Below are 51,396 nucleotides of genomic sequence, written 5' to 3'. Positions count from 1 at the left end.
GCGCCAACATGCACGAGACGCGCCCCAGTTTCGCCAGCGACGCGGCGGTTCCCGACCACGTGATCCAGGCCCGCGCGGGGCAGCGCGTCCGTGTCACGGCCACCGCCGTCGGCCCCGAGGTCGCGGCCGTGCGCATCCGCACGGCGGAGGGCGTGCGGGCCGGGGCCACGCGGCGAACGGACGAACCCGGGCGGGCCCCCGACGAGCCGCTGACCGCGACGACCGACCTCACGGTGGACGCGTCCACGTACGTGGTGGCCGAGGTCCTGTGCGGCCGGCACCCCCGCACCCTGACCTCCACCGGGTACGCCCTGACCAGCCCCGTCTACGTGGAGGTGGACGGGCGGCGGGTCGCCCGGCGCGAGGACGTCGTGTGGTGCCTGGAGTGGCTCGACCTGCTGGAGGAGCTCGTCAGGCAGCACGGCCGCCTGGTCGGCGCCTACCAGTTCGGCGACCACGTGTCCCTGCTGGAGCAGGCCAGGGCGGTCTACCGGTCCCGGCTGGGCTGAGGCGCGAGGCGACGAGCGTCGCGGTTTCTGGCCGTGTGTGTTAAATTTTGGCCATGCGGTCAGAAATTGAACCGGACGGCCAGAAGCGCCGTTCGTTCATCGAGGAGGCCAGGCGCGCGCAGATCGTGGCGTCGGCCGTGGAGGTGATCGCCGACGTCGGGTTCGCCCAGGCGTCCCTTGCGCGCATCGCCAAGCACGCGGGCATCAGCAAGGGCGTCATCTCCTACCACTTCGCCGGCAAGGACGAGCTGATGGAGGAGGTGGTCACCCGCGCCTACACGGAGGCCGCCGATCACGTGCTGGCGGCGATGGAGGGCGTGGAGGGGGCCGGCGCCCTGCTGCGGACGTACTTCGTCGCCAACGCCGCGCACATGCGCAAGCACCGCTCGAAGATCCTGGCGCTCGGCGAGATCTTCAACAACCTGCGCGGCGCCGACGGCAAACCCCGCTACGGCGTGCACACCAGCGAGGAGATCTACCGGGCAATCGAGATGATCTTCCAACTCGGGCAGCGCACCGGCGAGTTCAGGGACTTCGACCTCCGCGTCATGTCCGTCTCGGTGTCGGCCGCCATGGACAGCATGTTCGGCTACTGGGCCGCCTATCCCGACCACGACCTCGACGCGCACGCGCGCGAACTCGCCGACCTCTTCGAAAGGGCATGCAGGATATGAAGACCGAGCCGAGGACCCGGCTCCACTCGATCGACAACCTGCGGATCGTGCTGACCGCGCTGGTGGTGGCCCACCACGCCGCGGTCACGTACGGGAACATCCCCCTCTGGTTCTACACCGAGCCCGCCAAGGACCCGTCGGGGGTCGCGCTCGACATCCTGGTGGTGTTCAACCAGGCGTTCTTCATGGGGTTCTTCTTCCTCATCTCCGGCTTCTTCACCCCCGGCTCGTACGACCGCAAGGGCTCGCGCGCCTTCGTCCGGGACCGGCTGGTACGGCTGGGCATCCCGCTGCTCGTCTTCCTCGTCCTGCTGCGGCCGCTGGTGAACTTCGGCGGGCTCGCGCAGCGCCCGGACCTGCCCTACTGGCAGTACTACCTGGGTTCGTGGGACCCGGGGCCCATGTGGTTCGCCGAGGTGCTGATCGTCTTCGCGCTGGTGTACGCGTGGTGGCGGAGCCGGCGGCCGGCGGCCGATCCGCGCCCCGAGCCGCTGCGGCTCCGGTCGGTCGTGCTGTTCGTCCTGGGCCTGTCCCTCGCCACGTTCCTGTGGCGCCTCCCGGTGCCGACCGGCACGTACGTGCCGGTGCTCGGGCTGCCGACGCCGGACTTCCTCCCGCAGTACGTCGCCATGTTCGCCCTCGGGTGCGCGGCCTTCAGGCGCGGCTGGTTCGAGACGCTGCCCGCGCGGGCGGGGCACCTCGGGTTCGTCGTGGCGGGTGTGTCGAGCGCCGTGCTGCTGCCGCTCTCGCGGATGACCGGCGGGCAGCTCTCGTCGGCTCTGACGGCCACCTGGGAGTCGGCCTTCGCGGTCAGCATGATCATCGGGCTGTCAGTGCTCTTCAGGGAGCGCTTCGCCGAACAGGGGCCGCGCGGGAGGTTCCTGTCCGACCACGCCTTCACCGTCTACATCATCCACCCGCTCGTGCTGGTCGCCATCGGCTACGCGCTGCGCCCGCTGGAGGCGGTCGCGGTCGTCAAGTTCGCGATCATGCTGGTGGTGGCGCTGCCGCTGTGCTGGTCGCTGGCGTACCTGGTGCGGTCGCTGCCGGGGGCGAAGCGGGTCCTCTGAGCATCTCAGGCAGGGGGGCGGGGTGGCCGTCGCGGACGCACACGTACGTGACCGTCCCGACGGCCACCACCACGTCCCCGCGCCGCATCGTGAACGTCATCGTGATCGACGTGGTGCCGACCCTGGCCGGCGCGCTCTCCACGGCCAGCACGTCGCCGAGGCGGGCGGGCGCGTGGTGCTCGCACCCGCTCGCCTTGACCACCAGGTCGGCGCCCTCCCGCCGGAGCCGGTCGTAGCCGCCGCGGGCCCCGATCCAGTCGAGGAACGCGTCCTCGATGTACTCGTAATAGCGGGAGGCGTGCATCATGGCCTGGGCGTCGCAGTGCCTCGGCCGCACCGGCAGGTGGGAGATCACGACGGGATCGCTCACCCGTCGTAGAAGGAGTCGAGGGTCTTGCCGTGGCGCTCCTCGACGGCCTTGCGCTTGATCTTGAGGCTGGCCGTCAGCTCGCCCGTCTCCACGGTGAAGTCCTCCGCCAGGATCGCGAACTTCTTGACCGTGGCGTAGCTGGCCTGGTCGGCGTTGACCTGGTCGATGGCCCGCCCGACCTCCTCGCGCACGCGCGGGTGCTCGCGCAGCTCCTCGGGGTCGGACGGCAGCCCCTCGGCCTGGGCCCACGGCTTGACGACGTCCATGTCGAGCGTGACCAGCGCCGTGACGTAGTTGCGCCGGTCGCCGTGCACGAAGACGTGCGACGCGTACGGGCAGGCCGCCTTGATCCGGCCCTCCAGGTACGTGGGCGCGACGTACTTGCCGCCCGAGGTCTTGATCAGCTCCTTCTTGCGGTCGGTGATGCGCAGCCGTCCGGCCTCGTCGAGTTCGCCGATGTCACCGGTGTGCAGCCAGCCCTCCTCCAGCGCCCCGGCCGTCTCCTCCGGCAGCCCGTGGTAGCCGCGCATGATGCCGCGCCCGCCGATGAGGACCTCGCCGTCGTCGGCGATGCGGACCTCGGTGCCGGGCAGCGGCGGCCCGACCGTGCCGAACTTCACCGACTCCGGCCGGTTGAGGAAGCTGCCCGCCGACGACTCGGTCAGCCCGTACCCCTCCATGATCGTCAGGCCCGCCGCGTCGAAGAACTCGGCGATGTCCTGCGAGAGCGGGGCGGCGCCGGAGATGAAGAAGCGGATCCGGCCGCCGAACCGGTCGCGGAGCTTGGCGAAGACCAGGCGGTCGGCCAGGGCGTGCTCGATCCGGGTGGTGACCGGGATGTCCGCCCCGCGCTGGCGGGCCCTGACGACCCGGATGCCGGTCCGCTTCGCCCAGTCGAAGATGCGCAGCTTGATCCCGCCCTCGCGGCGCACGGTGGCCACGACCGTGTTGTGGATCTTCTCGAAGATGCGCGGCGCGGCGGCCATGAACGTCGGCTTGACCACGCCGAGGTTCTCGGCGATCTTGTCGAGGCGGCCGTCGATCGCGGTCGGCACGCCGATGTCGATCATGACGACCTCCAGCAGCTTGCCGAACGAGTGCGACAGCGGCAGCCACAGGAAGTGCAGGTCGGACTCGGAGAGTATGCCGAGCCCGCGGACGGCCTCGGAGACGTAGAGCCAGTTGTCGTGGGTCAGCTCCACGCCCTTGGGGCGGCCGGTGGTGCCCGAGGTGTAGATGAGGGTGGCCAGGTCGTCCTGGGCGATGGCGTCCACCATGGCGTCGTAGTCGCCCTCACCGCTGAGGGAGGCGAGCGTGACCACCCAGCCGTCGTCGCTGGGCGAGCCGTCGACGACCACGACGTGGGTGACGTCGGGCAGCTCCTTCTGGACGGACCTGAGCTTGGCCACCTGGTCGTCGTTCTCGGCGATGACGATCGTGCTGCCGGAGTCGGTGATGACGAACGCCGACTCGGCCGCCGTGTTGGACGGGTAGATCGTGGTCGTGGCCGCTCCGGTCGCCAGCACCGCGAGGTCGGCCAGGATCCACTCGACCCGGGTCGAGCAGAGGATCGACACCCGCTTGCCGGGCCCGGAGCCCAGCCCGGCCAGGCCCAGGGCCAGCCCGCGCACGCGGTCGCCCACCTCGCGCCACGACAGCGAGGCCCAGCCGTCGTCCGAGGGGAATCGGTACGCCTCCGCGTCGGGGGTCGCCGCGATCCGATCGCGCAGCAGGGACGGAATGCTGGACATGCCTGAACCTCCTGGACGGTGTTGACGCCGACTCTAAAAGCAATCCCACCATTTGGGATAGACCAGAGCGCCGCGTGCTTTCCGTCTCAGGGGCGTTTGAAGGCGGACAGGAGCCGGTCGGCCGCGAGCGCGGGCGTCAGCTCCCCCGCCAGGACCTCCCGCTCGATCTCGTCGGTGATCGCCGCCACCTCGGGGTCGTGGCGCAGCTCGGACAGCAGCCGGTCGCGCACCAGCGTCCACGTCCACCCGACCTGCTGCCCGCGGCGCTTGGCGGCCAGGTCGATCGACTCCTGGTGGGTCAGCACGTGCCGCCAGAGCTTGTCCAGCCCGTCGCCGGTGAGCCCGCTGCACGTGAGCACCGGCGGCGGCGTGGAGTCGGAGCGGAGCATGCGCAGCGCGCCCGCCAGCTCCCGCGCGGCCTTCCTGGCGGGCAGTTCGTGCTCGCCGTCGGCCTTGTTGACCGCGATGACGTCCGCGAGCTCCAGCACGCCCTTCTTGATGCCCTGGAGCTGGTCGCCGGTGCGGGCCAGCGTGAGCAGCAGGAACGTGTCCACCATGTCGGCCACCGCGGTCTCCGACTGGCCCACGCCGACGGTCTCGACCAGCACGACGTCGAAGCCGGCGGCCTCCACGACGACCATGGCCTCCCTGGTCGCCTTGGTGACGCCGCCCAGGGTGCCGGAGGTGGGCGAGGGGCGGATGAACGCGGCGGGGTCGACCGACAGGCGGGCCATGCGGGTCTTGTCGCCGAGGATGCTGCCGCCCGTCCTGGTGGAGGAGGGGTCGACGGCCAGGACGGCCACCTTGTGGCCCTGCGCGGTCAGCATCGTGCCGAGCGCGTCGATGAACGTGGACTTCCCCACGCCGGGCACGCCGGAGATCCCGATCCGGCGCGCGTGGCCGGACAGCGGGGTGAGCTCGACGAGCAGCCGCTGCGCCAGGACGTTGTGGTCGGGCCTGGTCGACTCGACCAGCGTGATCGCGCGGGCGATCCACGTACGGGACCCGGCCCGTACGCCTCGGGCGTAGTCCTCCAGCGAGTGCACCCGGCTTACCCCTTTCTTCCCAGTTGATCAGCTAATCTCTGACAATTCTTGACTTTTGCCAGTAGGGTGCTGGAGTTCTGATCTCAGCCGTCACAGGAGTCACTCCCCTCATGCCCAACGTCGAACCCCTCCGCGAGGGCGACCCGGCAACGGTGGGACCCTACCGGCTGGTCGGTCGGCTCGGCGCGGGCGGCCATGGTGTCGTCTACCTCGGCCAGGCCCGCAACGGAACCCCGGTCGCCGTCAAGGTGCTGCGTGAGGGGCTCTCCGTCGACGGCCGCCTCGCCACGGAGATCGCCGCCGCGCGCAAGGTCGAGCCGTTCTGCCTCGCGCAGGTGCTCGACGCCTCGACCAGCGGCAGGCCGTACATCGTGTCCGAGTACGTGGACGGACCCTCCCTCCAGCAGGTCGGCCGGCTCGGCGGGGCGGAGCTGCAGCGGCTCGCCGTGGCGACCGCGACCGCGCTGGACGCCATCCACCAGGCCGGCGTCGTGCACGGGGACTTCAAGCCGGCGAACGTCCTGATCGGGCCCGACGGGCCGCGGGTGGTGGACTTCGGCATCGCCGGGGCGCTCGGCACCGGCGTGAAGGCGACCGGCACCTTCGTCGGCACGCCCGCGTACATGGCGCCCGAGCAGCTCGCCGGGCAGGCGGGCGGCGCGGCGTCGGACGTGTTCGCGTGGGGATCGGTGATGGTCTCCGCGGCCACGGGGGTGCCGCCGTTCGGGGACGACTCGCTGCCCGCGGTGATCAACCGCATCCTGAAGGACGAGCCGCGCATGGGCGAGCTGCGCGGGCCGGTACGCGAGATCCTGCTGGCCTGCCTGGCCAAGGATCCGGGCTCCCGCCCCGCGATGCGTGACGTGCTGCTGCGGCTGACCGCGCCGTCCCGCCAGCAGACGGCCCCGTACCAGACCCAGCCCCACAGGCCCGATCCCCCGCTGGCGGCCTGGCAGGACACGCCCGACGCCACCCTCGACCAGGACACGCCGCCGCGCCGGGCCCGCACCCAGGAGCCGGCCGCGGAGCAGCCCGCGGCCCCGCTGCCGCGCCGGACCTCGCGCCAGAGCCACGGCACCGACCCCCAGTCCCTGGGCCGGCCCGTGGCGGGCCAGCCCTTGTCGGGACAGCCCGTGGTGGGGCAGCCCGTGGTGGGGCAGCCCGTGGTGGGGCAGCCCGTGGTGGGGCAGCCCGTGGTGGGGCAGCCCGTGGTGGGGCAGCCCGCTCCGCCCGCGCACCACGGCCAGGGCCCGCACTTCGGCCAGAACGCGCCCGCACATCCGGACCAGGGCCAGCCCTTCGGCCAGGCCGCGCCCGCCCACGTCGATCAAGGCCCGCACTTCGGCCAGGGCGCGCCCGCGCACTTCGACCAAGGCGCGGCCGCGCACCACCAGGGTGCGACCGCGCCGCACGGCCAGGGACCGGGGACGTTCCCGATGGCGGCTCCGGTCGAGGCCCCGGTTCCCCCCGCCTTCCAGCACCACGCGCCCGCCGAGCCGCCGCCGGGCTTCCCGCCCGCCGAAGGGCCGGGCGCCGCGCAGGTCGTGGCCGAGCCGTCGGTGGCCCAGCACTCGGCGCTGGTCGACCTCCTCGTGCCGGGCACGCCCCAGCCCCAGGCCCCGCCCCAGGCGCCCAAGCCGCCGCGGCGGTCCGGGCGGCGGCGGGTGAAGATCGTGCTCGTCGCGGGCGTCGCCGGCGTGTCCGTGCTGGCGCTGGCCGGCGCCATCATGTGGCTCACCCCCACCACGCCCACCCCCAAGGCCAAGAACGTCTCCGACGTGACCACCGCGCCCACGACCGAACCCACCGCTGGGGCAGCAACCACGCCAACCACGCGCCCGAGGCGCTCGCGTACCCCCAGGCCCAGCCCGCAGACCGTCGGCACCCCGAGCAACGTCCCGACGGCGGGATCGACGACGGACTCGACCGGGGACCCGACCGGCACCCCGACGGCGAGTGCCACGCCCGCCGCCGGTCGGCTCAGGCTCGTCTACGTCCGCCCTGGCGGCGCGAAGAACGGCGACTGCTGGACCGGCGGCGAGGTCACGCTCCAGGCGATGGTGCAGCGCACGGGCCTGCCGCTGACCTTCCGCTACACCTGGTACATCGACAACGTCGCCGTGGGCCGCTCGTCGGCGCTCGTCACCGAGAACGGCCAGCGCTTCCTGACCTCGCCGCAGAGCCTCAAGAGCACGGGCGGCGTCCATCGCGTCACGCTCCGGATCACGTCCCCGGTCGCCACCCAGCGGACGATCTCCGTCACGATGTGCGACCGGGGAACTTACTGACGGTTCCTCAGCTGGTCGAGCAGGTCGAGGGCGGCGTCGGCGATCACCGTGCCGGGCGGGAAGATCGCGGCGGCGCCCGCGGCCCGCAGCTCGTCGTGGTCGCCGGGCGGGATGACGCCGCCGACCACGATCATGACGTCGCCGGCGTCGAGGTCGGCCAGCGCCCGGCGTAGCGCGGGCACCAGCGTCAGGTGGCCGGCGGCCAGCGACGACACGCCCACGATGTGCACGTCGGCCTCGACCGCCTGCCTGGCGACCTCCTCCGGCGTCTGGAACAGCGGGCCGACGTCCACGTCGAAGCCGAGGTCGGCGAACGCGGTGGCGATCACCTTCTGGCCGCGGTCGTGCCCGTCCTGGCCCATCTTGGCCACCAGGATGCGCGGGCGGCGGCCCTCGGCCCGCTCGAAGTCGGCGCACGCCCGGCGGACGCGCTCGATGTTGTCGGAGGGGCCTGACTCGTCGCGATACACCCCAGAGATGGTACGTACCTGCTCGGCGTGCCGGCCGAACACCCGCTCCAGGGCGTCGGAGATCTCGCCCACGGTCGCCTTGGCCCGGGCGGCGTCCACGGCCAGCTTGAGCAGGTTGTGCTCCAGGCCAGGCGCGGGGTTGTCGGCGGCCTTGGTGAGCGCGTCGAGCGCGCGCTGCACGGCGCCGGGGTCGCGTTCGGCCCTGAGCCGGGCCAGCTTGTCGAGCTGCTGGGCGCGTACGGCGCTGTTGTCGACCTTGAGCACCTCGACGGCCTCGTCGCTCTCGGCGCGGTACTTGTTGACGCCGATCACGGGCTGGCGGCCCGAGTCGATGCGGGCCTGCGTACGGGCGGCCGCCTCCTCGATGCGGAGCTTGGGCAGGCCCGCCTCGATGGCCCTGGCCATGCCGCCGGCGGCCTCGACCTCCTGGATGTGGGCCCAGGCGCGCTCGGCGAGGTCGTGGGTGAGGCGCTCGACGTAGTAGGAGCCGCCCCACGGGTCGATCACCTTGGTGGTGCCCGACTCCTGCTGGATGAGCAGCTGGGTGTTGCGGGCGATGCGGGCGGAGAAGTCGGTGGGCAGCGCGAGCGCCTCGTCGAGGGCGTTGGTGTGCAGGGACTGCGTGTGGCCCTGGGTGGCAGCCATGGCCTCGACGCAGGTGCGGGCCACGTTGTTGAAGACGTCCTGCGCGGTCAGCGACCAGCCGGAGGTCTGGGAGTGCGTACGGAGGCTCAGCGATTTCGGATTTTTCGCGTTAAATCCAGAAACCAGGTTGGCCCACAGCAGCCGGGCGGCCCTGAGCTTGGCGACCTCCATGAAGAAGTTCATGCCGATGCACCAGAAGAACGACAGGCGCGGCGCGAACCGGTCGACGTCCATCCCGGCGCCGACCCCGGCCCGCAGGTATTCGACGCCGTCGGCCAGCGTGTAGGCCAGCTCCAGGTCGCACGTCGCCCCGGCCTCCTGGATGTGGTAACCGGAAATGCTGATGGAGTTGAATTTCGGCATCTTCTCGCTCGTATAAGCGAAAATATCCGAAATGATCCGCATCGACGGCGCCGGGGGATAAATGTAGGTGTTGCGGACCATGAACTCTTTGAGGATGTCGTTCTGGATGGTCCCCGCGAGCTGCTCCGGCGCGACGCCCTGCTCCTCGGCCGCCACGATGTAGAGCGCGAGGACGGGCAGCACGGCGCCGTTCATGGTCATCGACACGGACATGCGGTCGAGCGGGATGCCGTCGAACAGCTGCCGCATGTCGTAGATGGAGTCGATCGCCACCCCGGCCATGCCCACGTCGCCGGCCACGCGCGGGTGGTCGGAGTCGTAGCCGCGGTGCGTGGCCAGGTCGAAGGCCACCGACAGGCCCTTCTGCCCGGCGGCGAGGTTGCGCCGGTAGAACGCGTTGGAGTCCTCGGCCGTGGAGAAGCCCGCGTACTGGCGGATGGTCCAGGGCTGGTTGACGTACATGGTGGGGTACGGGCCGCGCAGGTAGGGGGCCACGCCCGGGTAGGTGCGCAGGAAGTCGATGCCCTCGAGGTCGTGGGCGGTGTAGAGCGGCTTGACCCCGATGCCCTCCGGCGTCTCCCACACCTCACCGGCGTGCTTCTGCGCCTGCGGCCCGTCCTTGGGCAGGGCGTTGAGCGGGATGCCGGAGAAGTCCGGGATCATCGGGTCACCTCCAGGTCGTCGAAGGTCTCGCGGAGCACGGCCAGCGCGTCGCAGCCCGCGTAGAGGTTTCCGTCCACGCCTTCGTACTCCCCCTTCCCCGCCAGCCAGACTTTCCTCGCACCGGCCTTGCGCAGTGCGGTGGCGACGGCGGCGGCGTGCTGGGCGTAGAGCTTGTCGGTCGAGCACAGGCAGGCGACGGAGGCGCCGCTCACGGCGAACGCGGTGGCGATCTGCTCGGGATCGGCCCCGGGACCGGCGGTCTCGGTGTCCAGCCCGCCCGCCTGGAACAGGTTGGCGGCGAACGCGGCCCGCGCGGTGTGGGCGGCCACGGGCCCGATGGTCGCGAGGAACACCGTGGGCCGCTCGGGCCGCGCGTCGGCCAGGTCGCGCAGGGCCTCGAACTCCTCGGCGTAGCGGACCCGGGGCAGGCCGCCCGTCTCGGAGGCGGCCTGCGCGGGCGTGGGCGGCCGTACCGGCTTCTCGTGCACGTTCGGGAACTCGCTCACGCCCGTGATGGGCAGGCGGCGGTGGGCGACGTCGTCGGCGCGGCGGGCGCGGGTGGCGGCGATCCGGTCCGCCACGAGCCCGGCGGCCCGGGTGATCCCGCCGGCCGCCTCGATCTCCTGGAACCAGGCCCACGCGCGTTCGGCGAGGTCGGCGGTGCGGCGCTCGACGTACCAGGAGCCGCCGGCGGGGTCGATGACGCGCCCGAGGCCCGACTCCTCCAGCAGCAGCGCCTGCGTGTTGCGGGCGATGCGCCGCGAGAAGGCGTCCGGTAGCCCGAGGCAGGCGTCGAACGGCTGCACCGTGACCGCCTCCGCGCCGCCGACGCCGGCGGCGAAGCAGGCCAGGGTGGTGCGCAGCATGTTCACCCAGGGGTCGCGGGCGGTCATCATGGCCGAGCTGGTCACCGCGTGCTGCCGCTGGCCGCCGTGCCCGGCGGCGTCACACACCTCGGCGACCCTGGCCCACAGCCGGCGGGCCGCGCGCAGCTTGGCGATGGTGGCGAACTGGTCGGCGGTGGCGGCGTACCGGAACTCGATCTGCCCTAGCGCTTGCTCGACAGAGAGCCCGCCGTCCGTGAGCGCCCGCAGCTCGGCGACTCCCTGGGCGATCGAGCAGCCCAGCTCCTCGGCGTCGCTGCCGCCCGCGTCGTGGTAGGGGGTGGCGTCGACGGTGACGGCCCCGAGCCCCGGGAACCCGTCGACGCAGCGCCTGGCCAGCTCCAGCCCGGGACCTCCAACGGCGGAGGCGCCCAGGTTGCCCCGCACGGCGCTCCCGCGCCCGAACAGGACCTCGGCGGCCTCGCGTACCCGGTCCCCGGCCTCCAGCACGACCGGCGCCAGGTCGAGGTAGACGTCCTCGATCACTGCGCCCAGCGCGTCCACCGGGATGGCGCCGTCCCCGACGACGAGCCACAGCGAGGTGACCCCGTTCTCCAGGTCGGCCAGCACCGCCTCGGGGTCGGCCACGGCGTGCCGCTGGCGCACCTCCCAGCCGGGAGTGCCGCGGGCCCCGCGCACGTACGGCGCCTCGCCGGGCAGCCCGGGATCGCCGGGCAGGTCGTCCAGGTCGTAGAGCGGCGCGACCGTCACCCCGTCATAGGTGGCGGTGGACAGCGCCTCCTCCGGCGCCTCCGTCTCGATGCCCGACTTGCGGAGGACCTCGACCGCCAGCGCCCGCCAGCCGTCTCGCGAGATGGACTCGAACCCCGTGGCCAGTTCCATGGTCGGATACTAGGCGGAGCTCCGGAGGTGCGGTAACCCCGGGTCCACCCCAGGCTCGGTGTGTCGCCGACCCCGGTCCACCCCAGATTCAGGGCCCAAAATTCAGGGCCCAGATTCAGGACGCGGGCGCCTCCCACGTCAGCCGCCACGTCAGGGGGCCCACGACGCCGTCGTCCTCGAGGCCCTGCCGCCGCTGGAACCTGCGGCACACCTCGCGCGACCCGGAGCCGTACGCCCCGTCCACGGCCAGGTCGAAGCCGCGCTTCTTCATCTGCGCCTGCCAGGTGCGCACGTCCTCGCCGTGCATGACCGGCGGATACTTCAGCAGCCGCCCGGGAAACGGCGGCGCGGCCGGCTCCGTGGGCGGGGTCCCGCCCGGCCGGGGCGCGCCCCGCCGGATCCAGTCGTAGAGCGGGTCGCCGGGGCAGTCGGTCGAGTAGCCGTCGCGGTGCCCCTTGATCTCCTTGCCCGCGCGGCCCTTGTCGCGCAGGTACTGGACGGCGTCCAGGATCGCGTGCAGCACCCCGTCGGGCGGCTGGACGAGCCCCGCGTTGCCGACGAGCCCCAGCACCGCGTAGTGGCCGGCGTTGAGCCCCGGGCCGTTGGCGGCCGGCAGGTGGTGCAGACCCCGTCCCTCGAACACCTTGCGGTGCGGGCAGGCGACCACGGTGTTGCCGGTGAAGTAGACGGTCCCCTCCCGGCGGGCCAGCCAGCTCTGGTTCTCGGTCCGGGGACACCAGATCCGGCCGCGGTAGGTCTCCCTCCGGATCCTCAGAGCCGTCCGGGGCATGACGGAGTGCCGGCGCCGGATCGTGGTCAGCCACATGCCCGTCTCGGGCAGGCGGCTCATGGCCGCTCCCGACCCCGACAGCAGCGCGGCGAACATGAACGCCTCCGCCGCCGCCCGGTCCTCGCGGGCGAGCCTGTCGCGCCCGGCGTCGCCCGCCGTCAGGGAGGTCTCCAGGAACAGGGAGAGCTGGGCCCGGGTCAGCGACAGGAGGAATGCGTACCCCGGCACCCTGCCGGGCGCCACCTCGACCAGCTGCCGTCCGGCGTCGGCCGGGAGCCGGAACTCGACGAGATCGCCCTTGACCGTCTCCCTCCAGCGGGACGCGCCCGCGGCGGGAGGGCCGAAGGCCCCGTGGAGCGCGGCGCGGACGCGCATGAGATGGGCCGGGTCCCGCCGCGACCGGTGGATCGCGACCCCGCTCGCGCTCGACGCGCCCTCGGCCGCGAACCACGCGACCAGCTCCACGAAGGCGTCCGACCACTTCGCCTCGGCCGGCAGGTCGGCGCAGGGCGCCGCGACCGGGATGCGGTCCCGGTGACCGATGGTCTCGGTGGTCACCCAGAGGCGCCGCGTGTCCTCCACCGCCTGGCGCTCCACGGGCCAGCGGTGATGGGGGGTGGTCAGGGAGGAGTGGGCGGGCCCCTCCATCCGGATCATCTCCCGCTCCATCGCGGGGAACACGCACACCTCCAGCACGGGCTGCCACTCGGACATGCCCGTGTCGTGGTCGAGCGTGAGCGCGACGTCGCCCGCGCGCAGGTCCCGGTACGACTTCCAGCCCTGCCGGGTGAGGAGCTCGGTCTCCTCGTCGACGCAGTAGCCGATGTCGATCCAGCCGTTGTCGTCCATGTGGAACGCCTGGATCGACCGCACCAGCGAGACGCACCCGCTGTGGTCGGAGACGATGCCGGGGTCGACCCTGCCGCCCGTGTAGTGGACCTTCACTCCCTTGGTGGAGTCGAGCTGCGTGTAGTCGCCGCGCGGCGAGCGGGCGTTCCAGTCTTTGCGTAACACCAGGTCGATGGCCACGGTGAGCTCCGAGAGTCGCTGTCGAGACCACCGAGCGTAACGCGGAGCATGCGGACGGGTCCTGAAGTTGGGTGATTTTACCTAGGGTCTGATCACCCGTTTGTCCGTCACGATCGCGGTGATGAGATCGTGCGGCGTCACGTCGAAGGCCGGGTTCAACGCCTGGGTGCCCTCAGGCGCCACGCGTACACCTCTGACCGTCACGACCTCGTCCGCCCCTCTGTCCTCGATCTCGATGTGCTCGCCGGTGGGGGTGTTCTGGTCGATGGTGGACTCGGGCGCGACCACCACGAACGGCACCCCGGCGCGCTCCGCGCCGAGCGCGAGGGCGTACGAGCCGATCTTGTTGGCGGTGTCGCCGTTGGCGGCGATGCGGTCGGCGCCGATGAGCACCGCGTCCACCTCGCCCTTGGCCAGCAGGTACGGCCCCGCCGAGTCGGCGATGAGCCGGTGCGGCGCGCCCATCCTGGCCAGCTCCCAGGTGGTGAGCCGGGCGCCCTGCAGCAGCGGGCGGGTCTCCAGCGCGAGCACCTCGGTCAGCCGCCCGCGCTCGTGGAGCGTCTGCACGACGCCGAGCGCGGTGCCGCGTTCGACGGCGGCCAGCCCGCCGGTGTTGCACACGGTCATGATCCGCAGCCGGTCGCCTTCGAGCAGGTCGGCCCCGCGCTCCCCCATGGCCACGCAGGCGGCGATGTCGTCGTCGCGCACGCGCAGCGCGGCCGCGAGCACGGACGCGCGGCCTTCCCGCAGGTGGGCGGCGGCCCGGTCGACGCCCCACGCGAGGTTGACGGCGGTGGGCCGGGCGGCGCGGAGCCTGGCGATCTGCGCCGGGTCGCCGTCGGCCAGCACCACGCCGAGCGCCCCCGCCACGCCAAGCGCGGGCGCGCCGCGCACGGCCAGCCGCCGGATGGCGTCCACCAGTTCGTCCACGGTCTGGATGCGCAGCGTCACGCACTTGTCGGGCAGCAGTGTCTGGTCGACGAGCTCGACGGCGCCGTCCACCCAGTCAATGGTCCTCACACGGCAAACTGTACGTTTTTACCGCTCGGCGAGGACGATCACCGAGTCGCCTTTGTTCAGGACGATGGGCTCGGACTTGTCGGGGTTGAGGACGATGCCGTAGTGCGGCGGGTCGTTGCGCGCCAGGGCGTTGCGGTAGCCGATGGCGGTCTCGCCCCTGCGCCTGGCCGACTCCACGACCGTGGAGAAGTGCACGCGCGTCCCCGTCTTGACGTAGGAGCCGGCGGGCCTGGGGTAGATCTCCGAGCCGCGCGAGTCGAACAGGTAGCCGAACACGTCCGCCAGGTGCCGGTTCTCGGCGAGCTGGGCGAGCAGCAGGCCGATGACGGTGTCGCTGATCACGATGTCGTCGGCCTCGGTGACCTCGGCCAGGGCCCGGTTGTTCTCGTCGTGCATCTCGCTGACGATCGAGTAGTGCTCGCCGAGCGTGCTCTGCATGTCGCGGAGCTGGAGCAGCGTCATGAGCGTGCGGGTGTCGGCGTGGTGGGCGGCGAAGCGGTCGTCGGAGAGCACGATGACGTGCTGGAAGAGGCCGACGCCGAGCGACTCCAGCGCGTACCTGTCGGTGGTGTCGCAGTCCTTGACGTTCACGGTGAGGTGGCGCAGGCCCGCCAGGCCGGTGCCGGCCTTGGGGTGGTCTGCGGCGATCTCCAGCACCGAGCCGGGGGCCACGTAGCCGTCGAGGTAGCGGACGATCTGCTCGGCCCGGCCGTTCCAGTTGAGCAGGAGCGTGCGCTCGGGCTCGGTGGGCGGCGCCTCCGCCTCGACGACGGCGGACTCGTCCATGGACGGCTTGCCGGCGGCCAGGCGGATGTGGGAGTCGTCGTGGGCGATGACGATGACCTCGTCGTCGGCCTTGATGACGGTGTCCATGGGCGGGTTCAGCACGACGCCGGTCGGCCGGCGCAGGCCGATGACGGAGGCGGTCTGGTACGCGTGCAGCGCATCGCCGTACGTGATCCCGATGAGCTTCTTGGGCGTGCGCAGGTAGATCTCGCCGCCGTCGAAGTTCAGCAGGTCCATGCAGACGACGGACATGCCCGACTGGCGCGAGGACTGCACGATGAGCCGGGAGGCGGTGTCGTCGGAGTCGACGAGGTGCACGTCCTCGCCGCCGGCCAGGCGGGCGGCGGCGATGTTGCGGCTGGAGGTGAGCCCGGCGACCACCGGCGGGTGGACGCCGCGGCGCTTGGCCAGCGCGAGCAGGATCTTGATGACGTGCGCGTCCGGGTCCTCGCCCTCGGGCGAGAGCACGACGATGGAACGGGCGGTGGCCAGGTTCATCATCGCGAGGTCGCGCGGCTCCGTGGGCCGCCCGGTGCGGCAGACCAGCCGGGTCCTGCCGAGGTCCCCGACGGCCTCGCGGATGTCGTCCTCCATGGCCAGCTTGTCGCGTTCGGCCAGGACGGCGATGACCGAGCCCTTCTGGCTGGCGTGCGCCTTGACCAGCTCGGCCACGATCGTGAACACCTGGTCCGACCAGCCGAGCACCACCGTGTGGCCGGACTCGACGATCCGCGAGCGTCCCCTGCGCAGGCGGTCCACCTTCTGCTTGAGCCCGTTGGACAGCAGGCCGACGAGCATGCTGACGATGAACAGGCCGCCGATCGACCCGGCGAACATCACGGCCATGTACGCGGTCGAGCCCTTGTCACTGGCGAGCTTGCCCGGGTTCAGCGCGTGCATGAGCGCGATCCAGAGCACATGTCCGGGGCCGTTCACGCCGTCGGGCTCGTTCGGCGCCAGCCAGAGCGTGAGCCCGGCCACGACCACGATCAGCCCCACCGAGACCACGGCCAGCCAGCCGATCAACGAGGCGGTTCCCCTGGACATGGTGTTGTCGAACCAGTAACGCGCCCTTTCACGGAACGTCGCCTTCGACACTTCCCCGATACCTCCGCTTAAGGTGTGATTTGCCCAACGCTCCAAGGTACCGGTGGATCTTCACAAGCGCATGGCGACCGGTAACGTATCGGCCATGGCGAGCCCCCTGCTACCGGACGACCCGCCGTCCCTGGGCGGGTACATCCTGTCCGGCCGGCTCGGGGAGGGCGGGCAGGGCGTGGTCTATCTCGCCCACACCGCCGCCGGCGAACCGGTCGCGGTCAAGCTGCTGAGCACCGGCGACCAGCAGACGCGGGCCAGGCTGGCGCGCGAGCTGGACGCGCTGGAGGGCATCGCCTCCTTCTGCACCGCGCGGGTCCTCGACGTCTCGGCCGACGGGCCCCGGCCGTTCGTGGTGAGCGAGTTCGTGGACGGCCCCTCGCTGGCCGACCGGGTGCGCGAGCGCGGCCCGCTGCGCGGCGGCGACCTCGAACGCCTGGCGGTCGGCACGGCCACCGCCCTGGCCGCCATCCACGCGGCCGGGATCGTGCACCGCGACTTCAAGCCGGCCAACGTGCTGCTCGGGCCCGACGGGCCCAGGGTGGTGGACTTCGGCATCGCCCGGGCCGAGGGGGCGGCCACGATGACCTCCGGCCTGATCGGCACCCCCGCCTACCTGGCCCCCGAGCAGATCAGCGGCTCGCCCGCCTCCCCCGCCTCCGACGTGTTCGCGTGGGCCTCGTCGATGCTGTTCGCGGCCACGGGGTCGAGCCCGTTCGGCGCGGACACCGTGCCCGCCGTGCTGCACCGGGTGCTCCACGCGGAGCCGGACCTGTCGCCGCTGCCGCCGCGCCTGCGCGGGGTGATCGCGTCCTGCCTGGCCAAGGAGCCGTCGCGGCGGCCCACGGCCCAGCACCTGATGATGTCCCTGGTCAACCCCAACGCCCCGCAGGGCCCTCCGGCGGCCCCTCTCCCGCGTGACGCCGCCGTACCCGAGGGACTTCGCACGGGGCCTGGCCCCCAGGCCGCGATCACCACCCAGGGGACGGGGCGCCCCCGCTCGCGGGGCGTGCTCATCGGCGGGCTGGCGGGCCTGGTCGCCCTCGCCGCGACCGTCGTCACGATCCTCTCCGTGAACAGCACCCCGACCCCGCTCGCGGACCAGGACGACAGCTCCCCCTCGGCCACCCCGCCGGCCACCCCGCCCTCGACCCCACCGGCCACCCCGACGGCGTCCGCGGGCAGCGCGACGCCCACCGCCTCCGGCGGGAAGCTCAAGATCCCCGCCGCCTACGCGGGGACGTGGACGGGCCGGACGGAGAGCACCAACCCCATGGACACCGACGGGGCCGAGAACACCGTGGTGCTGAAGCCGGGCGCGACCACCGCGCAGTGGAGCGAGAAGGACGCCGGCGCGAGCTGCCGCGGCATGATCATCCTGACCCAGGTGGAGGCGGCGCGGCTGACGTTCTCGCTGGAAGCGATGGAGGGCGGCTGCATCCCGGGCACCGTCTGGCTCGCCAGGCAGGGCGACGCCCTCTCCTACACCTGGCGGGACGAGCCCGGCCCCGGCATCGTCACCCAGACCGGCACTCTGAACAAGAGCTAACCGATACCACGAATTTTCCGCAAAACCCTTCGACATGTGACGGCTGGACGCTGGATCATTAACGTTATGTCTGTGATGAGGGAGGTGCCGTTCCCCAGCCGGGAGTCTTCAGAGCTCCCCATGAACATCTGGATCGACGATGCCGACTCCGCGATCGACGTCATCGACGCCTTGGCGCTGTCGCCGTTCGCGACGGGTGCGCAACCGTGGTCCCGCCTTGCCAATCTGGAGCGCGTGCGCCCTGACGCCCCGCTGAGCCCGGCCGACGGCCGCCTGCTGCGCACGGCGCGGGTCGAGGACGGCTCGGAGTCGCGGCTCATCGCCGGCGAGGGCTGGACCCTGCGCGTCGTGCGTCACCGCAACCGCACGGCCACCGTCAGCGTCACGGCCGTGGACGAGGATCTGGCCAAGAGCGTGCTCGCGCAGAGCATCGAGGGCGCCGAAGAGGCCATGCCGGAGGTGGACCACGTCGAGATGGGCTTCTGGTGGCGCGGCATGCACGGCGGCACCCGCTCGGAGAAGCCGATCACCGCCCAGCCCTGGGACGAGATCAACAAGAACTACTCGGCCAAGGTCCGCCCCGCCCTCGACCGGCTGATGTCGATCACCCCCGCCGACGTCAACGGCCGCCTGATCCTGCTGCACGGCGAGCCGGGCACCGGCAAGACCACGCTGCTGCGCACGCTGGCCAAGCAGTGGCACGACTGGTGCCAGGTGGACTGCGTGCTCGACCCCGAGCGGCTGTTCAACGAGCCGGGCTACCTGATGGAGGTGGCCGTCGGCTACGACTCCGACGAGGACACGCAGCGCTGGCGGCTGCTCGTCCTGGAGGACTGCGACGAGCTGATCAGCTCGGGCGCCAAGGCCCAGGCGGGCCAGGGGCTCTCGCGCCTGCTCAACCTGACCGACGGCCTGCTCGGCCAGGGGCGGGACGTCCTGGTGGCGATCACCACCAACGAGGACCTCGCCCGTCTCCACCCGGCCGTCGTCCGCCCCGGCCGCTGCCTGGCGCAGGTCGAGGTCGGGCCGCTGACCAAGGACGAGGCCGTCACCTGGCTGGGCTCCGCCAACGGGGTGAGCGCGTCGGGCGCGACGCTGGCCCAGCTGTACGCCCTGCGCACGGGCCGCGAGTTCACCCCGCAGCCGGGCGACGAGTCCACGGGCCTCTACCTCTGACCGGTGACCGGCGCGCCGGCCAGAGGCGGTCACGTGGCGGTCACGTCAGGTAGGTGTGCAGGCGGCGGGCCTCGCGGACGAAGTTGTTCGACGCCCGCCGCTCGGCGATCTCCGCCACGCAGGGCACCGGCCCCCGCGCTCCGGCCCACCGGGCGGCGCGCAGCGCGAACGCGAGCACCTGCGTGTGCCGGGTGTGCGGCCGTTCCTCCGGCCCCGGCAGGAACACCGGCAGGAACCCGGTCATGATCCGCCACACCTCCCACTGCGCTCCTTGCTCGGCCGCGCTCTCCAGGGTCTCGAGGACCGGGCCGGGCTTGAACCACGTCCTGCGCAGCAGGAGTCCGAGCTGCCGGCCGATCCCTTCGGCGTCCTCGTCGCCGCGCGCCGCCAGGTCCACCACCAGGCGCGCCCGCACCACGGGCAGCTTCGACCAGGACGGGTCGGCCAGGAAGAACGCCACCACGAGCGCCATCCCCTCGCCCCACGGACCGTCGGCCAGCGCGAGGGCGTACGCCTCGGGCGGCCTCGCCCCCTCCACCGGCCACCCGTACATCAGGTGCGGGACGAAGTGCTGCGCGACCACCTCCCGGTGGGACGGCAGCACGTACGGCCACCACGGCAGCAGCCCGCCCTGCCCTGCCCGCCGCCGGCCGGGCTCGGTGAACAGCTCGTCGACCAGCGGCAGCCCGGTCGGCGCCACCCGGATCCTGGGCTCCAGATCGGGGGTCCGGGTGTCGGCCGGATCCCGGTCGTCGCGGTATTCGCCGTCGGGGTCCAGCCGCCCGGAGGCGAGCCAGCCGACCTCCGTGACCGGCTCGGGGCGGCCGCCGTCCATCCACCGGGCCGCCGCCCGCCCCGCCTCCGAGGTGAGCAGCCGCGCCCGCGCCACCACCTCGGGCGCCACCTCGCGCGGCAGCCGCAGCAGCGCCTGCTGCAGGTCCGCCGGCAGGGCCTCGGCACCGCGTCGCTCGTAGCCCGCCAGCCGCGCCACGAGCTCCCCGGCGTCCACGTGCCCGGTGCCCTCGGTGGGCTCGGCCAGCAGGTACGGAGGAAGGACGCCGTCCTGGAGCGCCGAGTGGACCTCGGCCCACCGCCGCAGCAGGAACAGGTGCGGCGCCGACACCGCACCGCCCAGGGGGCCGCCCCGGGGCAGCCCGTCAGCCGCGGAGCCGCCCGTCAGGATCAGCCGGGCGATCTCCTCGCACCATTGCCAGACGTCCAGCCACGGCCGTTCGTGCGAGCGGGCGCCCAGCCGCCACTCCGACAGCCTCGCCACGAGCCCGTCCCGGTCGTCGTGGAGCAGCCGCACGACGCCCGCCAGCCACAGCTCGGCGGACTCCCATCCGCCCCCGCACGGTCCCAGCTCCACGGGCGCGGTCACCGGCCCGGGGAACGCCTCGGCGAAGCGCGGCGCGGGCAGCGGGGCTGGTGTGAAGGGCTCCGGCGGCTCCTCGGCGGCCTCCCCGCCGAACACCGCCACGAGGGTCTCCCCGAGCTGGTGCGGCAGCAGCCCGAAGGAGTCACGCAGGGCCTGCGCCCCCACCGGCGTGAACCGTTTGGCGTGCTTGACCGCGATCCGCACCGCCCGCCCCTGCACGTCGGCGGACTCGCAGGCGAACGCCGACCCCAGCGCGGGCGCCAGCTCGTCGAGGTCGCCCGGCCAGGCGCGGGCGACGGCGTCGAGCCAGGTCAGCCCGGCCGTCACCAGCTTGCGCTCCGCCCTGAACAGCAGCGCCCGCACCGCCTCCGACACGTCCGCGCGGTCCAGGTGGTCGAGCCCGCGCAGGTGGCGCAGCGCCACCTCCGCGACGGGCCCCGGCGCGGCGGGCAGCAGCCGCAGGTAGTCGGCGGCGTGCTTGCTCACCTCGTCGGGGGTCGGCTGGAGCAGCTCGTGCAGGCGGACGAAGAAGCGCAGGTCGGCGGCCTCACCACCGCGCAGGAACCGCCGTACGCACCCGTCGAGCAGCAGGTCGCGGCGGCCCTGACCGGCCAGCCTCTTGAGCGCGGCCAGCCAGGTGCCGCGCGTCAGCGGCTCCGCGCGCTCGCCCCGCAGCACCGCGCCCACGCCCTCCGCCTCGAAGAGCCGGGGAAGGAGGTGGTCGAGCAGCGGGTCCTCGCGGACGGGCGGCCGGCGTACCCAGGCCACCACGAGGGGGTCGTGCTCGGGCGGGACCACGCCGGTGCGGCACAGCATGGCCAGGACGAGCGCGTCCATCTCGTCCGAGCGGCGGCGCCGGCGGGGCGCCGGGCGCAGCCGCAGCGCGGCGCGGGTGGCGAAGTCCTCCTGCCACGCGGCCGGGCGGGCGGACAGGACGCGTTCGAGGATCGCGGCGGTGGCGCCACTCGCCTCCCCGCGGTCCTGGAACTCGCGGCGGTTGAGCCAGGCCACGACGGCCGCCGCGCCGCCGATGGTGGCCGCGCCCGCGACCCGCAGGGAGTCGGCCCAGTTCTCCTCGCGCTCGAGCGGCCAGGGCGGGTTCCAGGGGGTGTTCCACTCCCAGCGCTCGTACTCGTGGACGGTGCGGCCGGCGCGCTCGGCCCGGCGCACGTGCTCGCGCCAGGCGGCCTCGCTCTCGCGCTCCCGCCTGGCGACGCGCTCCAACTCCCGGCCATAGGCCCGCTCCTCGGCCACGGCGACGTGGGCGGGAAGCAGGGCGGCCACCTCACGGCGTTCGCGCTCGCCCAGGGCGAGGACGCGTTCGGCGACCCACTGCGGGTCCCCGGTGTCGATGGCCGCCACCACCGTCTCCCATGCGGTCACGGAGCGACCTCTACGGCGACGCGGGCGGCGATCCTGGCCGCCAGCACGTGCTTGCACGGCCCCCGCGAGCCCTGGTGGTCGAACCACCACGGGCACGTGCACTCGCCGTCGGCGATCCGCACCCGCCGCACCCCGCCGTCGGTGGTCACCTCGGCCGTCTCCCCGAGCAGCCGTACGGCGCCGGAGTCCACCAGCGCGCGGGCGGCCGTCAGCCGGGGGTTGAGCTCCGCCACCTGGTCCCTGTCGTAGGGCAGCTCGCGGTGGAAGTGGGCCGCCTCGTGCAGGTCGTAGCCGACGCGCCCGGCCGTGCCGAGCTGGGTGAGCGCGGCGCGTACGCGTTCGATCGGAAGCCCGGAACGGTCGGCGAGCAGCCCCAGCTCGACCGTGGGCTCGAAGTTGAGCAGCATGCCCACCACGTCGGCGTCGTCCGCGGCCTCGTCGGTGGCCAGGTCGGACAGCACCGCCCCCTCGCCGGAGAACCCGCGCCACGGCTCGGGCGAGACGGCCAGCGTGTAACGCATGCCGGGCAGCTCCAGCTCCCAGGCACTGGCCGTGGACGAGCCGTCGGCGGGCCCGTACACCCTCAGTGCCTTGGCGAACCTGAGCAGCGGCAGCAGCGTGGCCACCCGCCCGGCGCCCGACAGGCAGACCGCGCCGGTTTTCGGGCCGCGCGCAGGCCCTGAGGCCACGCGCAGGTCGCGGCCCGAGGGGACGGCCCAGACGGTGGAGCGGGCGCCCTTCGGCAGGGAGCGCAGGAAGCGCACGGCGTGCGGCCCGGCCAGCTCGGCCCGCAGGTCCCAGCCGGACGCGATCACCTGCACCTCCGCGAACCCGCGCAGCCACCGCGACGGCAGCGGCACCTTCTTCTCCACGACCGCGCCGTCGAGCGTGGTGACCGTCAGCTCGTCGGGGCCGACGCCCAGGTGGAGCGGATCCCTGCCGCCCACCCTGGCCAGGGACTCGCGCAGCGGGCCGTTGACGTCGACGTTGGTGGTGCCCCGGTCGAGCACGTCGCCGTCGAGCTCCAGCACGTCGAGCCGGGCATAGACGCCGCCGCACGCCGAGAACGACTCGAACCGCAGCCGCCCGCCGTCACACGTCACCACCGGGTCGCGGGTCCAGCCCGGCCTGGGCTGGTGGTAGCGGGCGAGCGCCACGTCCGCCACCGCGAGCAGCCCGGCCGCGGCCGGAGCCGCGTGGGTGAGCAGCCCGCTGAAGAAGCGCGGGTGCGTCTGCGGCCCCGATAACGCCGTGCCACCGGAGGTCGAGAGACCGAGCCTGCCGTCGGTGAGCGTGGAGGGGCCCGCGTACGAATATGCCTGTACCGCCTGAGTCATGTCCCGAACCATAGAGATCACCACCGACACAAACGGGGCTGGTACGTAAACCATCCGATGTGTGACACGGGGTGCGAAACCACAATATGGCTGATGCTCACCGTCGACCTGGCCCGCGTCGCCTTCACCCGCTTCGCCGTGCCCGCGGGTTCGCCGCAGGCGGGCTCGTGGGCGAGCGCGGAGCAGCGGATCGGCTTTGCGGCGACCCAGCTCATCCCCTCGTGGACCGCGCGCACCCCGCCGGGCTCGTGGATCGAGGTGACGCTCCGGGCCAGGACCGAGCGGGGCGATCTCACCAAGTGGTACGTCATGGGCCGCTGGTCGGAACACGGCACCCCCCGCACCTCGGTGCCCGGTCAGGGCGACGAGGACGGGGACGTGGCGGTGGACACCTTCGTGGCCCGGCGGCCGGTCGTGGCGTACCAGGTGCGGGTCGCGGCGCACGGCGGGGACGCGCGGGTGACCGGGCTGGGCGTGATGGCCTCGGCCGTGCCGCGCCGCCCGGTCGAGCCGAGCCCCTTCGGCGCCGCGGGCGCGGTGGAGCTGGCGGTGCCCGCGTACTCCCAGCACGCGCACGCCGGGCACCACCCGCAGTGGGACGGCGGGGGTGTCAACTGGTGCGGCCCGACCTCGGTGGCCATGGTGCTGGGCCATTGGGGCCGCGGTCCCGGGCCGGCCGAGCTGGCCTGGGTGGGGGGCGGCGACCCGGCCCCGTCCGTGGATCACGCGGCCATGGGCACGTACGACGAGAGCTACCAGGGCACCGGCAACTGGCCGTTCAACGTGGCGTACGCGGGGCGCTACGGCCTGGCCGGGTTCGTGACGCGGCTGCGGTCGGCGGTGGAGCTGGAGGCGTTCGTGCGGGCGGGCGTCCCGGTGATCACGTCGCAGTCGTTCAAGGCGGCCGAGCTGCCCGGCTCCTGCTACTCCACCAGCGGGCACATCCTGGTCGTCACCGGTTTCACCGTCGAGGGCGACATCGTCGTCAACGATCCCGCGGCTCCCGATGACGCCTCGGTTCGAAGGGTCTATCCGCGGGCAGCGTTCGAGAACGTATGGCTCAGGAGCTCGGGCAGCGGGGGCATCGCGTACATCCTTCACCCGCCTGACCATCCACTTCCTCCATGTACGAATGGCAATTGGTGACTTGATGAGCATTCGACCGATCGACGTGGCCCGTACCGACGGCGGCCCGCAGTGGGTGGAGGCGGTGGCCACGCCCTCCGGCGTCGAGGTCTGGTGGGACGAGCCACGCCCGGCCGAGGGCGGGCGCCGCTGCGTCGTGCGCCGCCTCCCTGACGGCAGCCGCGTGGACGCCCTGCCGCCGGGCTGGAACGCGCGCAACCGGGTGATCGAGTACGGCGGGCGCTCCTGGCGCCCGCTCCCGGGCGGCGGCCTGGTCTTCACGAACTGGGCCGACCAGCGCCTCTACCGCCTCGAGGGATCGGATCCGGTGGCGATCACCCCCGAGGGCCCGTACCGCTACGCGGACCTCTACCTCCCGCCCGGCCTGGACGAGGTGTGGGCGGTCCGGGAGACGGACGGCGTGCGGGATCTGGTGGCGGTGCCCCTGGACGGCGGCCCGGTCACGGTGATCGTGAAAGCCCAGCACTTCCTGATGAACCCCCGCCTGTCCCCCGACGGCCGCCACGTCGCCTGGATCGGCTGGGACCACCCGAACATGCCCTGGGACGGCACCGAGCTGTGCGTGGCCCCGCTGGGCGAGGACGGCACGGCGGGCGCGTACCGGGTGGTCGCCGGCGGCCCCGAGGAGTCGGTGGCCCAGGCCGAGTGGCGCGACGACGGCAGCCTGTACGCCGTGACCGACCCCACCGGCTGGTGGAACGTCCACCTCGTCCCCCTCGACGGCTCCCCCGCCACGAACCTCACCCCGGTCGAGCAGGAGTTCGGCGCCGCCGCGTGGAAGCCGGGCATGACGTACCTGGACATCGCGGACACGGGCGAGCTCGCGGTCGTGTACGGCACCCCGGACCTGCGCCGCCTGGGCGTGCTGAACCCGAAGACCGGCGACATCAGGGACATCGGCGGCACGGCCACCTACTGGTCCTCGACCGTGTCGGTCGCGGGCGGCAAGGTGGCGGCCGTGGGCGCGACCCCGTACACGCCGCTGGAGGTCACCCTCGTCGACCTCGCGGACGGCACCCACGAGGTCGTGTCGCCGCGCAAGCTGCTGCCGGACCGCGACCTGCTGCCCACGCCCGAGGCCGTGACCATCGAGGGCGTGCACGCGCACCTCTACCCGCCGACCGGCGGCCGGAGCGGCCCGAACCCGTACGTGATCTTCGTGCACGGCGGCCCGACCGGCAACCTCCCGGTCGTGCTCGACCTGGAGATCGCGTACTTCACCAGCAGAGGGCTCGGCGTGGCCGTGGTCAACTACGGCGGATCGACCGGGTACGGCCGCGCCTACCGCGAGCGGCTGCGCCACGAGTGGGGCGTGGTGGACGTGCAGGACTGCGCCAGGGTGGCGCGCGGCCTGGTCGAGATGGGCCGGGCCGACGCCGCGAAGATCGCCATCCGCGGCGGCAGCGCCGGAGGCTGGACGACGGTGGCGGCGCTCGTGCACAGCGACGTGTTCGCGGGCGGGGTCGCGCACTACGCGATCACCGACCCGGAGAGCTGGGCGGCCGAGACGCACGACTTCGAGTCCCGCTACCTGGACGGACTGGTGGGCCCGCTGCCCGAGACCCGCGACCGCTACACCGAGCGCTCGCCGCTCCTGAGCGCCTACCGCGCCTCGGGCCCGTGCCTCATGCTGCACGGCCTGGAGGACGCGATCGTGGACGTGAGCCAGGCCGAGCGATTCACCGCCGAACTGGACAAACATGGCAAAGAGTGGGCCTTGCTCACCTACCCCGGCGAGCAGCACGGCTGGCGCAGGGAGGAGACTATCGTCTCGGTGCTGGAGGCCGAGCTGGCCTTCTACGGGTTGATCTTCGGCATGGAGACTCCCGAGGTGCCGCCTTTGACACTGAAGGGGAGAGCGTGAAGAGCGTTGCCGAGATCTGCTCGGATCTGATCAGGTTCGACACCACCAACCCGGGCTCCGGTGAGCGGCCGGCGGCCGAATACGTCGCCACGCTGCTGGCCGACGCGGGGATCGAGCCGGTGGTGTTCGAGTCGGCTCCGAAGCGGACCACCGTCGTGGCCAGGATCGACGGCGACTCCCCCGACGCGTTGCTGATCCACGGCCACCTGGACGTGGTGCCCGCCGACCCGGCCGAGTGGCAGATGGACCCGTTCTCGGGGGAGATCGTGGACGGCTGCGTGTACGGGCGCGGCGCGGTCGACATGAAGGGGTCGTGCTCGATGACCCTCGCGACCGTGCTCGACCTGGCCGCTCGCGGCGTGCGCCCGAAGCGTGACCTGGTGCTGGCGTTCCTGGCGGATGAGGAGGCGACCGGCGACTACGGCTCGCGGCACGCCGTCACCGAGCACCGGGAGCTGTTCGACGGCGTCACGGAGGCGATCAGCGAGTCCGGCGGCTTCAGCGTGGCCTCCGGCGAGCACCGGGTGTACCCGATCGCCGTCGGCGAGCGCGGCACCGCCTGGATGAAGCTCACCGCGCACGGCGTGGCCGGGCACGGCTCCCGCCCGCCGGTGGACAACCCGGTCGCCACGCTGGTGCACGCCCTGTCGCGGGTGGCCTCCCACCAGTGGCCCGTACGCCTGACGCCGCCGGTGGCCGCCCTCATCCAGAGCCTGTCGGAGATCATCGGCCGGCCGATCGACCTCGACCGCCTCGACGAGGAGGCCGCCCGGCTCGGGCCGCTGGGCGGCCTGTTCAAGAGCCAGATCCGCAACTCGGCGAACCCGACGATGCTCGACGCCGGCTACAAGGTGAACGTGGTGCCCTCCACGGCGGAGGCGCACGTGGACGGGCGTTACCTGCCGGGGTCGCAGGAGGAGTTCCTGGAGACGATCGACGCGCTGCTCGGGCCGAAGATCACCCGGGAGTTCGTCAACCTGGAGGACGCGCCCGACGCGCCGTACCCGTCGGCGTTCTTCGACACGCTGGCGGGCGCGCTGGTGGCCGAGGACCCGCTCGCCCGGCCGGTGCCGTACGTGATGGCCGGCGGCACGGACGCCAAGTCCTTCGCCCGGATCGGCATCAAGGGGTACGGCTTCGCGCCCCTCATGCTCCGGCCGGACCTGGACTACTTCGGGATGTTCCACGGCAAGGACGAGCGGGTGCCGGTGGAGGGGCTCGAATTCGGCACCCGGGTCCTCACCCGTCTCCTCGCCTAGCCCCTGGGCGGGCCGAACCACGTGGTGAGCGCGTCGGCGACCCCGTCGCGCCCGCCCGCCCACGCGACATAGCCGTCGGGCCGCACCAGCAGCACCTCCGCATCCCCGTCGCCGGGCCCATCTCCGGGCATGGTCGAAGCGTGCGCCACCCGCACGCGGTCGCGGTGACCCGCCACGGCGGCGTCGAGCCCGCCGTCGCCGGGCGCCCCCTCTCCGTCCCCGCTCTCTCCGTCCGCGCCCTCGCCGGTCGCGTCTGAGAGGACCAGCACGAGGCCGCGCCCATCCCGCAGCAGCTCGGCGACCGTCCGAGCCTTCGCGGGAGTCGGCTCCGGGACCGCCTCCAGGCGTGCGAAGGGGACTGCCTCCAGGCGCGGTGCGAACCGCCCGACGAGGGGGTGCGCCGAGCCGGGCGCGTAGTCCGTCTCCGTCCCGTCGGCCATCCCCGTGAAGTGCCGCTTGGCGTCCGGCAGCTCGATCACCTCCGCCAGCACCTCCCGCAACGCCTCCACCTGCGGCCCCGGCCGCATCAGCGCCACCTGGGCCCGGGTGTTGCGCAGCACCCTGGCCGCCACCGGGTGCCGTTCGGCGGTGTAGGTGTCCAGCAGCGCCTCGGGCGCGAGCCCCCGGGCCACCAGGGCCAGCTTCCACCCGAGGTTGACCGCGTCCTGCAGCCCCAGGTTGAGCCCCTGGCCGCCGATCGGCGAGTGCACGTGCGCCGCGTCCCCCGCCAGCAGCACCCGCCCCTGGCGGTACGTCCCCGCGTGCCGGGTGTTGTCGCTGTAGCGGATGCCGGTCTCCAGCCGCTTGACCACCACGTCGTGCCCCGTCACCCGCCGCAGGCTGTCCTCCAGCTCCTCGGCCGTCATCGGCGCGTCCCGGTCACCGGGCCCGCCGTCGAACTCGATGGTGGCGATCTCCCCCGGCACCAGCGACAGGTTCACCAGGCCGCCGGGGTGGCGCAGGGACGACGTCACGGCCTCGGCGGAGGCGAGTTCGGCCACGGCGGTCCGCCCCGTCATGGTCGCCGGCGTCCCCTCGAACGCGAACCCCGACCGCTTGCGCACCAGGCTCCGCCCGCCGTCGCACCCCACGAGGTACGCGGCCCGTACCGACCGCCCGTCGGCGAGCGTGGCGACGGCGGCGGACTCGTCCTGCGCGACGTCGCTCACCGCGCACCCCTGCCAGATCCGCACCCCCATGCCGGCGGCCCGCTCGGCCAGGACGGCCTCCAGCCGGTCCTGTTTGAGCATGAGGTATTCGGCGTCTCCGGCCTCGCTCAGCAGCGGCAGCCCGCCGAAGTGCCCCCTGATCAGGCCCTCCTGGAGCAGCTCCACCATCATGGCGACCAGGTCGGCCCCGGCGGGCTCGCGGCGCGCGGCCAGCTCGTCGAGCATCGCCCACTGCTCCCCCGCCACCGGCTCGACCAGGTCGCGCAGGGCCAGCGACTGCACGGTGCGCGCGTTGAGCGAGCGCAGGCCGAGGCTGCGCGTCCGGCGCTCCTCGCCCGTGGCCGCCTCCAGGACCAGCGGGTCGGCCCCACCCAGCTTGAGCTCGCATGCCAGCAGCAGCCCGACCGGCCCGCCGCCGACGATGATCACGTCGGTCATCTCCGCTCCTCTACTTACGCAGTAAGCTTACGTAGTAAGTAGAACACATACACCGTAAGCTTTGTCAATCCGGGAAAGGAGCACCGAATGGCACGACGGGAGCCGCTGAACAGAGAGAGGGTCCTGGACGCGGCCCTGGAACTGGCCGACAAGGAGGGCCTGGAGGGCCTGACCATGCGGCGGCTGGCCAAGGCGCTCGGCGTCGAGGCGATGTCCCTCTACAACCACGTCTCGAACAAGGCCGACATCCTCGACGGCGTGGCCGAGCGGGTGTTCGAGCAGGTCGAGCGGCCGGATCCGGCGCTGCCGTGGCAGGAGCAGGTGCGCGAGGTGGCGCTGAGCATGTACCGGGTGTTCAGCCGCCATCCGGCGGTGCCGCTCGCGCTGGTCACCGACCAGTCCAACCCGACCTCCGTACGGGCGCTGGAGCCGCTGGACGCGCTGGTGGGGGCGCTGTTCCAGGCGGGGTTCGACGACCTGGGCGCGTGGCGGGCGCTGACCGCCGTGAACAGCCTGGTGTTCGGGTCGCTGGTGCTGTCGACGGGCGGGTTCACCGGCGATCCCGGCGTGCACGCGGGCGAGCAGGGGGTCAGCGCGTACGTACGCGAGATGGATCCGGCACGGCTGCCGCATTTCAGCAGGCTGCTCCGGAGCACCCGGGAGGGCGTGGACCCCCTGGCGGACTTCGAGCAGGCCCTGAACATGCTGATCCACGGCCTGGCGGCCGAGGTCCCCAAGTAGTGGAACAAAGCGTTCCGTTCTGCTATGCTGAAAGCACCACGAAAGGGGGCTCACCAATGAGCGACACCACTGTCAGCGGCTGGGACATCCTCGACGGCTCGCACGAGGCGCTGCGCCGGGTCGTCGGCGCCGTGCCGGCCGGGGCCTGGCAGCTGCCGACGCCCTGCGCGGCCTGGAACGTCACCCAGGTCCTCCAGCACGCGGCCGGCGACCAGATCGGCTTCGCCGCCGCGCTGACCGGCGAACCCGGCCCCACGTTCAACCCGTTCGAGCCGTCGGGCGCGCCGGAGACGGACCCGACGGCCTTCACCGAGGACGCGCTGGTCCGCTCGGCCCGGGCATGGGCGGGCGTCGACCGGAGCGCCGTCGAGGTGCCGACGCCGGTGCCGCCGCACAAGATGTCGCCGTGGTCCGGCTCGACGGCGTGCGCGCTGGACGCCGCCGTGCACGCCTGGGACATCGCCGTCGCGACCGGCCAGGCCTCACCGCTCACGCCGGACCTGGCCAGGCCCCTGCTGAAGGTGGCCATGGAGATCGTCGAGCCGCTGCGCGCCTGGGGCGCGTACGCCCCGGCGCTGGACGCGGAGCCGGGCGACGACGACGTGGCGGCGCTCCTGCGCTACCTCGGCCGCGACCCGCGCTGGACCCCCTCCTCCTGACCGCGGCGGATCAGGAGAACTTCGACTTCGGGCGCTCCTGGAGCTCGCCGTCCACGTAGATGTCGAGCTTCTCGTTGTAGAACGCGATCAGCCCGGCGACCTTCGCGCTCTCCGGCAGCGGCGTGCGGTACGACCAGGCCAGGTCCTTCTGGCCGTTGACCGTCCAGTATTCCGCCGTGCCCTTGTAGGGGCAGTGGGTGGCGGTGTCGGTGTGTTCCAGCAGGTCGAGCCGTACGTCCGTCTTCGGCAGGTAGTAGCGGGCGGGCAGGCCCGTCTCGAAGAGGATGCGCGGGCCGCGGGAGTCGGCCACGGTCACGCCGTCCACCTCGACCCGCACGTGGCGCGAGCTCGCCAGGATGTCCACCCGCGTGTACGGGTCGCGCGGGTGGAAGTAGACCTCCTCGTCCTCCTCGAACCAGGCGTCCATGGCGTCCCACTCGAAGCGGACGTGGCCGCGGATCTGCTCCAGCGGCGAGTCGGGATAGACGAGCGCGGCGTCGGCCGCCTCCGCCGTGCCCGAGGTGACGGTGTGGACCAGGCCGTCTCCCCTGCTCGGGGAGTGCTTGGTCGCGCCGGTGGCCTTGAGCGCGGACTCGTCCACGTCGGCCGCCGGGAAATAGTAGGTGGGGTAGTACGGGACCTCCCACACCAGGAGGGCGGAGGTGGAGTCGGCCACCACCCGGCCGCCGAGATAGGTCCTCACACGCTTGGCCGTGGGCTCGACGCGTACCCGGCCGCGGTTCGTGACATCCATGTCACCGCCAACCCCGGACGCGGCACCGCTATTCCGGTCCTGCGTGCGGGCGGCCGGGGCTCAGCTCAGTCCGAACGCGGCCAGCGTCGCCCACGTCGCGGCCGTGCCGACCACCGCTCCGACGATGACCTGGGGCCAGGTGTGGTGCGTGAGGCGTACGCGCGCCCAGCACACCAGCGCGACCACGGCGGCTCCGGCGATCGCGGCCGGCCAGGCGGGCAGGACGTGCGCGAACACGACGACCGTGCCCGCCGAGACGGCGGCGTGGAAGGAGATCTTCCAGCGCAGCGTCACCGGCACGGTGACGGCCAGCGCGACCAGCATCGCGGTCACGGTGGCGACGAGCAGGGTCGGGGCGCCCATCACCACCAGCAGCGCCAGCGCGACCAGCACGGCCGCCACGGCGGCGAGCAGGGGGCCGGTACGGCGGGCGCGGTCCACGATGTGGTGGGAGTCGAGGCGGCCCGTGCGCACGCCGGCCGCGATCACCGCCGCCGGCACGCCGCCGCAGATCGCCGAGGCCACCAGACCCCATGCCGCGCCGCTCCATCCCTGGGCCAGCAGGCCGACGACGGGCGGCATGGCGATCACCAGCACTTGGGGTGCCAGCAGGTTCGTCACGCGCTTCGCCACGAGGTCGGCTGTCATGTCACGAAAGAGTACGCGATCATGCCCGACCACCCCACCCACCCCTTCCACCCCACCCGCAGCACCTTCGAGGGCCGGTGGCGTGACGGATCCGTCGCCCCTCAGGCGCGGCATTGCCGCAGGCGCGACGCCGTCCCGGCACGGCTCCCCCGGGGCGCGGCACCGTCATGGGCGCGGCACCGTCCCGGCACGCGGGTCGCATCCGGACGCGGCCCGTGAAGGACGGTGCGCTTGGTGGCGTGGGGAGCGGTGGTGGGACCGGCGGGCGCGCAGGGGCCGGTTGTCAGCCCTTGCCGGCCGCGTTCACGATCCGGGTGGTGGAGCGGCCGGGGATGGAGGCCATCTCCCAGCATTCGGTCCCCAGGATCGCCGCCGCCGCCGCGCGGGCGCCCGCGTGCGGGTCGCCGGCCGTGTGCGCGAGCGCCCCCGGCCGCATCGGGGCCAGGAGGTCGATGTAGTCCTCCGGCCCGTGCGCCTCGGGCGGCCCCGTCACGATGAAGACGCCGGTCACGAAGCGGAGCGCGGCCAGCACCTCGGCCCGCTCCTCCGCCGGGTTGAGCGGGCGGCTCGGCCCCTTCCAGGCCCGCACCCGGGGATCGTCCTCCACGCCGACGACCAGCGGCAGGCCGCGGTCGGCCACCGCGCCCAGGTAGCGCACGTGGCCGACGTGCAGGATGTCGAAGACGCCGGTCACGACCGCCGCCCCCACCCGGTCGTACGGTTGCACCCAGACGGCCTCCAGGCTGCTCACGCGACCTCCCACGCTCTCCCCTATAGGCCTAGACGACTCGTCGATCGCAGCGTACTCGGTCGGCGTCCGCGGTCGTGCAGCCGACCTCGGGCAAGGTCATTCCTACCTTTTCGCGATAATCTCCGGCCCCCTGTCAGCGCGTCTCATAACGTCACCGGATTTGGGGGAGGTCGCCGTGGCACCGCCGGACTTTCACAGCGTCGACGGAGGCGACTCCCGTGATCTCGTGGCCCGGCTCCCGGGAGTGCCGTCGCAGGTGGCCAGGGCCCGGGGGCTCGTGACGGCCGCGCTCGGCCGCGACCATCCCCTGTACGACGACGCCGCACTGCTCACCAGCGAACTGGCCACGAACGCGATCCTGCACACCAGGTCCGGGGCGGGCGGTTCGTTCACGGTGACCGTGAGCAGCTCGGAGACGGCGGTGCGGGTGCTCGTGTCGGACGCCGGGTCCGACGGGCCGCCGTGCGTGTGCCGTACGAGCGCGCAGTCCACCAGCGGGCGCGGCCTGCCGCTGATCGAGGCGCTCAGCCACCGCTGGGGCTTCACCCGCGAGGACGGCACGACGACGGTCTGGTTCGAGCTCCTGTGGTCCCACCTCTCGGCCGGGATGGCCGTCTGACTAGACGTCCAGGCGGCACAGGCCCTCGGCGAGGGCCTTGGTGGTCAGACGGGTACGGCTGTCGCAGCCGAGCTTGGCGAAGATGTGCTCCAGGTGGGTCGTCACGGTGCGGACGCTGAGCACCAGCGCGGCGGCGATCTGCGGGTTGGAGTCGCCGGCCGCCACCCGGGTCAGCACGTCCACCTCGCGCCCCGTCAGGTCGTACGGCAGCGGGCACGGCCGCTCGGCCACCACCGCGCCCTGGAGCGCCCCCTGGAACCCGACCCCGGCCCTGAGCAGCCGCAACTCGTGCCAGCGCCCCTTGCGGTCGAGCCAGAGCCCGTGCCTGCTCAGCTCCCGCGAGTCGATGAACGCCCGGGCGAACGCGGCCATCGCCGGATCCTCCCGCAGCACGGCCGACGCCTCGTGGCCCGGCACCTGGCGCCGCGTCCCCACCCGGTCGAAGGCCACCGCCCGGAAGTCCGGCGGCAGCCCGACCGGGTCGATGACGCACCTGGTCAGGTCGGTGACGTGGGCGAGCATCGGGCTGATCGCGACGACCAGCGCGCCCGTGAGCCGGGGAAAGGAGTCCTTGGTGGCCAGGTGGAGCAGCCCTGTGTAGCGGCCCTCGCTCAGGAACAGCGGCGCCGTCAGCCCCGCCCGCCAGCCGTAGGGGGCGAGGTGACGCCGGAAGTAGCGTGCGGTGCCCGGCTCCGGCATGATCACCGGCGCGCGGGTGGCGATGGCCCTGCGGCACGCCTCCAGCCCCGCGTATTCCTCGGCCGCGTCGTGGTCGATGCGGTGGTGGCCGTCGGACACGACGCTGTGGTGCCGCCCCGTGGCCGGATCGAACGCGACGAACTCGTAGGCGTCCACCGGGACCACCCGGCGCAGCGCCGCCATCGCCGCGTGGGCGCCGCCGCTGGCCGCGACCTGGTAGCCGACCTCGGCGAACGCCTGGAGCTGGCGGACGTCAAGGATGATCTCGGCCACCGAGCCTTTATATCATTTGCCAAACCTTGAGGTCTTCTTGAAACTTTTTTTCACGAGCACCCGGACGCCCCGGTGAGGGGCCCACCGCCGCCGGGATCGGGGCGCCCCCAGGCTCGCCGCAGGGCGGCGAGCGGATTCGCGACCTTTGTTCCGGAGCTTGGAGATCGAATAGATAACGGCCCCTTCCCTCCGCGCATAACCGGCTCGTAAAGTCCGCTGCAACGCCGTGTCGGGGGAGGATGTGTCTTGACCGAGCTGAGCGACCGTGAGGCCGAGCTTGTTTCCGCGCACGAACAGGAACGCCCGGCGCGGCAACTCGGCGGGCCTCTGCGGCTCGGCGTGTGGATCGTGGGCGGGCTGCTGTCGGTTTATTCGCTGGTGGTGGTGTTCCGGCCGGTGGAGGCATTGGAACACCGGATGACGTTCCTGGCGGTGGCGCTGCCGCTGGTCTTCCTCTGCTACCGGTCGGGCTGGTCGTCGTTCCTGCCACGGCTGTTCCGGCGCGGCACCGCCGCGAGCTCGCCCCCCGAAACGCCAGCGGGCGGCGAGCCGGAGGGGACGCGGCGGTCCGAGCGGCCGTCCGTGGCCGACTGGCTGCTCGCCGCCGCCTCGCTGGCCGTGCTGGTCTATCCGCTGCTCGACATCGACGGGTTCCGCGATCGGGGCTCCGGCGCCGCGCTGACGGACCTCGACGTCGTGGCGGGCCTGGCGCTGACGGTGCTGCTCCTGGAGGCGGTACGGCGCACCGTCGGCTGGTCCCTGACCATCATCTGCGTAGTTTTCCTGATTTATGCCTATTACGGCGCATATTTGCCGATTGACTGGACTATCGGGCATCGCGGCTTCGACCTCGGCCAAATCGTGTCCCAGCTCTACACCGGCACCGAGGGCTTCTTCGGCGTCCCCATGCAGGTGGCCGCCAGTTACATCATCCTTTTCACGATTTACGGCGCTGTGCTCGACTATTCGGGCGCGAGCAAGTTCTTCATCGACCTGAGCTTCGCCGCCTTCCGCAAGTCCCGCGCCGCCCCCGGCCGTACCGTCACCACGGCCGGCTTCCTGCTCGGCACCGTGTCGGGCTCCGGCGTGGCCACCACGGTCAGCCTGGGCAGCGTCGCCTGGCCGGTGCTGCGGCGGGCCGGCTATCCGAAGGAGCCGGCGGGCGGCATCCTCGCGGCCGGCGGCATCGGCGCCATCCTGTCGCCGCCCACGCTGGGCGCGGCGGCGTTCATCATCGCGGAGTATCTGAGGGTCAGCTACCTCGAGGTGCTCCTGTACGCGACGATCCCCACGCTCCTGTACTACCTGGGCATCTTCCTGGCCATCGAGATCGACTCGCGCCGCTTCAGCACCCACGCCGTGCAGGTGGACGCGCCCAAGGCGGGCAAGCTGCTGCTGCGCTTCGGCTACCACTTCAGCTCGCTCATCCTCATCATCGTGCTGATGGCGCTGGACCGCTCGGCGTTCCAGTCCGTGGTGATCGCCACCGCCATCGCGTTCGCGCTGTCGTTCCTCGACCCGCAGCACCGCATGGGCCCCAAGCGGGTCGGGCAGGCGCTGGCCAAGGGCACGCTGGAGGTGCTGCCGGTGACCGCGGTGTGCGCGGCGGCGGGCATCATCGTCGGCGTCATCACGCAGACCGGCCTCGGCCTCAACCTCAGCGCGATCATCGTGGACTTCGCCGCGGGCAACCTCGTGCTGACCACGCTCATGTCCGGCATCGCGGTCATGCTGCTGGGCCTGGCCGTGCCGGTGACCGCGAGCTTCATCATCGCCGCGGTGATCATCGGCCCGGCGCTCACGACGCTCGGGGTGACGCAGGCCGAGGCGTACATGTTCGTCTTCTACTACGCGGTCCTGTCGGAGGTGAGCCCGCCCACGGCGCTGTCCGCGGTCGCGGCGGCGGCGATCACCGGCGGCAACACGTACAAGACGATGATGATGACCTGGCGCTACACGCTGCCGGCGTTCCTGGTGCCGTTCGCCTTCGTGCTGACGCCCAACGGGCAGGCGCTGCTCGGGCAGGGGCCGATCGGCACCGTGCTGCTGATGACGGCCGTCTCGGCCGTCGCCGTGGCGGCCCTCGCGCTGGCGACCGGCGGCATGAGCGGATGGCCCGAGCGCGCGCTCGCGGCGATCGCCGCGGTGCTGCTGCTCTTCCTCGAACCCGTTCCCATCGTCGCCGGTCTGGCCGTCCTGGCCGTGGCCGTAGCCGTGCACCTCGTCAGAAGCAGGAGAAGGGACCCAGCGTGAAGCGGATCTTTGCGATAGTGGCCGTCGCCGTCCTGACCGCGGCCGGCTGCGGCGGAGGTGGCGCGGGCGGATCCGGCAACCGGCTGTCGATCGCCACGGGCGGCACGACGGGCGTCTATTACGTGTACGGCGGCGGCCTGGCCAAGCTGCTGTCGGCCAACATCCCCAACACCCAGGCCACGGCGTCGGTCACCTCGGCCTCCGTCGAGAACATCAAGCTGCTCGCCTCCGGCAAGGCCGACATCGGCTTCTCCCAGTCCGACACGGCGGCCGACGCGGTCAACGGCAAGGACACCTTCACCGCGAAGCAGCCCATCAAGGCCATCGCCCGCATCTACGACAACTACACGCAGCTCGTCGTCGCGCCCGGCGTCCGGGCCGCCAAGGTGGCCGATCTGAAGGGCATGCGCGTCTCGCTCGGCCCGGCCAACTCCGGCACCCAGGTCGTGGCCAGGCGGGTCCTTCAGGCGGCCGGGATCAACCCGGACAACGACATCACCAAGCAGCAGCTGTCGATCAACGAGTCGGTGCAGGCCGTCAAGGACGGCACGATCGACGCGTTCTTCTGGGTCGGCGGCCTGCCCACGGCCGGCATCACCGACCTGGCCACGAGCAAGCCGGACGTGAAGGTGCTCGACACGAGCGACGTGCTGACGACCATGCAGTCGACGTACGGCCAGCAGTACGTCGGCCTCGACGTGGACCTGTCCCTCTACAAGCTGTCCGGCTCGATCAAGACCGTCGGCATCGCGAACGTGCTGCTGGTGCCCGACAAGATGAGCGACCAGCTCGCCTACGACATCACCAAGACCCTGTTCGAGAAGAAGGCCGAGCTGGCGGCCGTGCATCCGGAGGCCAAGAAGCTCGACGTCATGCTGGGCCAGCAGGTGGCGCCGGTCGAGCTGCACCCGGGCGCGGCCCGCTACTACAAGGAAAAGGCCTGACGAGGCTGCTCGCGGCCCTCGCGACGGCGCTCACGGTGGTGGCGGCGCTCTGCTCCGGCGGGAGCGCCGGCCTCCTCACCGTGAACGGCCTGCCCGTCGTCGCGGGCGCCTTCTCGATCGGGTACGTGCACTCGATCTACCGGGCGCCCTCCGCGGAGGTGTTCACCGTGGAGGGCCGCCGGTTCACCATGCGGGCGGTCGTCTCGACCAACGAGAGCGTGCTGGAGTACTACGCGCTCGACGGGACGCGGGTGCGGACCCCGGAGGGCATGTGGGTGCTGCGCCTGGCCGTGCCCGCCACGTACGAGGAGCTGTCCCTGCTCACCACGTCGATCGGCCGCCGTACCCTCATCTCGGGCGGCCGCTGCCTGCCCCTGTTTCCGGCCGACGGCGCCGCGCGGGTGCGGCTGGCCGTGGAGGAGCGGCCGGACGCGCGGAGCGGGCCCTGCCGCCCGCCCTACGACCTGGCCGCGCTGCGATGGGCCCCGAGGGCGCTCACAGCCAGTCCTTCTTCTTGAACACCACGTACAGCATCGCGGACACGCCGGCCACTAGCATCGTGGAGGTCCAGAACCCCCACGGCTGCCCCGAGCCCGGGTAGGGCACGTTCTGCCCGTAGTAGCCGGTGATCGCGGTCGGCACGGCGATGATCGCGGCCCAGCTGGTGAGCCGTTTCATGATCTCGTTCAGGCGGAAGCCCTGCTGGGCAAGGCGGGTCTCGCGGACGTTCGCGAGCATGTCGCGGATGGTCTCCACCCATTCCGCCACGCGCAGCACGTGGTCGTTGACGTCCTCGTAGTAGGGGGCCATGGCGGGCTTGGCGATGAAGTCCTGGTCGCGGTGGAGGAGGGTGCCGACCACCTCGCGCATCGGCATCGAGATCTTGCGCAGCCGGGCGGTGTTCTTGCGCAGCTCGTACATCTTGCGCTGCAGGGCCCTGCCGTCATGGGGGCCGTCCTCGTCGAACAGCGACTCCTCCAGCGCCTCCGCCTGCGTGTCGAGGTCCTGCACCAGGTCGAACTGGCTGTCGACCACGTAGTCGAGCAGCCCGTGCAGCAGGTACGCCACGCCGTGGCCGGCCAGCCGGGTGTTGGCGTCCCAGCGCTTGACCACCTCGCGGATGTCGAAGTGGTCGTTCTCGCGGACGGTGACCAGGGCGTTCCTGGTGACGAAGATGTTCACCTCGACGGGGTCGAGCTGCCCTTCGTCGAAGTGCACCCCGTAAACGGTGATGAACAAGTGGTTGTCGTATATATCGACCTTCGGCCGCTGATGATCGGACAGCACGTCCTCGACCGCCAGCTCGTGCAGTCCCAGCTCCTCACCGATCACGCCGAGGTCGGCGGACGAGGGGCCACACAGGTCGAACCAGACCGTGTTGCCGGGATCCTCCACATAGTCGGAGACCTCCTCGATCGGGAAACCTTCCTTCTCGAGGACGCCGTTCCTGTACAGACGTGTGTGCACTAGCCGAGTCTGGCAAATCGTCTCGCGTTACGCACAGCCGCTCCCCCAGGATCGTTGTTGAAGTAGACGTAGACGTCCCGCCAGCCCGCCTCATGCAGGCGTCTCGCCCACGTCTTCAACGCGGTGTCGCCGTACGACCAGCCGGACGGCCCCTCGTGCAGGCGCACGTAACCCCAGTCCGCCGTGCGCCAGAGCGGGCTCTGCGGCTTGCCCAGCCGGTCGGCCCAGCACAGCGCGGCCTCGTGCGCGCTCAGCAGCTCCCGGATGTCCTCCGTCCACCACGACTCGTGCCGCGGCTCCACGGCCACCCGGACGCCCGCCGGGAAGCAGCGCAGGCACCGGTCGAGCCGGTCCGCGTCGGCCTTCAGCGTGGGCGGCAGCTGCAGCAGGACCGGCCCGAGCTTGTCCTTCAGCTCCGATGCGCGGCTCATCAGGCGCCCCACCGGCTCCTCGGGGTCGGCCAGCCGCTTGATGTGGGTCAGGAACCTGCTGGCCTTGACCGCCATCACGAACCCGTCCGGCGTGCGGTCCCGCCAGGCCGCGAACGTCTCGGGGCTCGGCAGCCGGTAGAACGCGTTGTTGCTCTCGACGGTCGGGAACTCGGCCGCGTACTCCTCCAGCCAGAGCCGCTGCGGGACGTCCTGCGGATAGAGCACCCCGCGCCAGTCCTTGTACTGCCACCCCGACGTGCCTACCAGCCACGACATGCTTTTACGCCTACCCAGGGGACCGGGGTGCAGTACTGTCGTCAGCCATGGGCGCCAATCACGCGCATCTTCCCAGCTCCCGGCGTACGGTGATGGCCGGTCTGGCCGTGCTCGTGCCGCTGGCGATCATCACCCTGGCCGGCCTGCTCTGGCTCTGGCCCGACGGGACGGTGAGCACCGGCACCGCCCCATCCGGTGAGCAGTCCAGCGTGCAGCGGGTCACCGGGACGATCACCGGTGTCACGCTCAAGAAGTGCCCCGCCGCCTCGGAAGGCGCACCCCAGCCCGACCCGGCCACCTGCGGCAACGCCGACGTCCGCGTCGAGGGCGGCCAGAGCGTCACGCTCCGGCTGCCCAGCGGGCCCGGGGCCCAGCACTTCGCCGCGGGCGACGACGTGATCCTGCTGCGCGACGCGGACGGCGAGCACCAGATCTCCGACCACGACCGGTCGACGCCGCTGTGGCTGTTCGGGGCGGCCTTCGCGCTGGCGGTCATCGCCTTCGGCCGCTGGCGCGGGGTGACGGCGCTGGTGGGGCTGGCGGTGACGTTCGTGCTGCTGCTGACGTTCGTCATCCCCGGCATCCTGGAGGGCGAGCCGCCCCTGCTGGTGGCCATCGTGGGGGCCTCGGCGATCATGCTGCTGGTCCTCTACCTCACGCACGGCTTCTCGCTGGCCACGTCGATGGCCGTGCTGGGCACGCTGGCCAGCCTGGCGCTGACGGGCCTGCTGTCGTACGGGGCGCTGGGGTTCGCCCGGCTCAACGGCATCACCGACGACAGCGCGCTGGCGCTGGACATGAGCCTGAAGATCGACACCCAGGGCCTGCTGCTGGCCAGCATCATCATCGGCGCGCTGGGGGTGCTCGACGACGTCACGGTCACCCAGGCGGTCACGGTGGCCGAGCTGGCCCACGCCAACCCCTCGTACGGCTTCGCCCGCCTCTACCGGGCGGCCGGCCGCATCGGCCGGGCGCACATCGCGTCGGTGATCAACACGATCATCCTGGCGTACGCGGGGGCGTCGCTGCCGTTGCTGCTGCTGTTCAGCATCGGGCAGCAGCCGCTGGGTGACGTGCTGACGACGCCGGTCATCGCCCAGGAGATCGTCCGCAGCATCGTCGGCACGCTGGGGCTCATCGCCGCCGTGCCCATCACCACGGCGCTGGCGGCCCTGACGGCCTCCCGCCACCACCCGGAGGAGGACGCCCAGGAGCCTCCCGCCCGGCAGGACGCGCAGGAGAGCTTCTTCACGCCGCACGCCCACCAGCACGACCCCGCCCAGCACCCGGGCGAGCGCCCGGCCCGGCACCGCCGGCGGACGCGCACCTGATCGCGGCCGCCCGTCAGAGGGCTTCGGCGCTGCCGTCCACCCGCAGCTTCCGCCGGGCCCGCTCGTAGAACGTGGTCCCCAGCCGCACGACCTTCGCCGCCCCCGGCCACGCGGCCACGGTGACGGTGTCGCCGGGGCACAGGTGGGTCACCACGGCCCCGTCGACCTCCACCGCCAGCCGCCCGCTGGTGGGCAGCACCTCCAGCGTGACCTCCTCGTCGGCGGGCAGCACCAGCGCCCGGTTGAACGACGAGTGGGCGGCGGCGGGCACCACCAGCACCGCCTCCACCCGGGGCGACACGATGGGACCGCCGGCCGAGAAGCTGTAGGCGGTCGAGCCCGTGGAGGTCGCCACGATCACCGCGTCGGCCGCGAAACGCACGAAGTCGCTGCCCGCCGGGGTGACGGCGATCGCGGCCAGCCCTTCCCCGGGGATCCGGACCAGCGCGATGTCGTTGAACGCGGTCACGTCCGCGCCGCCGAGCCGGCTCTTGATCGCCATGCGCGGCTCGATCGTGTAGCGGTGGGCGTCGATGGCCGACAGCGTGTCCGCCAGCTCGTCCACGTCGATCTCGGCCAGGAAGCCGAGTTTGCCGAGGTTGACCCCCAGGATGGGGGTGGGCCGACCGGCCAGCAGCCGCATGGTCCGCAGCATCGTGCCGTCGCCGCCCAGCCCGACCAGCAGGTCGGCCCGCTCGACGAGGGCCTCGGCGTCCACGGCCACGGCGGAGCAGTCGATCCGCCCCACTTCCTCGGGCAGCCCGAGCACGGTGGCGCCCTTGTCACCGGCCCAGCGCAGGATGGTGTCTATCGCCTTCTTCGAGTCGCGCCGTGGGTGTAGCACCAGCCCGACCGTACCGACCATGCCCATGAGGCCAACACTAGGCCAGCCGCCATGGGCCTGTCGGCAGGGACCTGCCGAAGTCGTCAGCGGACGAGGCAGGGGCGCTTCGGGTCGAAGACCCAGTCCTTCACCAGATACTGCATGGCCACGGAGTCGTCGCGGGCGCCGAGGCCGTGGCGCAGGTAGAGCTCGTGGGCCTCGGCCAGGGCCGCGCGGTCGAGCTCGACGCCGAGCCCGGGGGTCGTCGGCACCTCGATCGCGCCGTCCGTGATCCGGAACGGGCTGGTCGTCAGGGCCTGGCCGTCCTGCCAGATCCAGTGCGTGTCCAGTGCCGTGATCTCCCCCGGGGCCGCCGCCCCGACATGGGTGAACATCGCCAGCGAGATGTCGAAGTGGTTGTTGGAGTGAGAACCCCAGGTCAGCCCGAAGTCGTGGCAGAGCTGGGCGACGCGGACCGACCCGGCCATGGTCCAGAAGTGCGGGTCGGCCAGCGGGATGTCCACCGCGCCGGCGCGTACGGCGTGGGCCATCTCCCGCCAGTCGGTGGCGATCATGTTCGTCGCGGTGGGCAGCCCGGTGGCCCGCCTGAACTCGGCCATCGTCTCCCGGCTGGAGAAGCGGCCCTCGGCCCCGCACGGGTCCTCGGCGTAGGCCAGGACGCCGCCCAGCCCGCGGCACAGTCGTACGGCGTCGGCGAGCAGCCAGCCGCCGTTGGGGTCGAGGGTGACGCGCGCCTCGGGGAAGCGGCGGGCCAGCGCCGTGACCGCCTCGATCTCCTCCTCGCCCGTCAGCACCCCGCCCTTGAGCTTGAAGTCGGCGAAGCCGTAACGCTCCTGGGCGGCCTCGGCCAGCGCGACCACCGCGTCGGGTGTGAGCGCCTCCTGGCGGCGCAGCCGCGACCAGCGGTCCTCGCCCGCGTCGTCCACCCGGTAGGGCAGGTCGGTCCTGCCCGGGTCGCCGACGTAGAAGAGGTAGCCCAGCATCGGCACCCGGTCCCGCTGACGGCCCTCGCCGAGCAGGTCGGCCACCGGCAGGCCCAGGTACTGGCCGTGCAGGTCGAGCAGGGTGGACTCCAGGCCGGTGACCGCGTGCACGGTGGTGCGCAGGTCGAAGGTCTGGGCGCCGCGCCCGCTCGCGTCGCGGTCGGCGAACCGCTCGGACACCGACCGCAGCAGGCTGCGGTACCGGGCCACGGGCTCGCCCGCCAGCAGCGCGCCCGCCTCCTCGACGGTCCTCCGGATCGCCTCGCCGCCGGGCACCTCGCCGAGGCCGGTGCGCCCGTCGGAGTCGGTGGTGATGACGACGTTGCGGGTGAAGAAGGGGCCGTGGGCACCGCTGAGGTTGAGCAGCATGCTGTCGTACCCGGCCACCGGGACGACCTCGACGCGCTGGATGGTGGGAGACATGGCGCCCTAGCTGATCTTGTTGATGAGGGCGGCCAGTTCGGCGGACTCGCCGTCGGTGAGGTTCTGCAGCGGCGGCCGGACGGGGCCCGCCGGGCGCCCGACGGCGGCCAGGCCCGCCTTGATGATCGAGACGGCGTACCCCTTCTGCCGGTCGCGGATGTCCAGGTACGGGATCACGAACTCCTTGATCCGCCGGTAGACGGCGTCCCGGTTCTGGGCGCGGACGTCGGCGTAGAAGTCGAGCGCGTACTGCGGGACGAAGTTGAAGATCGCCGAGGAGTACGTGCTCATGCCGAGCTGCAGCAGCGGCAGCGCGAACGTCTCGGCCGTGGGCAGGCCGCCGATGTAGGCCAGGCGGTCGCCGACGGTGGCGTAGATGCGGGTGAGGTGCTCGATGCTGCCGACGCCGTCCTTGAACCCGACGAGGTTCGGGTTGCGGTCGGCCAGGGCCTCGACGGAGCGGTCGTTCAGGATCGCGTTGGCGCGGCTGTAGACGATCACGCCGAGGTCGGTGGCGCGGCACACCGCGGAGACGTGCTCCACCAGGCCCGCCTGCCCGGCCTCCGTGAGATAGGGGGGCATGAGCAGCAGCCCGTCGGCCCCGGCGGCCTCGGCGGCCTGGGCCTGCGCGACGGCGTTCGCGGTGCCGCCGGTGGCGGGGGCCACGACCGGTAGCCTGCCGTTCACCTCGCTGACCGCCGCCCGCACCACCCGGTCGATCTCGGCGGGGGTGAGCGAGAAGCCCTCGCCGGTGCCGCCCGCGGCGAACAGCCCGGCCACGGGGTACGCGCTCAACCAGGACAGGTGGTCACGGTAACCCGCCTCGTCGAACTCCAGCTCCTGCGTGAAATGGGTGACAGGGAACGACAGCAGGCCGCTCTTGAGCTGGGCGGCGAGCTCCTGGGGCGAGAAATTCGGCATGACCGTCCTCTGCTGACACGCGGCCCGTGGGATCCCCCGCACCGCCGGTAAAGGTTGATGCCGTCAGGCTAGGAAGGAGGGTGGATTCCTGTCCAAGCCCGATTCTGTATCTGGCGATACCGAACGAGCATCGTCACGCCCGGGGTCGGGCAGCAGCTCCAGAACGCGCCACAGGGCGGGGTTGGTGGAGCCGTGGTCCCAGATGACGTGCAGCTCCACCGGCTTGCCCGCGACGCCTGCCCTTTCTTTGGCCCCCTCGTCGAGCGGGTCGCCGCCGCCCCGTACCAGGTCGCAGAAGACGATGCCGTCGATGCCGAGCGAGCGGGCGCTGGCCGGCGCCAGCGCCACGCCCCGGCCGGCGGCCACGAGCAGGGCGGCGGTGAGGATCTGGTGCACCTGCTGCTCGATCCTGGGGTGGGCGTTGGTGAGGAAGCGGACGGTCAGCTCGTGGAAGTAGCGCGACTGCACGGGGTTGTAGCTGATGACCGGCAGGCCGTCGAAGTCGTCGGGCGCGAGCGGCCGGCCCAGGCCGGCCAGCGGATGGCCGACGGGGACCACGGCGCACAGCGGCTCGCGGAAGACCACGCGGGAGTCGAGCGTGGCGATGTCGAAGGGCGGGCGGGCCAGGCCCAGGTCGAGCTCGCCGCGCAGGATGCCGTCCACCTGCCCGGCGGTCACCCGCTCGTGGAGGATGACGTCGATCTCCGGCAGCTGCTCCGTGAGGCGGCGCAGGATCGTGCCGAGCATGCTGATGGCCGAGACGGCGGTGAAGCCGAGCCGTACGGTGCCCGTGGCGCCCTTGGCGATGCGGCGGGCCCGGTCGCCCGCGGTGTCGACGAGGGAGAGCATGCGCCGCGCGTCCTCCAGGAAGCCGCGCCCGGCGTCGGTGAGCACGACGCGCCGGTTGTCGCGTTCCAGGAGGGTCACGCCGATCGCGCGCTCCAACTTCTGGATATGGCGGCTGAGCGGCGGCTGCGTCATGCGTAGCCGATCGGCGGCCCGGCCGAAGTGGAGCTCCTCGGCGACCGCCACGAATGCCCGGATCTGATCCAGTGTTAGCATGATGCCCGCAGAGTATCACCTGATACCGAATTGAGCCTGGACAGGCATCGAGGCAGGTCCCTAGTCTCCGGAGACTACAGAGCGGAAACAACCCCGTAACCTCCATAGACGCCGCTCGCACATAAGGAGAAGTCCATGCCGACATCACGGACGACCCGCCGCCGCCTTCTCGCGGGTGTCATCGGCGGCGCCGCCGCGCTCGCGCTGACGGCGTGCGGTGGCGTCAAGACCACGTCCTCCGGCGGCGGTGACGGTAAATATCCGACGGGCAACATCGAGTTCAGCGTCGGCGCGTCCGCGGGCGGCTCGACCGACCTCATCACCCGGGCGCTGGCCCAGGGCATGGGCAAGGACCTCGGCGTCTCCGCCCCGGTGCTCAACAAGCCCGGCGCGAACGGCGCGCTCAACGCCAAGGAGCTCCAGGCCGCGAAGGCCGACGGCTACAAGATCGCCGTCCAGAACGCGTCCCTGTTCACCATCACGCCGCTCACGGTCTCCCCCGCCGAGGCCACGAAGATCGACTCGTTCGACGTCATCACCGGCGTCTCGCGTGACGACTACGTCATGGCGACCAACTCCCAGTCCGGCTACAAGTCCATCGAGGACATGAAGAAGGCCGGCAAGACCATCCGCTACGGCACGACCGGCGTCGGCACGGGCGCCCAGCTCGCCTCCGCGCTGACCTTCAAGACCGCCGGCATCGAGGCCACGGCCGTGCCCTTCGACGGCGGCGCCCCCGCGCTGACCGCCCTGCTGGGCAACCAGGTGGACGTCTCCACCATGCAGATCGGCGAGGCCATCGAGAACATCAAGGCCGGCAAGCTCGTCCCGCTCGCGGTCTTCTCCGACCAGCGCATCCCCTTCCTGCCGGACGTGAAGACGGCCAAGGAGCAGGGCTTCGACGTCCTGGTGACGCAGTACCGCTTCCTGACCGCGCCCAAGGGCACGCCCGAGGACGTCAAGACCCGCCTGCTGGACGCGGCGAAGAAGACGTTCGCCACGCCGGAGTACAAGAAGTTCAACGAGGACAACTCGCTCACCCCGATGGAGGTCTCCCCGCAGGAGGTGCTCTCTTCCCTGCAGAAGGACACCGCCACGTACAAGGAGCAGCTGAGCAAGTACGGCATCAGCCTGGCCGGATAGTCCCCTAGGAGCGAGCATGTCCATGTCTGACCCTCTTGAGGCCGGCCCTCTCGAGTCCGGCCCTGAGGTCGCCGACGACACCCGGCCACCGCACGCCGGCCCTCTCTCGCAGATCTCGGCGGCCCTGGTGGCGCTGGCGGTCGGCGTCGCCGGGGCGATCGGCTCCCTCGCGCTCGGGCTCGGCCGCATGACCCAGCCGGGCCCCGGCCTGTGGCCGTTCGCCATCAGCGTCGTCATCGTCGTGCTGTCGGCGGTGCTCGTCGTCACCGGCCGCAAGCTCGAGGACACCGAGCGGTTCTCCAAGGCGAGCCTGCTCACCGCGGCCGGCCTGGTGACGCTCATCATGCTGGCCTGGCTGCTGCCGCTGATCGGCTTCGAGATCCCCTCCCTGCTGCTGGTGTTCGTCTGGCTGCGCTGGCTGGGCAAAGAGTCGTGGCGCACCTCCATCGTGGTCAGCGTGCTGACGGTGGCGGCGTTCTACCTGCTCTTCGTCGTGCTGCTCCAGGTCCCGCTCCCGCGCCTCATCTGAGAAGACCCCATGGACATCTCCCCCATCCTCAACGGCTTCGGCGTCGTCATGGAGCCGGCCAACCTGCTCTACTGCCTCATCGGCGTGATCATCGGCATGCTCATCGGCGTGCTGCCCGGCCTCGGGCCCGGCGCGACGATCGCCATCCTGCTGCCGATCACGTACGGCATCGGGCCGGTCTCCGCGATCATCATGCTGGCCGGCATCTTCTACGGCGCCCAGTACGGCGGGACCATCACCTCGGTCCTGCTCCGCCTCCCCGGCGAGGCGTCCTCCGTCGTGACCGTCTTCGACGGGTTCGCCCTGGCCAGACAGGGCAAGGCGGGCACCGCGCTCGGCATCGCCGCCATCGGCTCCTTCGTCGGCGGCACCGTCTCGATCATCGGCCTGACGATCCTGGCCCCGGTCGTCGCCGGCTTCGCGCTCGACTTCGGCCCGCCCGAGTACGCGGCGCTGGGCGTGCTCGGCGTGCTGCTGATCTCCTCGGTCGGCAACGGCAACAAGCTCAAGGCGATCATCGCGGCCTGCGTCGGCCTGCTCATCGCGACCGTCGGCCGCGACACCTTCACCGGCGCCGAGCGGTTCACCTTCGACAGCCTGAACCTCGCCGAAGGCATCGACTTCATCCCGATCGCGATGGGTCTGTTCGGCCTCAGCGAGATCCTCTACAACCTCGAGGAGCGGCACAACCAGGTGCACGCGCCGGCCAAGGTCGGCAACGTGTGGCCGTCGCGCCAGGACCTCGGCCAGGCCAAGGGCGCGATCGGGCGCGGCTCGGTCATCGGGTTCGTGCTGGGCGTCCTGCCCGGCGGCGGCGCGGTGCTGTCCTCGCTGGCGGCGTACGCCTTCGAGAAGCGCCGCGCCAAGCAGCCCGAGCGCTTCGGCAAGGGCGCCGTCGAGGGCGTGGCCGCCCCCGAGACCGCCAACAACGCCGCCGCCACGTCGTCATTCATCCCGCTGCTGACGCTGGGCATCCCGGCGAACGCGACGATGGCGCTGATGTTCGGGGCGCTGCTCATCCAGGGCATCCAGCCGGGGCCGCAGCTCGTCACCGAGCACCCCGACGTCTTCTGGGGCGTCATCAACTCGATGTACATCGGCAACATCCTGCTGCTCATCATGAGCATCCCGATGGTCGGCGTCTTCGTGAAGATCCTGCGGGTGCGTCCCGCCATCCTGGCCCCGATCACGGTGCTCATCACGTTGCTCGGCGCGTACACCGTGAACAACAACGTGTACGACATCTTCCTGGTCATCGCCTTCGGCCTGCTGGGCTACCTGATGAAGAAGTTCGGGTTCGAGCCCGGGCCGCTGGTGCTCGCGTTCGTCCTCGGCTCGATGATCGAGAACTCGTCGCGCCAGGCGCTGCTCATCTTCGGCGGCGACCCGACCGGGTTCCTCACCCGCCCGATCTCCGGCACGGTGCTCGCCCTGGTGGTACTCGTCGCCGTCCTGCCGCTCATCCGCAAAGCCGTACGCCGCAAGACCGCCGCCGCGGACCGCGTTCCAGTTGAGGAGAAGACGCCATGACGATCCTCGTCGGTTACCTGCCCACCTCCGAGGGCGAGGCCGCGGTCGACGCGGGCCTGCGCGAGGGCGCGCTGCGCTCCGAGCGCGTGATCATCGTGAACTCCCCGCGCCGCGGCGCCCCCGTCGACGAGCACAAGATCGACGACGACGCCTCGACCGCGCTGCTCGCCCGGGCGCGGGCCGCCGGCGTGGACGCCGAGGTACGCCAGCCGCTCCACGACGACGACCTGCCGGAGACGTTCGAGGAGCTCGTCAAGGAGACGGGCGGCACCCTCATCGTCATCGGGCTGCGGCACCGGTCGCTGGTGGGCAAGTTCATCCTGGGCAGCGAGGCGCAGCGCATCCTCATGGAGGCCAGCGTGCCGGTGCTGACGGTGAAGGCGCCCCGATGACTCGTGACGGCGGGCGGATCAGCCGCGTCTCGGTCACGCCGGTCGCCTTCCGCGACCCGCCCCTCCTCAACGTCGTCGGCGTCCACCAGCCGTTCGTGCTGCGCGCGATCGTCCAGGTGCACACCGACTCGGGGCTGGTGGGGCTGGGCGAGACGTACGCCGACCAGGCCCATCTCGACCGGCTCGACGCCGTGGCCGCCGCGCTGCCCGGCCTGGACGTGTTCGACGCCCACGGGCTGCGCCGCGTCGTCGAGGAGACGCTCGGCCGCTCCACCGGCGGCGCGGGCGCGAGCTTCGGCGGCATGCTGGAGGTCTCCAGCGCCGTGGACACCGTGGCCGCGCCCTTCGAGGTGGCGCTGCTCGACCTGCAGGGCAGGACGCTCGGCCGCCCGGTCAGCGACCTGCTCGGCGGCGCCGTACGCGACCGGGTGCCGTTCTCCGCGTACCTGTTCTACAAGTGGGCCGGTCACCCGGGCCAGGACGAGGACTCGTGGGGCGAGGGCGTCACGCCCGAGCAGATGGTCGCCCAGGCCCGGCGGATGGTCGACGAGTACGGCTTCACCGCCATCAAGCTCAAGGGCGGCGTCTTCGAGCCCGGCCACGAGGTCGAGACCGTCGAGGCGCTGGCCACCGCCTTCCCCTCTCACGCCCTGCGCATCGACCCCAACGGCGCCTGGACCGTGGACACCTCGATCAAGGTGGCGCACCGGCTGGCCGGGGTCCTGGAGTACCTCGAGGACCCGACGCCCGGCATCGACGGCATGGCGCGGGTCGCCGAGCGCACCGACCTGCCCCTGGCCACGAACATGTGCGTCATCGCCTTCGAGCACCTCAAGCCCGCCGTCGCCGCGGACGCCGTGCAGGTCGTCCTCTCGGACCACCACCTGTGGGGCGGCCTGCGCCGCTCGGCCCTGCTGGGGGGCATCTGCGAGACGTTCGGGATGGGGCTGTCGATGCACTCCAACTCCCACCTCGGCGTGAGCCTCGCCGCGATGACCCACCTGGCCGCCGCGACCCCGAACCTCACCTACGCCTGCGACACCCACTACCCGTGGAAGACCGAGGAGGTCATCAGGCCGGGGGCGCTGGAGTTCCGCGACGGCAGCGTGGCCGTGCCGGCCGGGCCGGGGCTCGGCGTGGAGCTGGACGAGGACGCGCTGGACGCCCTGCACGAGCAGTACGTGCGGTGCGGGCAGCGCGGGCGCGAGGACACGGCGTACATGCGCACGGTCGAGCCCGGCTTCACCCCCAACACGGCCCGCTGGTAACCCGACGGCCACTGGGCCTGGAGACGAGCACGCGGGGCAGGACGCACAGCCGCCTCCCGCCCCACCGCCGACCGCCCGCTACGAAGCCCGAAGACGGACGCGCGGAACGGGACACACGCAGCCGCAGCACGCCCACCGCTAGAATCCACCCGCCCCTGACCGGCTACGGAGCCTGGAGGCGGGCTCGCGAGTTGGACAGGTGCAGCCGCATCGCGGCCCGCGCCGCCGCGGCGTCCCGGTCGGCGATGGCGCGGTAGATGTTCTCGTGCTCCAGCGTCACCCGGGTGAGGTGGGTGGCGTTGGAGACGGTGTACGCGTGCTCCAGCCGGGTGCGCGGCAGCATGATCACCATGGGCCCGAAGGACGCCAGCAGGTCGGAGTAGAACCGGTTGCCCGAGGCCAGCGCGATCTTGAGATGGAACTGGAAGTCGGCCTCGACGGCGCTGCTGGGCTGCTCGCCGGAGCGCCCGAGGTCGACCAGGGCCCGCTCGATGGCCTTCAGCTGCAGGTCGGTGCGGCGCTCTGCGGCCAGCCCCGCCGACTCCGACTCGACGCCGATCCGGAAGTCGATCATGTCGAGGACGTCGCGATGGCTGCGGATCTGCGAGGGCTCCACCGAGAAGGCCGTGGAGGCGGGCAAGGCCAGCACGAACGAGCCCCGCCCCTGGAACGTCTCGACCAGCCCGGCCGCCTGGAGCCGCGAGATGGCCTCGCGGACCACCGTACGGCTCACGCCGAACTCCTCGACGAGCGAGGACTCGGTCGGCAGCTTCTGGCCGGGCTCGATCTCGCCGGCGAGGATGCGTTCCTTGAGCCGTTCGACGAGCTCATGCGCGAGCCCGCGCCCGCTGTCGCGGTCGAGCCTCTGATCTGGCGGCACGGCTGACAACCTACCCGGCGTCCGCACGGAACTCGACCCGGCCGGACCGCCCGACCGCAACCGCACCGAACTCGCCCCGATCGGACCGCCCAGCCCCGGCCACGCCGAACTCGACCTGATCGAGCCGCCAGGCCGCCGCCCCGTCGGCGAGGCTGAGGCCGAGGCCCGGACGGTCCGGGACGCGCATGCGTCCTCCCTCGATCTCCAGCCGCTCCTCGAACAGCGGCGACAGCCACTCGATGTGCTCCACCCAGGACTCGCGCGGGTAGGCCGCGGCCAGGTGGACGTGGATCTCCATCACGAAGTGCGGCGCGACCCGCAGCTGCGCGTGATCGGCCAGCGCGGCGACCTTGAGGTAGGGCGTGATGCCGCCCACCCGCGGCACGTCGGGCTGCAGGAAGCCGACGGCCCGAAGGTCGATGAGCCGCACGAGGTCGGGCACGCTGGAGAGCATCTCACCGGTGGCGATGGGCGTGCCGAGCGCGGCGGCCAGCTGCGCGTGCCCCTCGGCGTCGTAGGCGTCCAGCGGCTCCTCGATCCAGACCAGCCCGAGCTCCTCCACCGCCCGCCCGAACCG

43 protein-coding genes and 1 pseudogene are annotated in these 51,396 nt (G+C 72.1%); 21 read left to right on the top strand and 23 right to left on the bottom strand.

Annotated features, from left to right (window positions below):
* From ACWEPL_RS48290 to ACWEPL_RS48280, 3 genes and pseudogenes are all read left to right on the top strand, one after another.
* Positions 1–509, top strand: a pseudogene (locus tag ACWEPL_RS48290) (hypothetical protein); the annotation flags it as partial.
* A gap of 53 nt (positions 510–562) precedes the next feature.
* Positions 563–1,183 (top strand): TetR/AcrR family transcriptional regulator, encoded by a 621-nt coding sequence (locus tag ACWEPL_RS48285; protein WP_363964086.1) that lies wholly within the window; start codon positions 563–565, stop codon positions 1,181–1,183.
* Entirely contained in the window at positions 1,180–2,253 is a 1,074-nt protein-coding gene (locus ACWEPL_RS48280) for an acyltransferase family protein (protein WP_452440240.1), read from the top strand. Before ACWEPL_RS48285 ends, ACWEPL_RS48280 begins: the two co-directional genes overlap by 4 nt.
* Here the strand turns inward: ACWEPL_RS48280 and ACWEPL_RS48275 are convergent.
* From ACWEPL_RS48275 to meaB, 3 genes are all read right to left on the bottom strand, one after another.
* On the bottom strand, positions 2,171–2,623 hold the full coding sequence (locus ACWEPL_RS48275) for an acyl-CoA thioesterase (protein WP_363964082.1): 453 nt from the start codon (positions 2,621–2,623) through the stop codon (positions 2,171–2,173). The two genes, ACWEPL_RS48280 and ACWEPL_RS48275, sit on opposite strands and share 83 nt — an antisense overlap.
* Positions 2,620–4,374: an AMP-dependent synthetase/ligase gene (locus ACWEPL_RS48270; RefSeq protein WP_452440239.1), complete on the bottom strand. Its 1,755-nt coding sequence runs from the start codon at positions 4,372–4,374 to the stop codon at positions 2,620–2,622. Before ACWEPL_RS48270 ends, ACWEPL_RS48275 begins: the two co-directional genes overlap by 4 nt.
* A gap of 86 nt (positions 4,375–4,460) precedes the next feature.
* Entirely contained in the window at positions 4,461–5,420 is a 960-nt protein-coding gene (gene meaB, locus ACWEPL_RS48265) for a methylmalonyl Co-A mutase-associated GTPase MeaB (protein ID WP_452440238.1), read from the bottom strand.
* Positions 5,421–5,530: 110 nt separating this feature from the next.
* On the opposite strand from meaB, the gene ACWEPL_RS48260 reads away from it, so the two are divergent.
* Positions 5,531–7,708, top strand: a complete 2,178-nt coding sequence (locus tag ACWEPL_RS48260; protein WP_452440237.1) for a serine/threonine protein kinase — start codon at positions 5,531–5,533, stop codon at positions 7,706–7,708.
* Here the strand turns inward: ACWEPL_RS48260 and scpA are convergent.
* From scpA to ACWEPL_RS48235, 5 genes are all read right to left on the bottom strand, one after another.
* Entirely contained in the window at positions 7,702–9,849 is a 2,148-nt protein-coding gene (scpA, locus tag ACWEPL_RS48255; protein ID WP_363964075.1) for a methylmalonyl-CoA mutase, read from the bottom strand. The two genes, ACWEPL_RS48260 and scpA, sit on opposite strands and share 7 nt — an antisense overlap.
* On the bottom strand, positions 9,846–11,576 hold the full coding sequence (locus ACWEPL_RS48250) for a methylmalonyl-CoA mutase family protein (RefSeq protein ID WP_452440236.1): 1,731 nt from the start codon (positions 11,574–11,576) through the stop codon (positions 9,846–9,848). Before ACWEPL_RS48250 ends, scpA begins: the two co-directional genes overlap by 4 nt.
* 115 nt (positions 11,577–11,691) lie before the next feature.
* Positions 11,692–13,395 carry a peptidoglycan-binding protein gene (locus ACWEPL_RS48245; RefSeq protein WP_452440234.1) on the bottom strand — a complete coding sequence of 568 codons (1,704 nt, stop codon included), beginning with the start codon at positions 13,393–13,395 and terminating at the stop codon, positions 11,692–11,694.
* A gap of 81 nt (positions 13,396–13,476) precedes the next feature.
* Positions 13,477–14,415: an S-methyl-5-thioribose-1-phosphate isomerase gene (mtnA, locus tag ACWEPL_RS48240; RefSeq protein ID WP_363964069.1), complete on the bottom strand. Its 939-nt coding sequence runs from the start codon at positions 14,413–14,415 to the stop codon at positions 13,477–13,479.
* Positions 14,416–14,433: 18 nt separating this feature from the next.
* A complete protein-coding gene (locus ACWEPL_RS48235; RefSeq protein ID WP_363964067.1) occupies positions 14,434–16,299 on the bottom strand; it encodes a CASTOR/POLLUX-related putative ion channel in 1,866 nt (621 codons plus the stop codon).
* Positions 16,300–16,393: 94 nt separating this feature from the next.
* Here ACWEPL_RS48235 and ACWEPL_RS48230 point away from each other — a divergent pair, with 94 nt between their 5' ends.
* Positions 16,394–17,848, top strand: coding sequence for a serine/threonine-protein kinase (locus ACWEPL_RS48230; protein ID WP_452440232.1), 1,455 nt, complete (start codon positions 16,394–16,396; stop codon positions 17,846–17,848).
* Positions 17,849–17,914: 66 nt separating this feature from the next.
* Positions 17,915–19,024 carry a DUF5925 domain-containing protein gene (locus tag ACWEPL_RS48225; RefSeq protein ID WP_452440231.1) on the top strand — a complete coding sequence of 370 codons (1,110 nt, stop codon included), beginning with the start codon at positions 17,915–17,917 and terminating at the stop codon, positions 19,022–19,024.
* Positions 19,025–19,064: 40 nt separating this feature from the next.
* Here ACWEPL_RS48225 and ACWEPL_RS48220 read toward each other — a convergent pair whose 3' ends face one another.
* Both ACWEPL_RS48220 and ACWEPL_RS48215 read right to left on the bottom strand, forming a co-directional pair.
* Positions 19,065–21,785 carry a hypothetical protein gene (locus tag ACWEPL_RS48220; RefSeq protein ID WP_452440230.1) on the bottom strand — a complete coding sequence of 907 codons (2,721 nt, stop codon included), beginning with the start codon at positions 21,783–21,785 and terminating at the stop codon, positions 19,065–19,067.
* The gene (locus ACWEPL_RS48215) at positions 21,782–23,122 is read right to left on the bottom strand and encodes an SWIM zinc finger family protein (RefSeq protein ID WP_452440229.1); all 1,341 of its coding nucleotides are present in this window, start codon (positions 23,120–23,122) and stop codon (positions 21,782–21,784) included. Before ACWEPL_RS48215 ends, ACWEPL_RS48220 begins: the two co-directional genes overlap by 4 nt.
* 93 nt (positions 23,123–23,215) lie before the next feature.
* On the opposite strand from ACWEPL_RS48215, the gene ACWEPL_RS48210 reads away from it, so the two are divergent.
* The 3 genes from ACWEPL_RS48210 to ACWEPL_RS48200 are packed head-to-tail and all read left to right on the top strand — an operon-like array spanning position 23,216 to position 27,391.
* The gene (locus tag ACWEPL_RS48210) at positions 23,216–24,268 is read left to right on the top strand and encodes a C39 family peptidase (RefSeq protein ID WP_363964057.1); all 1,053 of its coding nucleotides are present in this window, start codon (positions 23,216–23,218) and stop codon (positions 24,266–24,268) included.
* A gap of 4 nt (positions 24,269–24,272) precedes the next feature.
* The gene (locus ACWEPL_RS48205) at positions 24,273–26,132 is read left to right on the top strand and encodes a prolyl oligopeptidase family serine peptidase (protein WP_452440228.1); all 1,860 of its coding nucleotides are present in this window, start codon (positions 24,273–24,275) and stop codon (positions 26,130–26,132) included.
* On the top strand, positions 26,129–27,391 hold the full coding sequence (locus tag ACWEPL_RS48200; protein ID WP_363964053.1) for a M20/M25/M40 family metallo-hydrolase: 1,263 nt from the start codon (positions 26,129–26,131) through the stop codon (positions 27,389–27,391). The genes ACWEPL_RS48205 and ACWEPL_RS48200 overlap by 4 nt, the downstream gene beginning before the upstream one ends.
* On the opposite strand, the gene ACWEPL_RS48195 is transcribed toward ACWEPL_RS48200, so the two are convergent.
* The gene (locus ACWEPL_RS48195; protein WP_452440227.1) at positions 27,388–28,998 is read right to left on the bottom strand and encodes an FAD-dependent monooxygenase; all 1,611 of its coding nucleotides are present in this window, start codon (positions 28,996–28,998) and stop codon (positions 27,388–27,390) included. The two genes, ACWEPL_RS48200 and ACWEPL_RS48195, sit on opposite strands and share 4 nt — an antisense overlap.
* An 87-nt stretch (positions 28,999–29,085) precedes the next feature.
* On the opposite strand from ACWEPL_RS48195, the gene ACWEPL_RS48190 reads away from it, so the two are divergent.
* Both ACWEPL_RS48190 and ACWEPL_RS48185 read left to right on the top strand, forming a co-directional pair.
* On the top strand, positions 29,086–29,739 hold the full coding sequence (locus tag ACWEPL_RS48190; RefSeq protein ID WP_355192086.1) for a TetR/AcrR family transcriptional regulator C-terminal domain-containing protein: 654 nt from the start codon (positions 29,086–29,088) through the stop codon (positions 29,737–29,739).
* Positions 29,740–29,795: 56 nt separating this feature from the next.
* A complete protein-coding gene (locus ACWEPL_RS48185; RefSeq protein ID WP_452440226.1) occupies positions 29,796–30,398 on the top strand; it encodes a TIGR03086 family metal-binding protein in 603 nt (200 codons plus the stop codon).
* A 10-nt stretch (positions 30,399–30,408) separates the two neighbouring features.
* On the opposite strand, the gene ACWEPL_RS48180 is transcribed toward ACWEPL_RS48185, so the two are convergent.
* The 3 genes from ACWEPL_RS48180 to ACWEPL_RS48170 all read right to left on the bottom strand — a co-directional run bounded on the left by ACWEPL_RS48180 (position 30,409) and on the right by ACWEPL_RS48170 (position 32,551).
* Complete coding sequence (locus tag ACWEPL_RS48180; RefSeq protein WP_363964046.1) at positions 30,409–31,152, bottom strand: DUF427 domain-containing protein; 744 nt, start codon at positions 31,150–31,152, stop codon at positions 30,409–30,411.
* Between the two features lie 60 nt (positions 31,153–31,212).
* Positions 31,213–31,800 (bottom strand): hypothetical protein, encoded by a 588-nt coding sequence (locus ACWEPL_RS48175; protein WP_363964044.1) that lies wholly within the window; start codon positions 31,798–31,800, stop codon positions 31,213–31,215.
* 283 nt (positions 31,801–32,083) lie between these two features.
* A complete protein-coding gene (locus ACWEPL_RS48170; RefSeq protein WP_350726598.1) occupies positions 32,084–32,551 on the bottom strand; it encodes an adenylyltransferase/cytidyltransferase family protein in 468 nt (155 codons plus the stop codon).
* A gap of 175 nt (positions 32,552–32,726) precedes the next feature.
* On the opposite strand from ACWEPL_RS48170, the gene ACWEPL_RS48165 reads away from it, so the two are divergent.
* Positions 32,727–33,170 (top strand): ATP-binding protein, encoded by a 444-nt coding sequence (locus ACWEPL_RS48165; RefSeq protein WP_355192081.1) that lies wholly within the window; start codon positions 32,727–32,729, stop codon positions 33,168–33,170.
* Here the strand turns inward: ACWEPL_RS48165 and ACWEPL_RS48160 are convergent, their stop codons facing one another.
* On the bottom strand, positions 33,171–34,142 hold the full coding sequence (locus ACWEPL_RS48160; protein ID WP_452440223.1) for a response regulator transcription factor: 972 nt from the start codon (positions 34,140–34,142) through the stop codon (positions 33,171–33,173).
* 246 nt (positions 34,143–34,388) lie between these two features.
* Between ACWEPL_RS48160 and ACWEPL_RS48155 the strand changes: the two genes are divergently transcribed.
* Genes ACWEPL_RS48155 through ACWEPL_RS48145 form a run of 3 tightly spaced genes read left to right on the top strand, consistent with a single transcriptional unit; the run spans position 34,389 to position 37,857 of the window.
* Positions 34,389–36,395, top strand: coding sequence for a TRAP transporter permease (locus ACWEPL_RS48155; RefSeq protein ID WP_452440222.1), 2,007 nt, complete (start codon positions 34,389–34,391; stop codon positions 36,393–36,395).
* Positions 36,392–37,339 (top strand): TAXI family TRAP transporter solute-binding subunit, encoded by a 948-nt coding sequence (locus tag ACWEPL_RS48150; RefSeq protein WP_363964038.1) that lies wholly within the window; start codon positions 36,392–36,394, stop codon positions 37,337–37,339. Before ACWEPL_RS48155 ends, ACWEPL_RS48150 begins: the two co-directional genes overlap by 4 nt.
* 38 nt (positions 37,340–37,377) lie before the next feature.
* Positions 37,378–37,857 (top strand): DUF1850 domain-containing protein, encoded by a 480-nt coding sequence (locus ACWEPL_RS48145; protein ID WP_452440220.1) that lies wholly within the window; start codon positions 37,378–37,380, stop codon positions 37,855–37,857.
* Here ACWEPL_RS48145 and ACWEPL_RS48140 read toward each other — a convergent pair.
* Together ACWEPL_RS48140 and ACWEPL_RS48135 are read right to left on the bottom strand one after the other, a co-directional pair.
* The gene (locus ACWEPL_RS48140; RefSeq protein ID WP_452440241.1) at positions 37,835–38,671 is read right to left on the bottom strand and encodes a magnesium transporter CorA family protein; all 837 of its coding nucleotides are present in this window, start codon (positions 38,669–38,671) and stop codon (positions 37,835–37,837) included. The genes ACWEPL_RS48145 and ACWEPL_RS48140 overlap by 23 nt on opposite strands.
* A gap of 134 nt (positions 38,672–38,805) precedes the next feature.
* Positions 38,806–39,513, bottom strand: coding sequence for a DUF72 domain-containing protein (locus ACWEPL_RS48135; protein WP_363964034.1), 708 nt, complete (start codon positions 39,511–39,513; stop codon positions 38,806–38,808).
* A 47-nt stretch (positions 39,514–39,560) separates the two neighbouring features.
* Between ACWEPL_RS48135 and ACWEPL_RS48130 the strand changes: the two genes are divergently transcribed.
* On the top strand, positions 39,561–40,844 hold the full coding sequence (locus ACWEPL_RS48130) for a YibE/F family protein (protein WP_363964032.1): 1,284 nt from the start codon (positions 39,561–39,563) through the stop codon (positions 40,842–40,844).
* Positions 40,845–40,857: 13 nt separating this feature from the next.
* On the opposite strand, the gene ACWEPL_RS48125 is transcribed toward ACWEPL_RS48130, so the two are convergent.
* The 4 genes from ACWEPL_RS48125 to ACWEPL_RS48110 all read right to left on the bottom strand — a co-directional run bounded on the left by ACWEPL_RS48125 (position 40,858) and on the right by ACWEPL_RS48110 (position 45,077).
* Positions 40,858–41,688 carry an NAD(+)/NADH kinase gene (locus tag ACWEPL_RS48125; protein WP_452440219.1) on the bottom strand — a complete coding sequence of 277 codons (831 nt, stop codon included), beginning with the start codon at positions 41,686–41,688 and terminating at the stop codon, positions 40,858–40,860.
* Positions 41,689–41,771: 83 nt separating this feature from the next.
* Positions 41,772–43,094 (bottom strand): enolase C-terminal domain-like protein, encoded by a 1,323-nt coding sequence (locus ACWEPL_RS48120; RefSeq protein WP_452440218.1) that lies wholly within the window; start codon positions 43,092–43,094, stop codon positions 41,772–41,774.
* A gap of 6 nt (positions 43,095–43,100) precedes the next feature.
* Positions 43,101–44,015, bottom strand: a complete 915-nt coding sequence (gene kdgD, locus ACWEPL_RS48115; RefSeq protein WP_355192065.1) for a 5-dehydro-4-deoxyglucarate dehydratase — start codon at positions 44,013–44,015, stop codon at positions 43,101–43,103.
* Between the two features lie 63 nt (positions 44,016–44,078).
* Entirely contained in the window at positions 44,079–45,077 is a 999-nt protein-coding gene (locus ACWEPL_RS48110) for a LysR substrate-binding domain-containing protein (protein ID WP_452440217.1), read from the bottom strand.
* Between the two features lie 135 nt (positions 45,078–45,212).
* Here ACWEPL_RS48110 and ACWEPL_RS48105 point away from each other — a divergent pair, with 135 nt between their 5' ends.
* Genes ACWEPL_RS48105 through ACWEPL_RS48085 form a run of 5 tightly spaced genes read left to right on the top strand, consistent with a single transcriptional unit; the run spans position 45,213 to position 49,939 of the window.
* Positions 45,213–46,220: a tripartite tricarboxylate transporter substrate binding protein gene (locus ACWEPL_RS48105; RefSeq protein ID WP_355192061.1), complete on the top strand. Its 1,008-nt coding sequence runs from the start codon at positions 45,213–45,215 to the stop codon at positions 46,218–46,220.
* A 22-nt stretch (positions 46,221–46,242) separates the two neighbouring features.
* Positions 46,243–46,749, top strand: a complete 507-nt coding sequence (locus ACWEPL_RS48100; RefSeq protein ID WP_350726573.1) for a tripartite tricarboxylate transporter TctB family protein — start codon at positions 46,243–46,245, stop codon at positions 46,747–46,749.
* Positions 46,750–46,758: 9 nt separating this feature from the next.
* A complete protein-coding gene (locus ACWEPL_RS48095; RefSeq protein WP_350726571.1) occupies positions 46,759–48,279 on the top strand; it encodes a tripartite tricarboxylate transporter permease in 1,521 nt (506 codons plus the stop codon).
* Positions 48,276–48,671, top strand: coding sequence for a universal stress protein (locus tag ACWEPL_RS48090; protein WP_357728102.1), 396 nt, complete (start codon positions 48,276–48,278; stop codon positions 48,669–48,671). The genes ACWEPL_RS48095 and ACWEPL_RS48090 overlap by 4 nt, the downstream gene beginning before the upstream one ends.
* Positions 48,668–49,939 (top strand): glucarate dehydratase family protein, encoded by a 1,272-nt coding sequence (locus ACWEPL_RS48085; protein WP_452440216.1) that lies wholly within the window; start codon positions 48,668–48,670, stop codon positions 49,937–49,939. Before ACWEPL_RS48090 ends, ACWEPL_RS48085 begins: the two co-directional genes overlap by 4 nt.
* 163 nt (positions 49,940–50,102) lie before the next feature.
* Here the strand turns inward: ACWEPL_RS48085 and ACWEPL_RS48080 are convergent, their stop codons facing one another.
* Positions 50,103–50,819 carry a FadR/GntR family transcriptional regulator gene (locus ACWEPL_RS48080; RefSeq protein ID WP_192792423.1) on the bottom strand — a complete coding sequence of 239 codons (717 nt, stop codon included), beginning with the start codon at positions 50,817–50,819 and terminating at the stop codon, positions 50,103–50,105.
* 10 nt (positions 50,820–50,829) lie between these two features.
* Positions 50,830–51,396: enolase C-terminal domain-like protein (locus ACWEPL_RS48075; RefSeq protein WP_452440215.1), on the bottom strand; the 567-nt coding region annotated here is incomplete at its 5' end.

The sequence above is a fragment of the Nonomuraea sp. NPDC004186 genome, assembly GCF_053603495.1.
Note: the sequence above shows the minus strand (reverse complement) of the source record. Positions and strands in the feature narration are given on the sequence as shown.

Excerpts from the sequence above, each read along its gene's own strand:
- ACWEPL_RS48085 (WP_452440216.1), top strand. The coding sequence starts at position 48,668 with ATGACTCGTGACGGCGGGCGGATCAGCCGCGTCTCGGTCACGCCGGTC.
- ACWEPL_RS48285 (WP_363964086.1), top strand. The coding sequence starts at position 563 with ATGCGGTCAGAAATTGAACCGGACGGCCAGAAGCGCCGTTCGTTCATC.
- ACWEPL_RS48100 (WP_350726573.1), top strand. The coding sequence starts at position 46,243 with ATGTCTGACCCTCTTGAGGCCGGCCCTCTCGAGTCCGGCCCTGAGGTC.
- ACWEPL_RS48185 (WP_452440226.1), top strand. The coding sequence starts at position 29,796 with ATGAGCGACACCACTGTCAGCGGCTGGGACATCCTCGACGGCTCGCAC.
- ACWEPL_RS48280 (WP_452440240.1), top strand. The coding sequence starts at position 1,180 with ATGAAGACCGAGCCGAGGACCCGGCTCCACTCGATCGACAACCTGCGG.
- ACWEPL_RS48230 (WP_452440232.1), top strand. The coding sequence starts at position 16,394 with ATGGCGAGCCCCCTGCTACCGGACGACCCGCCGTCCCTGGGCGGGTAC.
- ACWEPL_RS48250 (WP_452440236.1), bottom strand. The coding sequence starts at position 11,576 with ATGGAACTGGCCACGGGGTTCGAGTCCATCTCGCGAGACGGCTGGCGG.
- ACWEPL_RS48120 (WP_452440218.1), bottom strand. The coding sequence starts at position 43,094 with ATGTCTCCCACCATCCAGCGCGTCGAGGTCGTCCCGGTGGCCGGGTAC.
- ACWEPL_RS48270 (WP_452440239.1), bottom strand. The coding sequence starts at position 4,374 with ATGTCCAGCATTCCGTCCCTGCTGCGCGATCGGATCGCGGCGACCCCC.
- ACWEPL_RS48130 (WP_363964032.1), top strand. The coding sequence starts at position 39,561 with ATGGGCGCCAATCACGCGCATCTTCCCAGCTCCCGGCGTACGGTGATG.
- ACWEPL_RS48135 (WP_363964034.1), bottom strand. The coding sequence starts at position 39,513 with ATGTCGTGGCTGGTAGGCACGTCGGGGTGGCAGTACAAGGACTGGCGC.
- ACWEPL_RS48090 (WP_357728102.1), top strand. The coding sequence starts at position 48,276 with ATGACGATCCTCGTCGGTTACCTGCCCACCTCCGAGGGCGAGGCCGCG.
- ACWEPL_RS48260 (WP_452440237.1), top strand. The coding sequence starts at position 5,531 with ATGCCCAACGTCGAACCCCTCCGCGAGGGCGACCCGGCAACGGTGGGA.
- ACWEPL_RS48215 (WP_452440229.1), bottom strand. The coding sequence starts at position 23,122 with ATGACTCAGGCGGTACAGGCATATTCGTACGCGGGCCCCTCCACGCTC.
- ACWEPL_RS48110 (WP_452440217.1), bottom strand. The coding sequence starts at position 45,077 with ATGCTAACACTGGATCAGATCCGGGCATTCGTGGCGGTCGCCGAGGAG.
- ACWEPL_RS48175 (WP_363964044.1), bottom strand. The coding sequence starts at position 31,800 with ATGACAGCCGACCTCGTGGCGAAGCGCGTGACGAACCTGCTGGCACCC.
- ACWEPL_RS48180 (WP_363964046.1), bottom strand. The coding sequence starts at position 31,152 with ATGGATGTCACGAACCGCGGCCGGGTACGCGTCGAGCCCACGGCCAAG.
- scpA (WP_363964075.1), bottom strand. The coding sequence starts at position 9,849 with ATGATCCCGGACTTCTCCGGCATCCCGCTCAACGCCCTGCCCAAGGAC.
- ACWEPL_RS48195 (WP_452440227.1), bottom strand. The coding sequence starts at position 28,998 with ATGACCGACGTGATCATCGTCGGCGGCGGGCCGGTCGGGCTGCTGCTG.
- ACWEPL_RS48205 (WP_452440228.1), top strand. The coding sequence starts at position 24,273 with ATGAGCATTCGACCGATCGACGTGGCCCGTACCGACGGCGGCCCGCAG.
- ACWEPL_RS48095 (WP_350726571.1), top strand. The coding sequence starts at position 46,759 with ATGGACATCTCCCCCATCCTCAACGGCTTCGGCGTCGTCATGGAGCCG.
- ACWEPL_RS48190 (WP_355192086.1), top strand. The coding sequence starts at position 29,086 with ATGGCACGACGGGAGCCGCTGAACAGAGAGAGGGTCCTGGACGCGGCC.
- ACWEPL_RS48210 (WP_363964057.1), top strand. The coding sequence starts at position 23,216 with ATGCTCACCGTCGACCTGGCCCGCGTCGCCTTCACCCGCTTCGCCGTG.
- ACWEPL_RS48225 (WP_452440231.1), top strand. The coding sequence starts at position 17,915 with ATGTCTGTGATGAGGGAGGTGCCGTTCCCCAGCCGGGAGTCTTCAGAG.
- ACWEPL_RS48105 (WP_355192061.1), top strand. The coding sequence starts at position 45,213 with ATGCCGACATCACGGACGACCCGCCGCCGCCTTCTCGCGGGTGTCATC.
- kdgD (WP_355192065.1), bottom strand. The coding sequence starts at position 44,015 with ATGCCGAATTTCTCGCCCCAGGAGCTCGCCGCCCAGCTCAAGAGCGGC.